The sequence below is a fragment of the Microbulbifer halophilus genome, assembly GCF_026183675.1.
GTDB lineage: Bacteria > Pseudomonadota > Gammaproteobacteria > Pseudomonadales > Cellvibrionaceae > Microbulbifer > Microbulbifer halophilus.
Map to the genome: position 1 here is coordinate 56,128 of NZ_JAPIVK010000014.1, position 57,167 is coordinate 113,294.

The window sequence follows — 57,167 nt, forward strand, 5'->3', positions numbered from 1 at the left end:
CATTGCCCACCAGGCCCTCGCCCGGCACCATATGCACCTTGCCCACCGAGTCCTGGTTCAGGCCGCGGGTGGCCATCAGCACATAGGAATCGGACTGCTTGTCGCGCAGGTAAACGGAGCAGACCCGGGTGTGCATCACCTCGCGCACGCGGCGCACGATGATATCCAGTACCGCGGGCAGGTCCCTGGCCGCGTTGACTTCCTGAACGATACTGCGCAGAGATCCGAGCAAAGGTCTGTCCTTCCCTTTAGATTCAACTTGAATCCACCTAAAAGTTACGGATTCAAGCTCTGTTTCGGGGGAGATGTCTACCGATGGCACAAGCCGGGGCGGGGTACACCTTTCTGGGACTGTCTGCGAGAGGGACCTCGCAGACAAGCCTACAGGGATGTATTTACGGCGTGTCCCAGAAAAGTGTACCCCGCCCCGGCTCCCCAACGGCATTCCCGAAGCGTGAGTCTATATGAAACCCCGCCGGCGGCTATTCCTGTCCGCGCAGCCAGCGCTTCTCCAATTGTATCTGCTGTGGCGCCAGTTCGGTGAGGGCGCGGCGGTATACCTCGCGTTTGAAGGTCACCACCTTGCTCAGCGGATGCCAGTAGCTGACCCAGCGCCACTGATCGAACTCGGGCTTGTAGCCGTTGTTGAAACTGATGCTGTCCTCGGGCGCCTCCAGCTTGAGCAGATACCATTTCTGCTTCTGGCCGATACACAGGGGCGCCGAGCGCTTGCGGATCAGCCGCCGGGGCAGCCGGTAGCGCAGCCAGCCGCGGGTGCTGGCGATCAGGCTGACCTGGTCGCGGGTCAGCCCCACCTCCTCGTAGAGCTCGCGATACAGCGCCTGCTCCGGCGCCTCGCCCGGATTGATTCCGCCCTGGGGAAATTGCCAGGCGTCCTTGCCGCCTATCCGCCGCGCCCACAGCGCCTCGCCGCGGGCGTTCAGAACAATGATGCCGACGTTGGGGCGAAAGCCCTCGTCGTCGATGTTACTGCTGTTGCTGTCGCCGCTGCGCTCCGGCCTCTTGCCCGGGGTGTCGCTGCGGCTGGACTGCCTGGCGGACCTGCGGCGGTGTTTGCGCCCGGACTGAGCCGGCTTGCCGTCGCCCAAAATACCGTCCTCGATTCGTCTGTGTGCGGCCGCCTGACGGGCTGAGTTCGACAGGCTGTCAACCGCGCATACTTGTCCGGCATTGTTCCACAGCGGGGTTATTACGGCAATTCGGTGACACGCGCACTGTGCCGGCGGTCTCTACGGGTTAAAATCTCCGCCCCCGGGTTGTGTCGCTGGCGGCGAAATCCCCCCGTGGGACTATAGTTGACTATTGAGGGAGATGGCGGTGCAGTTGGCGATATTTGATCTGGACAATACCCTGATCGGTGGCGACAGCGATCACGCCTGGGGCGAGTTCCTGGTGGAACGCGAGCATGTAGACGGTGAGCGCTATCGCTCCGCCAACGACCGCTTCTACCGGGATTACCAGCGCGGCGAGCTGGATATCTTTGCCTACCTGGAATTTGCCCTGGAGCCGCTGGCGCAGCTCTCGCAGGGGCAGCTCGGCAACCTGCAGCGGGCCTTCATGGAGGAAGTGATCAGCGAGATCTGGCTGCCGCAGGCGGAAGAGCTGATCGCCGGGCACCGGCGCGATGGCCACCATATCATGATCATTACCGCCACCAACCGCTTCGTGGTGGAGCCGATCGCCGCCCGCCTGGGAGTGGACACGCTGCTGGCCACGGAGCCGGAGGAAGTGGAGGGCCGTTTTACCGGTCGCGTGGCGGGAGAGCCCTGTTACCAGGGCGGCAAGGTACTGCGGCTGCATCAGTGGCTGGCGCACAACCCGGCCTACGCCGCCTCGGAGAAGTGGTTCTACAGCGACTCCATCAACGACCTGCCGCTGCTGCGGGAAGTGGAGCACCCGGTGGCGGTGGACCCGGATCCGCGCCTGCGGACCGAGGCCGAGAACCGCGGCTGGCCGGTAATCAGCCTGCGTGGGGAGGAATGAGGTAGCGGCCAGCGGGTGTGTTTTAACCCTCAGGTTTCGGGGTTCAGTTGGGGGAGCCGGAACGGGGTGCGTCGCGGCGCATCGAACGCTGAAGCTCGAGTTGAATCGACAGTTTTGAAATGGGGAATTCTGTGAACGGAAACTCTAAGTGGCGCGGGGGACCGCGGCTGTGGCGAATGGCGCTGGTGGCGATGCTGCTGACTTTCGGTGCCTGCGAGGCGAAAAAGACTGAACAGCCGGCCGCCGAGAAGCCGCAGCCGGCGCCGGAGGTGATCGACGAAGAGGCGGCCGAGGCGCTGTCGCGCAGTGTCTGGCAGACGGGCGAGGCGCAGTTGGCGGACGTCCGCGCGGCAGTGGAGGGGCTCAACCGCGCGGTGGCAACGTTGCTGGAGCGGCCCAGTGACGATCATCTGGAGGCGGCCAAGCTGGCCTGGCTGGATGCACACCGCGAATTCGCCGCGGCGCTGCCCTATATCCAGTTGGGCTTCGCGCCGGCGGAAATCCGCGAGCAGGGCCGCAAGCTGGTGCTGGCACTGGACAGCTGGCCGGCACAGCCGGGTTACCTGGATACGGTGCCGGGCTATTCCGACAGCGGTATCGTCAACGACACCGCCATTGAGCTGACCCTGACCAACCTGCGCCACCAGCACCGCCTGACTGCCAACGAGGAGGCGAGTACCGGTTTCCACGCGATGGAAGTCATGCTCTGGGGCCCCACCGGCGAGCGCACGGCGGAGGAGTTTGTCGCCGTGGATGAGGGCGAGAAGCCTGAGGCGCTGGCAGTCAACCGCCGGCGCCAGCTGACCGGCCTGATCGGCGAGGCGATGAACGAGGATGCGAATGACCTGGCGCAGCGCTGGCCCTATTCCGCCAACGACCTGTCGCGGCATTTCCTGGCCCTGGCCCCCGTCGAGCGCCTGCAACAGGTGCGAGCCACCCATACGCGGGTGGTGGACGAGGAATTGCTGCGGCGTCTGCCGGAGAGTTCCGAGAGCGACGTGGAGAGCGGCCGCGCCGCGGATTCCAAGCAGGCGCTACTGGCCATACTGCGCACCCTGCAGGCCAGCTGGCTGCCGGCGGAGGGCACCGGCCTCGCCGAGCTGCTGCTGGACCGACACCAGGTCGGCGCGCTGGCGCAGAGCTTCGCCGAGCTGGAGGAACTGTTGATGAAGATGGAAGACCCGATGGAGCTGGCGGCACTGGACCAGCTGTCCCGGGCGCGGGAGCTGCTGGAGCAGATCGCCGGACTGATGGCGGGCACGACCCGGGTGCCGGCGACCGAGGAGGAAGTGACACCGGTGTCGCTGCCCGGAGGGAATTGATCGGTCGGTGCGCACGGCGCACCCTACCCCAGTCCCCAAACGAAAGAACCCCGGCCCTGGGCCGGGGTTCTTTCGTTGCTACGCATCGCCGCGGGGCGATGTCCGGCTTACCAGCGGCGCACCGGACCCGTGTCGACGTGCACGAAGTTACTCTTCGGATAGTAACCCACACCGCCCACTTTCAGGTCCAGGGCCGCGCGGCGCACTTTGCTCAGCGGCACACCGGGCATGCGCAGGTCGATGGCCATACCGCGGGTATGGTAGCTGCGCTTGGCGACGCCGCCGGAGCGCGAGCGCAGCATGGCGTTGGTCTTGGCCGAACGGTAGCCGGAGATGATCTCGATCTCGCCGTTGAAGTTCAGTTTCTCCTTCAGCTTGTGGATCAGGTCGAACAGTTCCGGGTCCATGCGCGTCGTCTCGTTGGCGCGGTGGTCGCGCAGCAGACGGTTGAATCGTTTCAGGCCGCTGCTGCTGTAGTCACCGTTGGACCAGAAGGCGGCATTCAGCCGTTCCCCGGTGTGCAGGTTGCGCATCTTCAGGGTACGTGAGGTACCCGCTCTCGCCAATGTCGGACCGGCACTGACCGCTGCCGCTGTTGCACAGGTTACTGCCAGGAACCGGCGTCTGGATGGATTTTTCATAACCCTTTTCCGCCTCTCGTGTATTTCTCGTCATGCCCCTTGTGGCTTTTGGTGCCATTCGGGGTTGAAAGAAATGTACAAAAAATAACCGGTTGTTACAAACAGCAAAGGGGTAATGAACAATCGATCGAAGCGAAGAGCTGGTATTTTATTGCGCCCGAGACTACGCGAACTGTCGATTCCGGTTGAAATGACGGCAGGTGGCGGGAAGGTCATGAGACAGCGTTGTCAACTATCGACCAAAACAGAAAAATAATTTTTTTGCGACCGGCCGTCCCATTTGGGTCCCGCGGAGGCAGGGTGGCTCAAAAATCGCGGCCGGTTTCGGGCCGGTCCGGGAATTTTGTCGATTGATGGGGCGGAGCGGGTCTACTCGGGCGGCTGGTCCGCCCGGTCGCGGTGGTAGATATCGGGGCGGAACTGGGCCCTGCCGCGCGGGTCCACCCAGGCAGTGAGATAGGCAATAAACAGCCGCGGCGGTTCCTCTACCCGTATGTTGACGCTCTCGTCGCCGACGGTAGCCCGGGCCACGCGGGTCCTGTCCCAGCCCTGCTGGCCCAACAGTGCGTAAGCCAGCTCCTCCGGCTGCTCCAGGCGGATACAGCCGTGGCTGAAGGCGCGCTGGCGGAAGCCGAACAGGCTCTGTGCCTGGGTGTCGTGCAGGAATATGGATTGCTTGTTCGGTATGACGAACTTGAGCCGCCCGAGGGTATTGCCGGGGCCGCTGACCTGGCGCAGGGTGGCGTTGCCGTGGGCGGCGCGGGAGATACCTTCGGGGGAAATGCGGGTGGTGTCGCCGCTGCCGTAGTTCACCACCCGGTAGCCGCGGTTGTGCATGGCCTGCGGGTTGTTGCGCGCTTTCGGCAGCAGCTCGGTCAGCAGGATGCTGCGCGGCACCGTCCAGGTCGGGTTGAAAACGATGTTGGTGATGCGGCTGCGCATCGAGGGTGTGTGGCTGCTGGTTTTGCCCACCACCGTTTTCATGTCCAGGGCCACCAGCCCACTGTCGACCAGTTGCAGCCGGTAGTCGGGTACATTGACCAGGATATAGCGACCGCTCTCGGGCATTTTCAGCTTGTCCCAGCGATCGGCGTTGAGTTCCAGCCGGCGCGCCCGCTCCGCCGGCGCCACCGCGAGCTCCGCCAGGGTGCGGGGCCCGGCGATGCCGCTCGGTTCCAGGCCGTGGCGGCGCTGGTAATTTTCCACTGCCCGCTGCAGGCCGCTGTCGAAGAGTTGCGGGTTCTGGACCTTGCCTCCGACCGGGCCCGGCAGGCCGCGGTAGTCCCCCAGCAGGTGCAGGAGCCGGCGCAGTTGGACCACCCGCTGGCCGCGGTCGCCGGCTTTGAGTGCCCCTCCGGCGGTCGGCGGCTGCCAGTCGTCCGCCAGTTGACGGTAGCGCTCGGCGGCGGCGCGCAGGTCGGCGCCGGCAGTGGCCGGATCCACCGCCGGCACCGGTTCCGCCGCCGGCGCCCGCCCCGCGCAGACGGCGGGGATCAGGGCCAGACAGATCAGCGCCGCCAGCAGGGGCCGGCGAGTCGCGTGTCGGCTTGCCATGGATCACCCCGGTTGGTTGCTGTGGTCGTCGTCCGTGCCGGCGCGGGAGTTCTGCGGCGTGTCGCGGTCGTAGATGTCCGGACGGAACTGCAGCAGTCCCTCCTCGTCGACCCAGGCGGTCCAGTAGGCGATGTAGACAGGGATCGGGTTCTCCAGCTCGATTCCCTGGGTGCGGGGGCTGTTGAGAGTGCGCTCTATCTGCTCCTCACCCCAGCTGTTCTGTTCCCGCAACATCATGCGGGCGAACTCCAGTGGCTTTTCCAGGCGGATACAGCCGTGGCTGAAAGCGCGCTGGCTGCGCTTGAACAGATGCTTGCTGTTGGTGTCGTGCAGGAAAATGGCCTGCTTGTTGGGGATTACGAACTTGACCCGGCCCAGGGCGTTGCCCGGCCCGCCCTTCTGCTGCAGCATCACCTTGCCGCGGCGGATGCCGGCGATGTTGCCGCGGGTAAAGGGCACCGAGTGGCCGCGGTGATTGACCAACTGGTAGCCTTTGGCGGAGAGCCTGGCGCTGCCTTTGGGCAGCAGCTCGCGCAGCGCTATATTGCGCGGCACGCGCCAGGTGGGGTTGAGGATCACGCGGGTCATGCGCGTGGTCAGTTGTGGCGTCATGTGTTTGGTCTTGCCCACCACCACGCGCATACGGAACTGGTCCCGCCCGCGGTCCACCAGCCGCAGGCTGAAATCGGGGATGTTGACCACGATGTAGCGCGGCCCCAGATCCTTGGGCATCGCCTCCCAGCGCCGCAGGTTGGCGCCCAGGGTGCGCGCCCGTTCCGCCGGGTCGATATTCAGGCGCGCCCGGGTGCGATCGTCCACCAGCGCGTCCTCTTTCAGGCCGTGGCGGCGCTGGAAGCGGCGTACCGCCTGTTGCAGCGCCTTGTCGTATTCGTCCGCGGCGCCGCTGTCGGCGGCTCTGTCGTTCAGTTGATAGTCTCCGTACATCATCAGCAGGCTGCGCAGTTGCACCACGCGCGGGTCGCGCATGCCCGGTGCCAGGGTCTGGCCGTCGCCGAGCGGTTGCCAGCGGTCGCCCTCGGCGAGGGCGCGGTAGCGCGCCAGTTCCTCGCGCATCAGTGCGTACTGCCGGCCGTAGGGTGTATAGGGATCGGCCGCCTGCGCGTCTGCGGCGGGCAGTGCCGTCCGCTCTGTGATGTCGCTGTCGGCGAGCGGCGTTTCGCTCGCCAGGGATAGGGTCAGGATAAGCGCCAGGGCGCTGCAGTAGCGGGAAGTGTCGAGCGGGTGGCTCATGGTATACCCCTGTGAGCTGGACGGTTCTCCTTGCTCACATTGGTAACCTGCGGGGTGGTCGGGTCGAAATACCTTTAGGGAATATCGGGGAATGGGGACAAATTTGTCTGGAACAAATTTGGACGGCCGAAGGCCGCCCGCGTAGCGGGTGAGTCGCAGGGATGCGACTCATCAATGCGGACAAATCTGCTTCCGGCAGATTTGTCCGCATTTTTTATCTCACCACTGATTGGCTTCCAGGCCATCCTTGCCGTAGATATCGTCGCGGAAGTTGAGTTGGCCCCGGCCGTCGACCCAGGCGGTCCAGTAGGTGATATAGACCTTTACATTTTTCTTCATCCTCACTTCTGTGGTCTCGTCGCCGACGGTGAGCTGGTCGATGCGCCACTGGTCCCAGTTGCCCTGTGGGCGCAGCAGTGCCTCGGCCAGGTGGCGCGGCTTTTCCAGGCGGATACAGCCGTGGCTGTGGTCCCGGTCGCTGAGCGAGAAGAGGTTGCGCGCCCGGGTGTCGTGCAAATAGATGGCGTCCGTGTTGGGAATCTCGACTTTCACCCGGCCGAGGATATTGTCCTCTCCGCCCATCTGTCGCATCAGGTAGGAGCCGGCGCCGGCGGCCGACAGGTTCTTCGGCGTCAGCGGCAGGTGTTCGCCACTGCCGCTGACCACCCGGTAGCCCATCTTCTCCATGCCACTGGGGTTGGCGCGGGCCTTGGGCAGCAGTTCGTTGACCAGGATGCTGCGCGGCACCGTCCAGGTGGGATTGAAGACCACGCGGCTGACGCGGGTGGTAATCTCCGGAGTGGCGAACTTCTTCTTGCCCACCACCACCTTCATCGACAGTTTGACTCGCTGGTTCTCCACATACTGCAGCCGGTAGGCGGGCACGTTTACCTGCAGGAAGCGGTCGCCGAGGTCCGCCGGCAGGGATTCGCGGCGGCGGATATTGGTTTCGATGATCTGTGCCCGCGCCGTGGGCGACAGGTTCAGCCGTTTGCGGGTCTCCCGGCCGACGATGCCGTCCTCTTTCAGGCCGTGGCGTTTCTGGAAGCGCAGTACCGCCTCGTGCAGGCGCCGGTCGAACTTGTCGTTTTCGCCCCGCCCGCGCCCGTAGCCGTAGTGGTCGCGGTAGTCGCCGTAGAGGGTCAGCATCTGGCGCAGCAGGGCGACGTGCGGGTGTTTGGCACCGATGGTCATCGCCGGTCCCGGAGGCATCGGGCGCCAGCGGCCCTTGGCGGCGATATCGCGCATGCGCGCCAGTTCGTTCCGCAGGGTGTTGGCATCACCGCCGTAGGGGGTGTTTTCCACATAGTAGGGGCCCTCGCTGTGCTCCGAGGCGCGGCCGACCCGGGGCAGGCCGTTCCGGTTGTCGTCGCTTCGCCGACCGTTGCGCGGCGGCAGGCCACCGTCGGAGAAGCGCGAGTCGCCGTCGCTGCGGTTGCTGTCGCGGCGCTGGTATCGATTGGAGTAGTGGCGCGTGCGGTCGATTTTGTCGGCGCTGCGCTGGCGGACATAGTAGCGGCTGGTGGCGGCCGTGGTCCCGCGGTTGTAGCCGCGAAAGTATTTGCGACCGCTGCGGCCGGTATCGCTCTGGCGGCGGGAGGTGAAGGCCGCCAACTGGAAGCCCCCTTCGCCGTTGTAGACTGGGGTGACATCCCGCCGTGGCCGATTTTTGGGATTCAGTTCGTCCAGCTGGGTGTCCTGGGCGTAGGAGACAAAGGCGTCGGTCAGCAGCACGTCCAGCACCGCCGCCATCTGCAGTTGCTGTGGCGTGTCGCGCAGGGTGCGATCGAAATAACCCAGGTGGTAGCGGTAGTCCACCATGCTGCTGGGGTTGCCGGAGCTGGAGGCGGTGAGCTGTTTGAGCAGGTCGTTGGCGGTATCGCTGAGGCTGTAGTTGTCGAACCACAGCAGGCGGTAGTCGGTACGCTGGTAGATACGCCGCACCGCGGCCGGGTTGAAGATCGGATCCTGGGCCGGCCAGGCGTCGGGATTCTCCTCCAGCCAGTAGACCAGGTGTGGGCGCACGGCGTTTTCCGGCAGCACCGGCACCGTTTCCTGGTTGGCGGTAAAGGCGTAGTAGAGGGCAAAAATGCACAGACTGCCGAGTATCAGCAGCGGCAGCAGCGATTTGCGTTTGCGACGCTCTGGGTTGAAATACGACATGGTACCTCAGCGATGCTGCGGGGCCCGGTTGTGCCTGTGAATGGCCATAAGCCGGACGCCAGATCGTTCATACCTTCCCAACCTGCGGCGAATCGGTCCTATTTTCGTCGATATACACCGACTGTTCGCCTGTGTCATGCGTCCTGCGCGACCTTCCTTTAGAGACCGGAATAGGGGCTGCGCAGGCAATGTTGCGCGAAACTCAACCAAACCCGGTCTGTGAACTTAAGTATGGCAACAAATTCGGGGTTTGCTTGGCGTTGGGTTCATTTGACGCTAGGAGCTTAGATGAGGGCTCGATGGGCTGTCCGGCCCCTGGCGTTTCCTGCATAGCTCCCCTCTCCCGTCGGGAGAGGGGCTGGGGGAGAGGGGGCGGCGGTGCCCCGGAAGTTGAACTGCTGCTGTGGGGCGATTCCGGTCGCCCCTCTCCCTAACCCTCTCCCCGGGGAGAGGGAACTGGTATGGGGCCTAAAGGAGGCTCGACGGGTCGTCTGGCCCCTGGCGTTTCCAGCGTAGCTCCCCTCTCCCGTCGGGAGAGGGGCCGGGGGAGAGGGAACAGCGGAGCCCCGAGGTCGGTTTTTCTCAAAGTAGATCGCCGGCAGGTCAATCCAGCTCGAAATGCCGCAGTGCTCCCTGTGGCTCACCGTCCTCGTAGCCCTGTTCCCAGAGCTGCGTGCGCCCGCTGTGGTGCACGGCGATCAGGGTGCTGGCGCGAGTGCCGTAGGCGTCGGGGAAGTCGTCGCCCCGCTCTATCTGCACGAATATCGGTGACAGCGCCCGCTCCAGCTCTGGGGGCACGCCGGTGTGGGGCAGGTCCTCCGGCGCCGCGGGGGCGCGATCCTGCAGCAGGGCCAGGGCCGGCTCGACGAAATTGCCTTCGTCGGGGTCGCCGTCGAGCCCGCGCAGCAGCTGCGACAGCCCGGTTTTGCCCTTCTCCACCTTCGGCCAGGGGGCATCCGGCGCGCCGTTGGAGATGCCGTGTACGCCGGCGCTAAAGGTGAAGGGCCCGTGGCGGTTGCCGGCGCAGACCAGTTCGCCGTCGGCGCCCAGTTGGAACAGCAGGGCGTTGAAGCCGCGATAGCGCCGATCCATCAGGCCGGCAGCGAAAGAGGCGGGGGGCGCACTGCCCTGCAGGAAGTCGCGCGGGATATCGCCGCGGGACAGCGGGTCTTTTGGCGTCGGTACCTGTGGCTCGCGACAAATCGGGCGGGACCCCGATTTGCGCAGCCGAAGGCTGTCCCGCAGGGATGAAGCACAGGGATGTGCTTCACGAATATTGGTCACCGCCGCCACGCGGCCGCGGGCAATCCCGGCCCAGGTGCCACCGGCCCTCAGGTCCCGCCCGGCAACCATGCCGCCGCCCTCCCAGGGTCCCGCCGGCGCGGTCGGCCGCCGGTAGAATTCGTCCCGGTTGGCGGCCAGTAGCAGCGGGTAGTCGGGGTGACAGCGGTAGGCGAATAACAGTAGGCACATGGGCAAGTGGCCGGTGGTGGTCTGTGGCGGTGAGCGTAGCAGGGCCCGGTGCCGCCGGACCACTTCACCATTGGTCACCAGCTCTCTTTGAACTGGCAGAGGATTTCCCCCCATAATACGGTCTTTCCAACAACCGTGATTTCCCCATGATTTCCTATCCCCAGATCGATCCGGTAGCCGTGGCCATCGGTCCGCTGAAAGTGCACTGGTACGGGCTGATGTACCTGGCCGGGTTTATCGCCGCCTGGTGGTTGGCGCTGCGCCGCTCGCGCAAGGCCTGGTCGCCGGTGATCAAGTCCGAAGTGGAGGACCTGATTCTCTACTGCGCCATCGGCGTGGTCGTGGGGGGGCGCCTGGGGTATGTGTTCTTTTACAACTTCCCCGAATTACTGGCGGATCCGCTGTCCCTGTTCCGGGTCTGGGAAGGTGGCATGAGTTTCCACGGTGGCTTTATCGGTGTGATGGTGGCGGCCGCCATCTACGCGCGCAAGATCGGCACCACTTTCCCGGCACTGATCGACTTCGTCGCGCCGCTGGTGCCCATCGGCCTGGGGCTGGGCCGGCTCGGCAACTTTATCGGCCAGGAACTCTGGGGCCGCGAGACGGATCTGCCCTGGGGCATGGTATTCCCGCGGGATCCCGAGCATCTGGTGCGCCACCCGTCGCAGCTCTACCAGGCGTTTTTCGAGGGGCTGGTGCTGTTCGCAGTGCTCTGGTGGTTCTCCCGCAAACCGCGCCCGCGACTGGCGGTGGGCGGCCTGTTCGTGCTGCTGTACGGTATCTTCCGCTTTGCGATGGAGTTCGTGCGCGAGCCCGACAGCCATATCGGCTTCGACCTGTTCGGCTGGATGACCCGCGGCCAGTTGCTGAGCCTGCCGATGATCGCCGCCGGTATCGTCATTCTGGTGTGGAGCTACCGCACACAGCCGCTGCCCCCGCAGCGGAGTGAAAAGCAGCGGGGTGGACAGACCAGGAGTGGAGCCCAATAGATGAAGCAGTACCTCGATCTGATGCGCCACGTGCGCGACAACGGCACCCGCAAAAGCGACCGCACCGGTACCGGCACCCTGAGTGTGTTCGGCTACCAGATGCGCTTCGACCTGAACGAGGGGTTCCCGCTGATCACCACCAAGAAGTGCCACCTGCGCTCGATCATCCACGAACTGCTGTGGTTCCTGAAAGGCGATACCAATATCGCCTACCTGAAGGAAAACGGTGTGCGCATCTGGGACCAGTGGGTCGACGAAAACGGCGACCTGGGCCCGGTGTACGGCTACCAGTGGCGCTCCTGGCCGACGCCGGACGGCCGCCATATCGACCAGATCTCGCAACTGTTGCAGCAGTTGGAGAGCCGCCCGGATTCCCGCCGCCTGCTCGTCAGTGCCTGGAATCCGGCCGACCTGCCGGACGAGGGCGTTTCGCCGTCGGACAACGCGGCCGCCGGGCGCATGGCACTGGCGCCCTGCCACGCACTGTTCCAGTTCTATGTGGCGGACGGCAGGTTGTCCTGCCAGCTGTACCAGCGCAGCGCCGACATCTTTCTCGGCGTGCCCTTCAATATCGCTTCCTACAGCCTGCTGACGCTGATGATGGCGCAGGTATGCGGCCTGCAGCCGGGGGAGTTTGTCCACACCTTCGGCGATGCCCATCTGTATTCCAACCATATGGAGCAAGTAGAGGAGCAGCTACAGCGCGAGCCGCGCCCCTTGCCGCGGATGGAAATCAATCCTTACGTTAAGGATTTGTTCGATTTTGAATATGGGCACTTTAAGCTGGCTGACTACGATCCGCACCCGCATATCCCGGCGCCGGTGGCGGTATAGTGGCACGTCCCGGGCTGGATGGGGTGGTGCTTCCCGGGACACGGCTAGGCGCCCCCGCCGTAAATACATCCCTGTAGGCTTGTCTGCGAGGTGTCCCAGCCGCTCCAGGTATTCACGGCGCCTTCGGCCCCTCTCGCAGACAGTCCCGGGAAGCGCCACCCCATCCAGCCCTACCCGAGGTGTCAATACAGAATGAAAGAAATACCCATCGCCCTGATCACCGCCATGTCACGCAACCGCGCCATCGGGAAGGAAAACGGCCTGCCCTGGCGCATTTCCGGCGACCTGAAGTTCTTTAAACGCACCACGCTGGGGAAACCTGTTGTCATGGGGCGCAAGACCTTCGAATCCATCGGTCGCCCGTTGCCCGGTCGCGACAATATCGTGATCAGCCGCAATCCGGACTGGTGCGCCGATGGCGCAATCTGTGCGTCCTCTCTCGAACAGGCGCTGCAGTTGGCCCGCCAGTCCGCAGCTGAATCCGGTGCGGAGGAAGTAATGGTGATCGGCGGGGCGCAGATATACCGCCAGGCCCTGCCGTTGGCGGAGCGTCTGTATGTCACCGAGGTGGACGCCGAGGTAGAGGGGGATGCCTTTTTTCCGGAAATCGGTGACCGGTGGGGGGAATTCAGTCGGGAATGCTTTGCGGCATCCGACAGGGATGAACACAACTACTGCTTAGTTCGGTACGACAGGTTGAAATAAAAACACCTTGATTAATAAATAACCAGTTTGGTAGAGTCCAATCTGTCACACAGCGAATTGCCGCCGCAATTGTGTGCATGGCCCGGGGATTTGTTACCCGGTTGTTACCCTGCTACACAGGCGGGCCGATACTGTCAATCGGCATTTGAATAATCAAATCGGCTGTTTACAATGTGCGGCTCTTAGCTGTCTTCACACCAAAAATACACCGCGTTGTGGCAGCTAACTCATCGCGACCATGTTGTGAAATATTGAACCCACTGGGGGGTCTAATGAAAACCAAGCGATTCATGGCTGTGGCGCTGACCACTGCGCTGTCTGCCGGCGCACTCTACGGCAGCGTAGCCACTGCGGATACAATCGACAATGTCCTCGCCGTCGGTCAGCAGAAGACCACTGCGGCCCAGGCATCCCAAAAGCGCATCGACAAGATCGCCGATGAAACTGGCAGCCTGCTGCAGGATTTCAAGGTGGTCAACAAAGAGATCGACGGCCTGCGCGTCTACAACAAGCAGCTGGAAAAGCAGCTGGCCAACCAGCTGGCTGTGATTGAAGACCTGGATCAGTCCATCGAGAACGTCACCGTCATCGAGCGCCAGATTCAGCCGCTGATTCTGGAAATGCTGGACGGCCTGGAGCAGTTCATCAAGCTGGACGCCCCATTCAAACTGGATACGCGCCTGGCGAACCTCGAAGGCGTGAAGAGTGCTATGGACCGTTCCGATATCACCGTCGCGGAGAAATTCCGCCAGGTGCTGGAACTGTATAACTTCGAAGCAGAGTACGCGCGCAAGATCGACAGCTACGGTGACACCCTGAACGTGAACGGTCAGGAGCGAGAAGTCAACGTGCTGCAGATCGGCCGTATCGCCCTGGTCGCCCAGACCAAGGACTCCGAGATCTCCCTGGCCTACGACAAAGATCAGAAAGCCTGGGTTGAGATCGATGACGGCGACTACCGTCGCGCCATCATGCAGGGCCTGAAAATTGCCAAGCAGCAGGCCACTACCGACATCATGACCATGCCGATCCCGGCTCCGGAGGCAGCGCAATGAAAACCTCTCTCGCCAAACGCGTCATCGCAGTAGCAGCGGCCGGCCTGATCAGCGCCTCCGCCGCGGCACAGGAACAAGCATCCTCCCTGGACGAACTGCTGAACATGGTTCGCCAGTCCAAGATTGCCGAATCCAAAGAGCACAAGCAGCGCGAAGCTGAGTTCCGCCGTCAGAAGGCCAACCAACAGGCCCTGCTGACCAAGGCCGAGAATACTCGCGCCTCTGAAGAAGCCCGCTCCGAGCGCCTGGAAACCAAGTACCAGGAGCAGGAAGTGATGGTTCAGCAGAAGCGCAAGCAGCTGGACGAGCGTATGGGCTCCCTGAGCGAGCTGTTCGGTCACATGACCTCCACCGCCGGCGACCTGCGCGCCAACATGGACGGCTCCCTGGTCTCTGCCCAGTACCCGGGCCGCACCGAGTTCCTCGACCAGCTGATCGACAAGATGAACTCCCAGACCAAACTGCCGACCATCGACGAGATCGAGCGCCTGTGGTTCGAGCTGCAGCGTGAAGTTGTCGAGTCCGGCAAGATCGTGAAGTTCAACGCCACTGTCAGCAAGCCCAACGGTGAACAGGCCGAGCAGGAAGTCGTCCGCGTGGGCAACTTCAACCTGGTTTCCGACGGCAAGTACCTGGAAATGACCGACGGCAACAAACTGGCCGAGCTGGTTCGTCAGCCGAGCGGCGAGTACCTGTCCATGGCCGCGGATCTGCAGAGCGCCACATCCGGCTTCACCGCTTTCGGTGTTGACCCGACCGGCCCCACCGGCGGTTCCTACCTGAAGGCCATGATCAACAGCCCGAGCATTGTCGAGCGCTGGCACCAGGGTGATATCGTGGGTTACATCATCTCTGCAGTGGGTGTTTTCGCCATGCTGCTGGCCATCTTCCGCCTGATCGTGCTGTCCGGTGTGTCCGCCAAGGTAAGCAGCCAGTTGCGCTCTTCCACGCCGAACACCAACAACCCGCTGGGCCGCGTGCTGTCTGTGGCCGAAGAGAACAAGGGTGTCGACGGCGAGACGCTGGAGCTGAAAATGGAAGAGGCGGTGCTGAAAGAGCGCCCGGCCATTGAGTCCGGCCTCAACCTGCTGAAGATCATCTCCATGGTGGCTCCGCTGCTGGGTCTGCTGGGTACCGTGACCGGTATGATCATCACCTTCCAGGCGATCACCATCTTCGGCGCCGGCGACCCGAAAGCCATGGCCGGTGGTATCTCCTCCGCACTGGTAACCACCGTGCTGGGTCTGATCGTGGCCATCCCGACCGTGCTGATGCACACCGTCGTCAACGGTCGCGCCAAGCGTATCCTGCACATTCTGGAAGAGCAGAGTGCCGGTATTGTGGCGGAAAACGCCGAGCGTAAATAAGAGGAGGCGGCAACATGCACGCATTGTATGACGCATGGGCCGCCGTCAACGCCTTTATGGCGTCGGGCGGGCCAGTACTGTTTCTGATCGCCGGCCTGACCTTCTTTATGTGGACGCTGATCTTCGAACGTGTCTTCTACTTCCACAAGGGGTTGAAGGGCGACGTTCAGGGCGCGGTGGAGCAGTGGGAGGAGCGCAGTGAGCGCAAATCCTGGAATGCCCACCGCATCCGCGAAGCGCTGATCTCGCGGGTATCCGGAAACATCGATGACAACATGGACATGATCCAGGCCTGTGTCTCCCTCGCACCCCTGTTCGGGCTGCTGGGCACTGTCTGGGGCATGATCAACGTGTTCGAGGTTCTCGCGATAACCGGCGGTGGTGATGCCAAGCAAATGGCCAGTGGTGTATCCATGGCGACCATCCCGACAATGGCGGGTATGGTTGCGGCACTGTCCGGTGTGTTTGCCAGCACCTACATCACCCGCAAAGCGGAGCGCGAAACCCAGCTGCTGGAAGATCATCTGACGATGGATCACTAAGGCACCACATAAGGCAGAGAGCCGAGCCGCAGAGCGGGCTTCTTTGTCGAAGGTTTAGCCAAGCCAGAGACTTTCGCCGGGGATCCTCCTCGAGGGTCCCTGCCGAGAAAGTTGCTAAGAGAGTTGCTATGAGCAAAAGACAAAACACGGCAGAAGAAGAACAGGGTGCCATCGACCTCACGCCCATGCTGGACGTGGTGTTCATCATGCTGATCTTCTTTATCGTCACGGCTACTTTTATCAAGATACCGGGCGAAGATGTAATCAAGCCGGAAGCGACACAAAGTGAACTCAAAGCCACCTCTATTCTGGTAGCGATCAACGCTAACGACGAGATCTGGATCGCCAAGGACAAAGTTGACGAGCGCCAGGTGAAACTCACCCTGGAACGCCTCTATGCCGAGAACCCGAAAGGGTGGTTGGTGATTCAGCCCGATAAGAAGGCGAGTATCGAGAAGATTGCCCTGATCACGGAAGCGGCCAGGAAGATCGGTATCGAGAAAGTTTCGGTCGCGACAGAAAAGAGTTAACAGCTATGAATCCGGTAAGACTATTAGGGGCGGGGACGCTGGCGGTAGCCACGACCTTCGGCCTGATCTTCACCATGCATGCGCTGATCCAGGCGAACCTGGGGACTCCCGAAGAGGAGGAAAACCTCAAGGTAGCCGATGTTGTGATGCCTGAGCAGAAGATCGAAACAAAGTACGACACCAGCAAACCGGAGAAGCCGGAAGAACCGGAAACTCCGCCGCCGGAGATGCCTGAACCCGAGTTCGACGACCCGAACATGGATAACGCCCTGAACATGTCTGCCCCTTCCGGTGGTGCCGATGTGAGTGTGGGCGGGATCGGCGGCTTTGCCAGCGAGGGCGACTACCTGCCCATCGTGAAAGTGGCGCCGCAGTATCCGCGTCGGGCGCTGAGTCGCGGTATCGAAGGCTATGCGATTGTCCAGTACACCGTAACCAAAAATGGCTCCGTGCGTGATGCGCAAGTGGTGGAGGCCTACACCAAAGACGGTAGGGAGACTTCCATCTTCAACCGCGCAGCGGTGAAGTCGGCACTCAAGTACAAGTACAAGCCGCGGGTGGTCGACGGTGAGCCGATCGAAGTGCCTGGTGTGAAAACCAAGATCAGCTTTAACATGCAGGACTAATAGGGGACGCATTATGAAAATGACGACCATGACGAAGGGGATCTCCAGATTCGTCTTGCGCACGTCTGTGGCGCTGCCCCTGGTAATGGCACCGGCGGTGAGTGTTACCGTGCTGGAAGCGGTGGGCGTGGCTGCACCGTTTGCCCAGACCGAGGCCCAGAGCGATGAGAAGACGCGCAAGGTTCCGGCCATGCGCGAGAACGTCTTCAAGAAGCTGGGTAAAGTCCAGGAAGCGGCGGATGCCGAAGACTGGAATGCGGCCCTGGCCGCCCTGCGCGATATGGAGGCCGGCAAAGAGGACTACAACGCCTATGAAATGGCGCAGATGTACTACTTCTACGGCTTTGTCAATTACAGCATGGAGCGCTACCAGCAGGCGATCTCTGCCTACAAGAAGGTACTCGCCCAGGGGGTGGAGAACATCCCGGTCGGTACCGAGCTGAACTCGCTGAAGACCATCGCCCAGCTGAACATGGTAACCGAGAACTTCGATGAAGCTCTGAAGTACCTGAACCGCTGGTTTGCCGCCTCGGATTCGATCGGCGCTACCGACTATGCCCTGCGCGGCCAGGCCTACTACCAGAATGGTGACGAGGCCGGCGCACTCAAGGACATGAACAAGGCTGTGTCCATGTATGAAGCGAAGGGCAAGGTTCCAAAGGAAAACTGGTTGAGCCTGCAGCGTTTTCTCTACTACGAGAAAAACGACTACAAGACGGTTACCAGCATTCTGGAAAAACTCGTGAAGCACTACCCGAAAGGGGAGTACTACAAGCAGCTGTCCGGTATGTACGGCGAGCTGAAGCGCGAGAAAGACCAGCTGCACATGATGGAAGCAGCCTATATTGCCGGTGCTCTGCAGAAAGAGAAAGAGCTGTTGAATATGGCCTATCTCTTTATGGGCAACGACGTGCCCTACAAAGGCGCGAAGGTGATCAAGAAGGGCATCGACGAGAAGAAGATCGAACGCACCTCCGAAAACCTGGAAACCCTGGCGCAGGCCTACCAGATGGCGCGGGAACTTCGGAAATCGATCCCCGAACTGGAGGCCGCAGCCAAGCTGTCCGACGAAGGCAAGCTCTATTCCCGTCTGGCCGGTATCTACCTGGACCTGGACAAGAATGAGAAAGCCCTGGAAATGGGTGGCAAGGCGCTGAAAAAAGGCGACCTGAAGCGCCCGGACCAGCTCTATATCGTGCTGGGTATGGCCAATGCCAACCTGAAAAACTACGACAATGCCCTGAAGAACCTGGAGAAGGCCAAGGAAGACGAACGCTCCGAGAAGTTCGCCAATCAGTGGATCGGCTTCGTGGAAGAGGAGATGAAGCGGGAGGAACAGCTGGCAATCTGATCGCCACTGTTTTTCGCTGAGAAAAGGCCGCGCAGTAATGTGCGGCCTTTTTTTAGGGCGAAGGCTCACCACTGCGCTCCCGTGACCTGCCCTCCCTGCCTTTTTGTTGCTCGTGTTGATCAAATACTACACATGCAACTGCGAATTATTTGCATATTCGCGTATTTCTACTATTAAGTGAAAGTAGCTGATCAGCTTTTCCATCGCCGACTGTTGTCGGCGCAACTCGACACCCAATATAAAAAGGAGAGGTGTTATGGATAGAGCTTACTCGCTGAATCCCCCACCACTGATGTTTCATGCCGGACAACTGAGTCTGTACGGGCGCAGTGTGGCCCTGGCCGGGTTGATCACGCTGTTGTTGATTGTGGTCATGACGCGCCTGATTGCGACGGACTACGAGGCCCCGACGGCGGATCCCTACCCGAAAGTCCAGCCGGTTCACATGCCCGAGGTGAAACCCACGGTGCGGCACAGAGAGGCGCCGGTCCAGCCGCAGACCCCGCCCCCGCAACCGGCGACAACGCAGATTGAGCGGACTGTCGAAGCGGTGAAAGTGCCGACTACCGTCACACCGCCCGGTCCCGACGGCAACGGCTTCAATGCGGGCGCGATCTCCCGTGCACCGGTACCGATCTTCAAGACGGCGCCCCAGTACCCCCGTGCCGCTCTGCGCCGCGAACTCGAGGGCTATGTGGTGGTGGAGTTCACCATCACCAGGAATGGCAGTGTGCGGGATGCGCGCGCGGTGGCGGGCTACGACAGTGCCGGCAACCCGACGGAGGTCTTCAATCGTTCGGCAGTGGCGGCCGTGGAGAGGTTCAAGTACCAGCCGCAGCTCGAGGACGGCGCGCCGATTGAGCGCCGGGGTGTGCGCAACCGGATTCGCTACAAAATGGAGGAATAGAAGAATGGGGGCCCGGGTCGGTGGGCCCCTCTCCCTGACCCTCTCCCGGCGGAGAGGGAACTGCTCCCCTCTCCCATTGGGAGAGGGGCCGGGGGAGAGGGGAACGGTCGGGCCTCGCGATCGTCGTAGGCCCGGCAAGTCCAACAGCCCTAGTCGATCTCCCGCACGGCCCCCCGATCGGCACTGGTGGCCAGCAGCGCATAAGCCTTGAGCGCCTTGCTCACCTTGCGCGGACGCTGCTCCGACGGCTTCCAGCCCTGTTTGCCCTTCGCGTCCATGGCCTCGCGGCGCCGCTGTAATTCCCTGTCGTCGATCGCGATTTCGATGGTGCGCGCGGGGATATCGATACGCACGGTATCCCCGTTCTCTACCAGGGCGATGGCGCCACCGGAGGCGGCTTCCGGGGAGACGTGGCCGATGGACAGGCCGGAGGTGCCGCCGGAGAAGCGGCCGTCGGTAATCAGCGCGCAGGATTCGCCCAGCCCCTTGGACTTCAGGTAACTGGTGGGGTACAGCATTTCCTGCATGCCGGGACCGCCCCTGGGGCCCTCGTAGCGCACGATGACGGCCTCGCCGCCTTTGACCTCGCCGTCGAGAATATGGGCCACGGCCGCCTCCTGGCTCTCGACGATATGTGCCGGACCCTCGAAGCGCCACAGCTCCTCCTCCACGCCGGAGGTCTTCACCACGCAACCGTTGGGCGCCAGGTTGCCGAACAGCACCGCCAGGCCGCCCTCGGAAGAGAAGGCGTGTTCCACCGAACGAATACAGCCGTTCTCGCGGTCGCCGTCCAGGTTGTTCCAGCGGCAGCTCTGGCTGAAGGCGGTCTGCGTGGGAATACCGGCCGGGCCGGCGCGGAAAAACCTGTGTACCTCCGGGTCGTCGGTGCGACGGATATCCCAGCGCGCCAGGGCCTCCTTCATGGAGGCGCTGTGCACCGTCGGCAGCGAGGCATCCAGCAGGCCCGCCGATTCCAGCTCGCCGATGATCGCCATTACCCCGCCGGCGCGGTGCACGTCCTCGATATGGTATTTCGGCGTACTGGGGGCAACCTTGCACAGTTGCGGGATCTTTCGGGAAAGCCGGTCGATATCCTGCAGGTCGAAATTCACCTCGCCCTCCTGGGCCGCGGCCAGCAGGTGCAGGATGGTATTGGTGGAGCCACCCATGGCGATATCCAGCGCCATGGCGTTCTCGAAGGCCGCGCGGTTGGCGATATTGCGCGGCAGGGCGCGGTCGTCGTCGCCCTCGTAATAGCGCTTCGCCAGTGCCACGATCTCGCGGCCGGCGCGCAGGAACAGCTCTTCGCGATCCGCATGGGTGGCCAGCATGGTTCCGTTGCCGGGCAGCGACAGCCCCAGCGCTTCCGTGAGGCAGTTCATCGAGTTGGCGGTGAACATGCCGGAGCAGGAGCCGCAGGTGGGGCAGGCGGAGCGCTCGTATTCCTCCACCTGTTCGTCCGAAGCGGAATCGGTGGCGGCGATCACCATGGCGTCCACCAGGTCCAGCTTGTTCTCGGAGAGCTTGGTCTTTCCCGCCTCCATGGGACCGCCGGAGACGAAAATCACCGGGATATTCAGCCGCAGGGCGGCGTTCAGCATTCCCGGGGTGATCTTGTCGCAGTTGGAGATACACACCAGCGCATCGGCGCAGTGGGCGTTGGCCATGTATTCCACCGAGTCGGCGATGATCTCGCGGCTGGGCAGGCTGTAGAGCATGCCGTCGTGGCCCATGGCGATACCGTCGTCGACGGCAATGGTGTTGAATTCCTTGGCGACACCGCCGGCCCGCTCGATTTCCCGCGCCACCAGCTGGCCCATATCCTTCAGGTGCACGTGCCCGGGCACGAACTGGGTAAAGGAGTTGGCCACGGCAATGATGGGCTTGTGGAAATCGTCGTCCTTCATACCGGTGGCGCGCCACAGGGCGCGGGCACCGGCCATGTTGCGGCCGGCGGTGGAGGTACGGGAGCGATAATCGGGCATAGGATTGATTCCTCGGCGTTGGCACTTCGCTCCCCTCTCCCTGCGGGAGAGGGGTCGGGGGAGAGGGCCGCCGGAAGCGCCCTCCCTTCCAGATCAGGGCCCGCAGATTAACAAAACTGTGAAGATTTTGCGCAGAAAGCTTGCGCTGACAGTTTTGTCGCAATAGTTGTCCTTTATTTTGGTTGAACAGTGGGAGCTTATTGCGGAGTGAGCCGCTTGCGCAGAATGCGGGAATTGCGCTGGATGTTGTACAGCGACTGCCGCGATGCCGGCAGGTCCTCCACCGCCACCTGGCGAAAGCCGCGCTCGATAAACCAGTGTTCTGTCTGGGTGGTCAGCACGTAGAGTTCATCCAGGCCCAGGGCGCCCGCCTGGCGCTCCAGGTGCTGCATCAGCTTGGCGCCGCGGCCGCCGCTGCGGAACTGCGGATGTATCGCCACACAGGCGACTTCCGCCGCCACTGTGTCTCCGTCATCATCCAGAATCGGATACAGCGCTGCGCAGGCCACCGGCGTACCGTCCACTTCCACCAGGGTAAAGTGGTCGATTTCCGCCTCCAGTTTTTCCCGCGAGCGGCGCACGAGAATGCCCTGCTTCTCCAGTGGGCGGATCAGCCCGAGAACGCCACCCACATCGGTAATCCGCGCCCGGCGCACCACTTCGTAGCTGTCGCGGTAGATCATGGTGCCGGTACCCTCGCGGCGGAACAGTTCCTGCACCAGGGCACCGTCGCGGGCGTAGCTGAGTAGGTGGGTGCGGGTTGTGCCGGCATTGCAGGCGCGAATGGCGCAGGCGAGCGCTTCACTGTGCACCCGGGCGGCGATCTGCTCCGCCTGCACGATACTCAGTTCGTAGACCGACTCGCCATCCAGCCGCAGTTGCGCCCCCTCGCGGAACAGCACCAGCTTTTCCGCGCGCAGTGCCTGTGCCGCTTCCGCCGCCAGGTCCAGGTAATTCAGGTTGAACAGCTCGCCGGTCAGCGAGGTGCCCAGCGGCGACAGCAGTACCAGCGCGCCCTCGCCCAGCGTCCGCTCGATGGTTTCCACCTCCATGCGCCGCACGCGGCCGGTCCAGCGCAGGTCGACGCCGTCCAGTACGCCGATCGGGCGCGCGGTGACGAAATTGCCGGAAACCACTTTCAACGCCGAGCGCGCCATGGGCGAATCCGGCAGCCCCTGGGAAAAGGCCGCCTCAATCTCGAAGCGCAGCTTGCCCACCGCCGCCTTGATGATTTCCAGCGTATCGCGATCGGTTACCCGGGTATTTCCGTGAAAGCGGCTCTCTACACCGCGCTCGGCCAGCGCGCGATTCACTTGCGCGCGAGCGCCGTGCACCACCACCAGGCGCACGCCCAGGCTGGCCAGCAGCGCCATGTCGTGTACCAGATTGCGAAAGTTCGCGTGCTCCAGTGCATCGCCGGGGATACCGATCACCAGCGTGCGGCCGCGCAGGTCGTTGATATAGGGCGCGGCGTGGCGAAACCAGTTCAGGGAGGCGTTGTTGTCGCTCACTCGTTATTTTCCGTGTCTCTATGGGTGTTCAGTGAATATATCGTAAATTGGGACTCGGGACTCATAGGCTTAAAAGAATACCTTGGTTGAATGCGAAGACCCCGGTGCCGGTGGCTATTTGCGGGACCTTATGAGACAGGGATGTCGATTAGAGCCTACAGGGACGTATTCACGGCGTGTCTCGCAAATAGCCACCGGCACCGGGGGCGCCCCGAAATCCGCTTAGTGGCACCTGTAAATATTGCCCGATGTGCGGATGAGTCTTTTGCCCCTTCCGCGAGCAGTTCTGCAAACACTCCCGGCATCGAAACCTTCTCATCTGGTTTCTATCCTCTTCCCGGCAGAGACTACAGACAGAATTTCGCAATCAGCCCGCGCAGTACTTCCACCATCGGCTCGATCCGCTCCAGCCCCAGGTATTCGTCCGGCTGGTGCGCCTGGTCGATATCGCCGGGGCCCAGCACGATAGTGTCGATCCCCAGGCTCTTGAAATAGGGCGCCTCGGTGCCGAAGGCGACGCTGCCCGCGCCGTGGCCGGTGAGTTTTTCCGCGGCTTTTACCAGTTCGGACCCGGCGTCCTGCTCGAAGGCCTCGGTGCCGAGAAACAGCGGCGCGTACTCCACGCGGATCTTCCCGTCGCCCACGGCCGCGTGCAATCGCTGCTCCAGCTCCGCGCGCAGGTCCTGCAGCGCCATGCCCGGCAGCGGGCGCACGTCGAACTGCAGTTCGGTAGAGCCGCAGATACGGTTGGGGTTGTCGCCGCCGTGAATACAGCCGAGGTTCACTGTCGGTACCGGCACCGCGAAGCCGGGGTTGTTGTAGCGCTCCTGCCACTCACCGCGCAGCTTCAGCAGTTCCCCGATTGCGCCGTGCATCGACTCCAGCGCATTGGCGCCCAGCGCCGGGTCGGAGGAGTGGCCGGACTGGCCGGTGATGCGCACCGATTCCATCATCATTCCCTTGTGCATGCGGATGGGTTTCAGGCCCGTGGGTTCGCCCACCACCGCGCAGCGGGCCCTGGGGCGCCCGGCTTTGACCAGAGCGCGGGCACCGGCCATGGAGGTTTCCTCGTCGGCGGTGGCGAGGATGATCAGCGGTTCCCGCAGCGATTTGTCGGCAAAGGATTTCACCGCTTCGATGGCGAGGGGGAAAAAGCCCTTCATGTCGGTGCTGCCGAGGCCGTAGAGGCGGTTGTCCCGCTCTTCCAGTTTGAACGGGTCCGACTGCCAGAGGCCGTCGTCGTAGGGCACCGTATCGGTGTGCCCGGCCAGGATCAGGCCGCCGTCGCCACTGCTCCCACTGTTTTGACTGGAGAGTGTCGCGATCATATTGGCCTTGTGCGGCTGGCCCTCGAGCGGCATCAGCTCCACGGCAAAACCGAGAGTTTCCAGCCAGGCGCCGAGCAGCTCCACCACACCGCGGTTGCCCGTATCCAGCCTCGGGTCAGTGGCGCTGACGCTGGGGCAGGCCACAAGCTGCTCGAGTTGCTGCCTGAGATTCGGTATCGCTTTAGCCATAGCTTTTTCCCTGTTCCCGTTTGCGCCGGATGCGCCACTCGTTGATGATCACCGCCGCGGCGATGACGGCGCCGCCCAGCGCCAGTCGAACCAGATCGGCGTCCCGGTTCCAGATTAACAGATTGACCAGCAGCCCCGCCGGGATCAGGGCGTTGTTCATGGCCGCCAGGGTGCCCGCGGATACCTGCGTGGCGCCCTTGTTCCAGAGGAAAAAGCCGAGGCCGGAGGCCACCAGGCCCAGCCACAGCAGAATGCCCCACTGCAGTGCCGTCTGCGGGTACTGCGGCTCCCCGAGCCACAGCCAGGCGAGCGCGGCCACCAGGGCGGCGCCCAGGTAGAACCAGCCGAACAACTGGCGCGCCGGCAGCGGCTGTTGTCGTTGCATAAACTGTTTGTAGGCCACCTGTCCCAGCGCAAAGCAGACATTGGCACCCTGGACCACAAGAAAGCCCAGCCAGTAGTCGCCCTCGGGCCGGCCCCAGCGGATGATCGCGGCGCCGAGTACGGCCAGGGCGGCGATACACAGGTTCCAGGATGAGAAGCGCTTTTCCAGCAGGTCGTAGAGCAGTGAGATATATACCGGCGTGAAAATTGTGAATAGCAGCACTTCCGGTACGTTGAGCAGCAGGAAGGACTGGTAGTAAAACAGGTACATCAACCCCAGTTGCAGGGCGCCGATCGCCATCAATGTCAGCGCCGTGCGCGGCGGGCAGGGGCGAAAACGCAGCAGCGGCAGGAAGACCAGCGCCGCCAGCAGCAGGCGGGTCAGTACGGCGAAGTAGCTGTCCACGGCGCCGGCCAGATAGACTCCGATCAGGCTGAAAGAGAAGGCCCAGAGAATGGTGACGAAAATCAGTAATGGCATGGATGAGTGGTTGGTGATCCGTGGATAGCGATTGGCAAAAGGTATTGGCGCAGTTGTGGCGGCGGCTGGCCGGGGTGAGAGAATTCAGTTTTACCGCCAGCAACGGCCCCGGTTCCGCCACCGACTGGCGCGGCCACGCCCGCGGCAGTGTCGAGCTGGAAGCCGGCGAGCGCCGCCTATTGTTTCGCGAGCGCGCCGCGTTTACCAGCAGCGGCGGCCACAAAGTCGAGATGCAGAATCTCTATCGCTGGACGCTGTTGCCGGAGTCGCTGCGCCTCGAACACCTGCGCCGTGGCGAGCCGGTGCTGCTGTTCGAGTTGCAGCCGGTCACCGAGCACGGCTTTCGCTCCGTGCAGCCGCACCTTTGCGGTGAGGATGTCTACAGTGCCGAGTTGCTGGTGGGCAAAAGCCAACTGGAACTGATCTGGCAGATTCACGGGCCGCGCAAGAATGAGCGGCTGCACTACCACTACTGGTAATGCGGATCAGGGGTAGGGTGCGCCGTGCGCACCGCCCCGGAGATAGCGGTGCCCCCGCGGTTTACAGACAGACCTGCCCGCGCAGATAGGTCACCGCAACGCCGCGCAGCAGTACCCGGTCGCCGTGCAGTTCGCACTCCAGCTCGCCGCCGCGGGGCGAAATCTGCCGCGCGCTCAAACACTGCTTGTCCAGCTTTTCCGCCCACAGCGGCGCGAGCAGCGTGTGGGCCGAACCGGTCACCGAATCCTCGTCGATACCGATGGCGGGGGCAAAAAAGCGGCTGACGAAATCGCACTGGTAGCCTCCGCCCGGCGCCGTGCAGATCGCGCCGCGATGCGAAAGCGCCGCGACGGCGCGCATATCCGGTTGCAGCTCTGCCACCCGCCCGGCGCTGTCGAATTCCAGCACCATCATGTCGAGGTTGTCGGGCACCGCAAAGGCGCGCAATGGCTCGGTGCCGAGTGCTGTGGCGCAAGCCGCTTCCAGCGGGATTTCCCGCGGCGGCCGGGACGGGAAATCCATTTCGATCGTTTCGCCACTGCGCCGCACGCGCAGTTCGCCGCTTTTGGTAAAAAACGCGATTTCCTCGCCGGTATAACCCAGCTCTGTCCAAAGAAGGTGCGCGGTCACCAGGGTGGCGTGGCCGCACAGGGGGACTTCCGCAGCCGGGGTAAACCAGCGCAGTTCGTAACCCTGCCCGGCGGAGACGATAAACGCGGTTTCCGCCAGGTTGTTTTCCGCGGCGATGGCCTGCAGCGCCTCGTCCGCCAGCCACTGCTGCAACGGCACCAGGGCGGCGGGGTTGCCGCCGAAGAGTTTCGAGGTGAAAGCGTCGGCCTGGTAGAGGGGCAGTTGCATGGATTGGTCCTTATCGCGATGCAGATATACAAAAGGGGAAGCGGGGGTGCCGCTTCCCCTTTTGTATCAGAGCGCGCCTGTGGCTACCAGCCGAACACGCCCTTGAAGAAAAAGAAGAACAGAATGGCGATGCCCGCACCGGCCGGCAGGGTGACCACCCAGGACGCGGCGATGGTGGTGATCATACGCAGGTTCAGTGCACCGATACCGCGCGCCAGGCCCACACCCAGCACTGCGCCCACCAGCGTGTGGGTGGTGGAAATGGGCAGGCCGGTGCCCGAGGCCAGTACCACCGTGGCGGCGGCGCCGAGCTCGGCGGCGAAGCCACGGCTGGGGGTCAGCTCGGTGATCTTGCGGCCGATGGTGGCCATCACCTTGAAGCCGTAGGTGGCCAGCCCGATCACGATACCGGCACCCCCGAGCAGCAGGATCCAGGGCGGCATCATGGCCTGGGCAGTGACTGTGCCCGCCTGCACCGTGTTGACCACGGCGGCCAGCGGACCGACGGCGTTGGCCACGTCGTTGGAGCCGTGGGCAAAGGCCATGGCGCAGGCGGTGAACACCATCAGGATGGCGAAGACCCGCTCGACATTGGCGTAGCGGTTGTCCTGTTCCCGCGCCGGGTCGCGCTTGATGCGTTTCAGCATGGCGATGCCGATGGCCATCACCACCAGTCCCGCGAGTGCCGCGATACCGGCGTCCTGCAGAAAGCTCAGCTCGATATCGGCATCCTTCAGCACATGCTTGAGACCCTTGGTCAGGGTCACCATGGCGATCATCCAGCCCACGGCGAACATGTAGAAAGGGATATAGCGCTTGGCCTTGCCGAATGGGTCGTCGCTGTTGAGGATCAGTTTCTGCACACTGCGGAACAGCAGGAAGGAGATGGTGCCGGCGAGCACAGGCGACACCACCCAGCTGGCGACGATGGAGCCCACCTTTCCCCAGGCCACGGCGTCGACGGAGATACCCACCGCGGAGAAGCCGACGATGGCGCCCACGATCGAGTGGGTGGTGGATACCGGCCAGCCCAGCAGGCTGGCGATCATCAGCCAGGTGCCCGCGGCCAGGAGCGCCGACAGCATGCCGTAGACCAGCAGTTCCGGCTGTGCGGTGAATATGTCCGGGTCGATGATGCCCTTGCGGATGGTGGAGGTGACCTCGCCGCCGGCCAGGTAGGCGCCGGCGAACTCGAACACCATGGCGATCAGGATCGCCTGTTTGACAGTCAGGGCGCGGGAGCCCACCGAGGTGCCCATGGCGTTGGCCACATCGTTGGCACCCACGCCCCAGGCCATGAAGAAACCGAAGACACAGGCCAGTATCAGGAAGATATGCCCGTATTGGCTGATAATTTCCATTGCCGCCCCCTTTAACGCGCCAATAACAACTGCAGACGGTTACCCACGCTGTGGGCGTGGTCGGCGAGAACGCCGATTCCCTCGATCACCCGGTAGAGGAACATCACGTCCACCGGCGGCAGGTCTTTTTCGATCTTGAACAGCGCCGCGCGCACTTCCACTTCCAGCTTGTCGGTCTTGCGTTCCAGGTCGTCGAGCTCCTCGGTCATGCGCTTGGCGATATCCACCTCGCGCCCGGCGAAGCCGCTTTCCAGCAGCTCGTCCAGCTCGTTGATGGCGCGCAGCGCCTGGGCCGAGGTGGCTACGGCGCTGTCGACGAAAGTCTTCATCAGTTCGTGCAGCGGCTCCGGTATCTCCATCTTGCGGCCCACCGCCAGCCCGGCGATATCCTGGGCGATGTTGGCCACCTCATCCTGGGCGCGCAGCAGCTCCAGCAGGTCGGAACGGGATACGGGCATGAACAGGCTGTCCGGCAGGTGCAGGCGCAGGTCGCGCTTGATATCGTCGGCGCGGTGCTCGCTGGCGGAAATACCTTTCTGCTCCTTCTCGGCGTTGGCCAGATCCCCGGCGGTCAGCGCTGCGAAAAAAGGCACCAGGCCGGCGGAGGCCTCGTGGGCTGCGGCCATATGCTCCTTGATCGGTTTGATCGGCGAGCGGCCAAACAGACTGGCGATATTGGACAGGGGCATGATTTGCTCCTCGGCTCGGATACGAAGTGGCGGGCATGGTACCGTAAGTTTCACAGTGGCGGGAACTGCGGGTGCAGGCAGTCCGTTAACGATGCACTGTTGCCGCGGCCCGATAGAGCTACAATGCGCCATCGGCAATGCAGAGCTCAGGTTTTGGAGTTAGAGGTGGCACAAGCCGGGGCGGGGTACGTCCTTCCGGGACTGTCTGCGAGAGGGACCTCGCGGACAAGCCTACAGGGATGTATTAACGGCGTGTCCCGGAAGGGCGTACCCCGTCCCGGCTCCCGGAACTGAACTCCGAAACTTGAGCCATAAGAATAGATGAAGGTGATCCCCCCATGGTGGCGAGCAAACTGGCGGACCGACTGCTGGATCTACCCGGGCTGCTGGAGGACCTGGTGTCCCAGGGCTATGTCAGCCGCGCGGATGCCAACCGGTTGATAGGTACTCCGCGCACCGCCGAGCAGGCGCAGATGCACCCGCTGACCTATATCGCCAGCTGCGAGCTGCAGAACCAGAAGCAGGCCGGCGGGGTGCTCGATGCGGAGACGCTGACCCAGTGGCTCGCCGACTCCTCCTCCCACAGCATCTACCACATCGATCCGCTCAAGGTGAATGTGGGCTCGGTCACCGAGGTGATGAGTTTCCAGTTCGCCAAGCGCCACCAGATCCTCTGTGTCGAGGCCAGCAGTGAAATGCTGCTGGTGGCCACTGCCCAGCCCTATACCAGCGGCTGGGAGGAGCAGTTGGAGCACACCAGCAACCGCGCGGTAAAGCGGGTGGTGGCGGACCCGGCGGATATCCAGCGCTACTGTGTGGAGTTCTATTCCCTGGCCCACTCCATCTCAGGTGCCAGCGGCCTCAAGGGCAGCTCCGGCGCCGGCAACTTCGAGCAGTTGCTGGAGCTGGGCAAGCTCAAGGACCCGGACGCCGATGACCAGCATATCGTCAATATCGTCGACTGGCTGCTGCAGCACGCCTTCGACCAGCGCGCCAGCGATATCCATATCGAGCCGCGCCGGCATATCGGGCGTATCCGCTTCCGCATCGACGGCGTGCTGCACCCCATCCACGAGCTGCCGGACCAGGTCAACGCCGCCATCACCAGCCGCCTGAAAATTCTCGGCCGCATGAACGTGGCGGAGAAGCGCAAGCCCCAGGACGGCCGCATCAAGACCAAGCGACCGGACGGCCGCGAAGTGGAGCTGCGCCTGTCGACCCTGCCCACCGCCTTCGGCGAGAAGCTGGTGATGCGGATCTTCGACCCGGAAGTGCTGGCGCGCTCCTACGCCGACCTGGGCCTGGGCGGCGAGGACCTGACGCGCTGGCAGACGATGCTGGGCCGCCCCAACGGCATCGTGCTGGTCACCGGCCCCACCGGCTCCGGCAAGACCACCACCCTCTATACCGGTCTCAAGCAGCTGGCCACCAGCGAGGTGAACGTCTCCACCATCGAGGACCCGATCGAGATGGTGGAGGAGAGTTTCAACCAGACCCAGGTGCACCACAGTATCGGCCTCGACTTCGCCGCCGGCATCCGCACCCTGATGCGCCAGGACCCGGACATCATCATGGTGGGCGAGATCCGCGACCTGGAAACCGCGCAGATGGCGGTACAGGCGGCACTCACCGGCCACCTGGTTATCTCCACCCTGCACACCAACGACGCCCCCACCGCGGTTACCCGCCTGCTGGACCTGGGCATGCCGCACTATCTGCTGAAGTCCACGGTATTGGGCGTCATGGCCCAGCGCCTGGTGCGCACCCTGTGCCCGGCCTGCAAGCGCAAAGACAGCGTCAGCGAGGAGGACTGGCGGGCCCTCGTGCGCCCCTGGAAAGCGCCGCTGCCGGCAACCGTCTACCGGCCCGAGGGCTGCCTGGAGTGCCGCAACACCGGCTACCGCGGCCGCCAGGGGATCTACGAGATACTGCCCTTTACCGAATCGATCCAGGCGCTGGTCACCGACGACTGCGACCTGCAGCAACTGCGCCGCCGGGCAATGCGCGACGGCATGAACAGCCTGCGCCTGTCCGGTGCGAAAAAAGTCGCCGCCGGTATTACCACGGTTGCCGAAGTGTTGCGCGTGGCGCCGCCGCCGGATATAGCATTTTGATTTGCCGGGCTCGGGTTCCGCAGTAGCAGCCCGCCCATCCCCAACGAACAGGACGGAACCAGTGGATCGCGAATACCGGGACATGGCTCTGGCAATGGTGAAGTTGCGCGGCGCGGCCAGGCGCTTCAGCCGGCGCCGGGACGAGGCCGAGGATTTGTTGCAGGATGCGCTGGCAGAGGCGCTTGCCGCCGGCCGTACCGATCTGGCGCAGAGGGCCAATATGGCGTGGCTGGTGGGGGTGATGCGCAACCGGGCCGCGGAGACGGCGCGCGGGGCAGCCCGGCGCAGGCTGCGGGAGAGTGCCTACGCGGAGTATCTGTCCGGCAATCCGGTGTCGCCGGCCACGCCAGCTGCCATCGACTGGGGCCGATTGCCGCTCTCCTTGCGGGCGGTTGCTCGACTGGTGCTGTCCGGCCACACCCGTGGCGAAATCTCCTATCTTCTTGGGGTGTCCGATACCGCGCTGCGGCAGCGGATTACCGCCCTGCGCCGCAAACTTGCGCAGATGGACAGCACGCGGCCCTCCGATTTTTCCGGCCTGTCGCAACCGCTGCCCTACGGTCGCTTCCGCCGCGCCCTGCGGCGCGCCCTCGCCCGGCGGGGTGGCAGGCTGGGGACCCATGATCCCGATGGGCACCTTCTGCTGATTTCGGGGGCGGCCTCACAACCGGGCGGCTGGCGGCAACTATAGGGGCTTACTGCAATCACAAGGAGATTCAAGCATGATCAAGAACCCCCGCGTCGGCAACATCCTTTACTACGTTTCCGATATCGACCGCACCGAAACCTTCTACCGGGATACCATCGGCCTGGACGTGCAGCGGATGCCAGACGACGGCGACGGCAATCCCTGGCTGCTGGCGTGTATCCCGGGCAATACCGACCTCCTGTTTTTCAAGGGGGAAGTGCGCGTGGGTACCTCGCCGATGATCGTGTTTGATCTCGGTGAAGGCGGCATTGATGATGTGGTGACCGGCCTCGCAGAGGCGGGAACGACCATCGTCACGCCTGTGAGCCATGCCCCCGGCGGTTGGTCGTCCGAGTTTCTCGACCCGGATGGCTACACCCTCTCCCTTTACCAGGACGAGGCGGCGCCCCGTTCCGTGGTGACAACGGCATAAAATATTGACCGGCGAACTGCGGCGAGTCGCAGGCCCGGCTGCAGGAGCCGGGCCGCCGGTAAACGGGAAATATATATATGGAGCTATTTGAAACCTGCCCCGCGGATTTTTCACCGCAGTTGAAAGAGCAGTGGGATCACTGGTGTGAATCCGCGGGCGATGAACTGGCCGCGAAGACCGCCTCCCTGCTGGTGGACGGCGCCCCGCAACTGGCCCTGTCCCGCAGCTTTATCGGCTCGGATTTCTTTTACCAGCAGTGTTGCCGCCACCCAGAGCTGCTGCCCGATTTGTTGCAGCGCGAAGACCTGGGACTCGAAGCGATCGATCTCGAACAGGTCGACAGTGACGAGGAATTGAATCGCCAGATGCGCCAACTGCGCAACCGTGCCACCGCCGAGGCCATCTACCGCGATTTCGCCGGCCAGTGGGATATCCCGCGCACCTGCGCGCGCCTGACCGAACTGGCCGAAACCTGCATTCAGGCCGCACTGGCCTTCCACCACCGCGAACTGGTCGAACGCTACGGTGAACCCCGCGACGCCGACGGCAATCCACAGTCACTGGTGGTCCTGGGCATGGGCAAGCTGGGCGCCGGCGAGCTGAACCTGTCGTCGGATATCGACCTGATCTTCGCCTACCCGGAACCGGGCCAGACCGACGGCGATAAATGCCTCGAAAACCAGAAATTCTTCCAGCGCCTGGGCCAGCGTCTGATCAAATCCCTCGACGCCATCACCGCCGACGGTTTCGTCTTCCGAGTGGATATGCGCCTGCGTCCCTACGGCGACAGCGGCCCGCTGGTGAGCCACTTCGCCGCGCTGGAGGACTACTACCAGACCCAGGGGCGGGAGTGGGAGCGCTACGCCATGGTCAAGGCGCGCCCGGTTGCCGGCGACGAGCGTTTTGCCGCCGAGCTGATGGAGATGCTGCGCCCCTTCACCTACCGCCGCTATATCGACTTCAGCGCCATCGATGCGCTGCGCGACATGAAGGCGCTGATCCAGCGCCAGGTGCGGGCCCGCGGCCTCAGCGACAATATCAAGCTGGGCCGCGGCGGTATCCGCGAGGTGGAGTTTATCGCGCAGGCGTTCCAGCTTATCCGCGGTGGTCGCGAGCCGGCGCTGCGTGAGCGCAACCTGCTCAAACTGCTGCCGCTGTTGGAGCAGGACGGCCACCTGGAGCCAGGTATCGCCGCCGGGCTGGCCGATGCTTACCTGTTCCTGCGGCGCGTGGAGCACGCACTGCAGGCGGAGGGGGACCGGCAGACACAGACGCTGCCGGCTGAGGACGAGCGCCGGGAAAGGCTGGCCTTCGCCCTGGGCCGCGACAACTGGCAGGCGCTGTCGGAGGAGCTGGTAGCCCGGCGCGGCGACGTCGAGCGGGAGTTCGATATCGTCATAGCGCCGCCGGAGGAAATCGCCGAACCCAGCGCCGCCGAGGAGTGGGAGGGGCTCTGGGGCGGCTGCGACAGCGACGCCACCCGCGAGATCAACCTGCAGACGCTGGCCGGCGGCGGCTTCGAGCCCGCCGCCGATGCCCTGGCCCTGCTGGCGGACCTGCACGGCGCGCCCATGGTCGCCGCGCTGCCCAATAGCGGCCGCGCGCGCCTGGACCGCTTTATGCCACTGCTGCTGGCCGCCGCCGCACAGGAAAAGGCGCCGCTGCTGGTGCTCGAGCGGGTGCTGCCGCTGGTGCGCGCGGTGCTGCGGCGCAGCGCCTACCTGGTGCTGATCAACGAGAACCCGCCGGTGTTGCAGCAACTGGTGCGCCTGTGCAGTTCCAGCCCCTGGATCGCCGACCAGCTCGCGCGCCACCCGATCCTGCTGGACGAGTTCCTCGATTCTCGCCGCCTGCTGGCGCCGTCGTCGGCGGCGGATATCGCCGACGAGCTGCGCCGCGAACTGCTGCGGGTTGAGCCCTCGGACCTGGAGGCGCAGATGGAGACGCTGCGCCACTACAAGCAGAGCCAGAGCCTGCGGATCGCCGCCCAGGAGGTGACCGGTGCGCTGCCACTGATGAAAGTCAGCGATTCGCTCACCTGGCTGGCGGAGGCGATTCTGCAGCAGTCGCTGCGGCTAGCCTGGACACAGGTGGTGGAAAAGTACGGCCGCCCGGCGGGTGCCGACGACGGAGATATGCGGTTTGCCATCGTCGCCTACGGCAAACTCGGCGGCCTGGAGCTGGGGCACGGCTCGGACCTGGATATCGTCTTCGTGCACGACGCGGACCCGCAGGAGAGCACCGATGGCGAACGCAGTATCGACAACCTGAGTTTCTATACCCGCCTGGCCCAGCGCCTGATCCATATCCTGCAGACGCGGACCCTGAGCGGCCCCCTCTACGAGGTGGACACGCGCCTGCGCCCGTCCGGCAACTCCGGGTTGCTGGTGACCTCGCTGGCGGCCTTCGAGAAATACCAACGGGAGAGCGCCTGGACCTGGGAACACCAGGCGCTGGTGCGGACACGCTCGGTGGCCGGCAGCGAACGCCTCAGCGCGGACTTCGAACGGCTGCGCTCGAAATTGCTCTGCGAACCGCGCGACGAGCAGGAACTGCGCGAGGAAGTGGTCGCCATGCGCGACAAAATGCGCACACACCTGGATAAGAGCAAGGATAAAAACTTCGATCTCAAGCAGGGGGCCGGCGGTATCGTCGATATTGAATTTATGGTTCAATATATGGCACTGGCCTGGGCGCACAAAGCGCCTTCGATCGTGCGGTATACCGACAATATCCGCATTCTCGAAAGCCTCATCGAGGCGGGCCTGATGCCGGCCCACCAAGCCGGACATCTGATCGACGCCTACAAAGCCTACCGATCTGAAGGTCATCGCCTGGCATTACAACAGCTGCCGGGAGTGGTTGACGGTGACCAATTCAAAGCGGAAAGAAAGACCGTTTCTACAAACTGGCAGCAGTTACTCGGCCAATAAGCTTTGAGCTATTCGCCGTGCGCTGCGCTTTGTGCATAAACTGTTTTTCAGGAATCCGGTTTACGGATCTGTAGGAGTTTTCCCATGTCTTTTGCCGATCGCGACGGCGTTATCTGGTTTGACGGCGAATTGATTCCCTGGCGCGACGCCCGCGTCCACGTACTGACCCACACCCTGCACTACGGCATGGGCGTTTTCGAGGGCGTGCGCGCCTATCAAACGGGGGTCGCGGGCGCTCAAACAGAAAGCGGCCCCAGCATCTTCCGCCTGCAGGAGCATACCCGGCGGCTATTCCGCTCCGCCAAGATCATGAACATGCCCATGCCGTTCGACGAGGAGCAGTTGAACGAGGCCCACTGCCAGGTAGTGCGCGAGAACAACCTCAGCGAGGCCTACCTGCGGCCGATGGCCTTCTACGGCTCCGAGGGGATGGGCCTGCGCGCCGATGCGCTGCAGACCCATGTGATCGTTGCCGCCTGGGAGTGGCCCAGCTATATGTCGCCGGAGGCCCGCGAGCTGGGCATCAAGGTGAATACCTCCTCGTACACTCGCCACCATGTGAATATCAGCATGTGCAAGGCCAAGGCCAACGGCAACTACATCAACTCGATGCTGGCCCTGCAGGAGGCGGTGCGAAACGGTTGTGAGGAGGCGCTGCTGCTGGACCCGGAGGGCTATGTGGCCGAGGGCAGCGGCGAGAATATCTTTATCGTCAGCGACGGTGTCCTCTACACCCCGGAGCTCACCTCCTGCCTGGACGGCATCACCCGCCGCTCGGTGATCCAGCTGGCGGAGGAGTGCGGCTACCGGGTGGTGGAAAAGCGCATTACCCGCGACGAGGTCTATATCGCCGACGAGGCTTTCTTCACCGGCACCGCCGCCGAGGTGCTGCCGATCCGCATGCTCGACGGCCGCACAATAGGCGCGGGCCGCCGCGGCCCCGTCACCCGGCGCCTGCAGCAGTTGTACTTCGATGCGGTGCAGGGGCGCAGCCAGGCACACCTGGGCTGGTTGACCGATGTGTCCGGATCCGGATTCGGCGAGGGCGGTCAACTGGCGGCGGTATAGTCGGCGTTTCTCCTCTCCGCAGGGGCGGCTATAGAGACGCCCCTCCTCTTCCCGTAGAATGCCCGTTCGCGATGGACAGGTATTTGCTACATGCTCCACTATTTTCTGAAAAAGCGTCTGCAAAAGCACGATGCCAATAACAACCTGAAGCTCGAAGCGATGGTGCGCTCGCAGTTGCTACAGCAACAGGCGCTTGTCGGCAACGAGCTCGGTGTCGGCAACGACAGGGAACACAATATCGTCGTCTCCCTGACCTCCTTCGACAAGCGTATCGACGATGTCTATCTGTGCATCGAAAGCCTCTTCCAACAGTCACTGAAAGCGGACGCGATAGTGCTGTGGCTGTCTGCAAAAAATTTTCCCGACAGGTCCCTGCCGGAAATCCTGCGCAGACAACAGGAGCGCGGTCTGCAGGTTGTCTTCGTGGAGGAGGATCTGGGGCCCTACAAAAAGTACTTCTACGCCTTCGACCGCTTCCCGGACAGTCTCATCATCACCGTGGATGACGATATCCTCTACCCGCCGGATATGGTCGACAAGCTCTACCGCGCCTGGTTGCGCGACCCGGCGCACATCCACTGCCACCGTGGCCACCGAATGCTGCCGGACAGGCGCGGTGGGCTGCGACCCTACGGCGAGTGGCAATCCGGAGACTTCGGCGATGAGCCATCCCCCCGGGTATTTCCCATCGGTATGGGCGGAGTGCTGTATTTCCCCGGTTCCCTGCACGAAGACGCTTTCAATAAAGAGAAGTTCATGGCGCTCTGCCCGGGGGCGGACGATGTGTGGCTGAAGGCGATGAGCCTTAAAAAAGGCACCCTGAGTGCGAGGGTGGCGGATTCGCGCCACTGGAAACAGCGCTTTCTCACCCTTCCGGGGTCCCAGTCCCACTCCCTGAAGAGAGCGAACTGGGACAGGTGCACTGGCAACGATGCCAAGGTTCGCGCCGTGTTTTCTGAGTACGGCCTCTACGATCGACTCAAGTGAATTGAGGGGTGACCCCCGTAGGGTGGGCAAAGGAGCGAAGCGACGTGCCCATATTCCCGGCCTTGATGGGCACGAGCCCGCCATGGATGGTGGGGATGCAGAGAACGCATGGAGCAATTCTCTGCCTGCGCTTTGCCCATCCACCGGGCTGGCTGAATAAGCCGCTGTAGGGGCAATCAGCGCTGCGGGCGGCCGACACAATAGTATTCGATGCCGGCACCGACCAGCTGTTGCGGGTCGTAGAGGTTGCGGCCGTCGAACACCACCGGCTGTTTCAGCGCCGATTTAACGGATGGGATGTCGATGGCCTTGAACTGTTGCCACTCCGTGGCCACGATCAGGGCATCGGCGCCGTCCAGCGCCTCCTCCTTGCTGCCGCACAGTTGCAGATCGTCGCGGGCGCCGTAGATGCGGCGGCATTCGTCCATGGCCTCGGGGTCGAAGGCCTGCACTCGTGCGCCCTGTTCCCACAGCCGCTCCATCAGTACCCGCGCCGGCGCCTCGCGCATATCGTCGGTGTTGGGCTTGAACGACAGCCCCCAGAGGGCGAAAGTCCTGCCGGCCAGTTCTCCAGCGAAGTGTGCCTCTACCTTGTTTACCAGATAGTGTTTCTGTCGCTCGTTACAGGATTCTACCGAAGTCAGGATTTCCGCCGGCAGGTCCATTTCGCGCGCGGATGAGATCAGAGCCTTGACGTCCTTGGGAAAGCAGGAGCCGCCGTAACCGATACCCGGGTAGATGAAGTGGTAACCCACCCTCGGGTCCGAGCCGATGCCCTGGCGCACCGCCTCGATATCCGCGCCCATACGGTCGGCGATATTGGCCATCTCGTTCATGAAGCTGATCTTGGTGGCCAGCATGCAATTGGCGGCGTACTTGGTCAGCTCCGCGCTCTTCACATCCATCACCAGGATCCGGTCGTGGTTGCGGTTGAAGGGGGCGTAGAGCTGGCGCAACTTCTGTTCGGATTCGTCATCCGAGGTGCCGATGATGATGCGGTCCGGCTTCATGCAGTCGGCGACCGCGGAACCCTCCTTGAGGAATTCCGGGTTGGAGATCACATCGAAGTCCAGATCCGACCGCCCGCGTTCGGCCAGTTTGCCCTCCACCGCAGTGCGTACCTTGTCGGCGGTGCCGACGGGCACGGTGGATTTGGTGATGATGAATTTCTTCTCGTCCATATGGCCGGCGATGGTGGCGGCCACTGTCAGCACATGGCGCAGGTCCGCGGAGCCATCCTCATCCGGGGGCGTGCCCACGGCGATAAAGATCAGTTCGCCGTGCGCGACGCCGTGGGCGGCGTCGGTGGAGAAGCTCAGGTTGCCTGCGGCGATGCTGTTTTCCACCAGCGGCTCCAGGCCGGGCTCGTAGATGGGGATATGGCCCTGGGTCAGGCGCGCCACCTTGTCCTCGTCGATATCGATGCAGACCACCTTGTTGCCGGCTTCCGCCAGCACTGCGGCCTGTACTAGGCCGACATAGCCTGTGCCAAAAACAGTAACGTTCATCAGATTTTGCGCGAGAAACCCCGTACTTGAGTGCGGGGAGGGATAGCGCGGCGCCGTCTGGCGCCCCATTACTCGCTGCCTCCTTCTTTAACTGGCTATCTATACAGTAGTTGGTTACTATAGAGCGCATGACGAAACGCGCCTACAAGTACCGTTTCTACCCGACTTCTGAGCAGAAACAGCTGCTGGCTCAGACGTTTGGTTGTGTGCGCTTCGTCTACAACGCGGTACTTCGCTATCGTACCGATGCCTTCAGTGAGCGCAAAGACAAGATTGGCTTCACCGCAGCGAATACCTGCCTGTCCAGGATGAAAAAGGCTGAGGGCATGGCCTTTCTTCGTGATGTCAGCTCGGTACCGCTGCAGCAGTGTCTTCGCCATCAGCAGACCGCGTTCAAGAACTTCTATGAAGGCCGCGCCGGATATCCACGCTTCAAGCGCAAGCGGCACCGCCAGTCGGCTGAGTTCACTCGGTCGGCCTTCAAGTACCGCGATGGGCAATTGTTCCTGGCCAAATCCAAGGTGCCACTCGACATACGCTGGAGCCGAGAGCTGCCGAGTGCGCCCAGTACCGTCACTGTTTCCAGGGACTCCGCGGGCCGGTACTTTGTCTCTTGCCTGTGTGAATTCGAGCCTGAGTCGCTGTCCGTCACCCCACGGATGACCGGCATCGATCTCGGACTGAAAGACTTGTTCGTCACCGACCGGGGAGAACGAATCGGCAATCCCCGCCACACAGCGAAATACGCAGCTAGACTGGCCAAGGCGCAGCGTCGCCTGAGCAAGAAAAAGCTCGGCTCGAAAAACCGTGCCAAGGCCCGGCAGAAAGTGGCCCGTCTTCACGCCAAGATCTCCGATTGCCGGATGGACCGCCTGCATTGGCTGTCCCGTAAGATCGTCAACGAGAACCAAGTGATCTGCGTCGAATCCCTGAAAGTGAAGAACATGGTGCGCAACCCCAGTCTAGCCAAGTCGATCAACGATGCGGGCTGGGGAGAGTTCGTTCGCCAGCTTGCGTACAAGGCCGCCTGGGCGGGGCGCCGACTGGTGGCCATCGACCCGTGGTATCCGTCCAGTAAACGCTGCTCGGGCTGCGGGTATATCACCGAATCGCTACCGTTGCACATCCGCTCCTGGACCTGCCCTGAATGCTCAGTGGACCATGATCGCGATGTGAACGCCGCGATCAATATCAAAGCCGCCGGGCTGGCGGTGTTAGCCCTTGGAGAGAATGTAAGTGGCATGGAGCCGGTCTCTATGTCCTGTTCTTGATGAATTGGGAATCCCCCTTCTTAAAGAGGGGAGTAGTCAACCGAATGACTCTGGTTGTCGATGGGTTTTCAGTCGGACCGCATCCGACCGGTTGTGTTCAGTTCTCTAGTTTCGGCGGCCGGGGCGGGGAGCGCCTTTCCGGGACACGCCGTGAATACGTCCCTGGCAGTTTTTTGCTCCTGCAAAAACTGCACTTCCGCCATCCATGGCGGTCGTAGGTTGTCTGCGAGGTCCCTCTCGCAGACAGTCCCGGAAAGGCGCTCCCCGCCCCGGCTCGTGGCACCGAAAAGCATTTCGAACTTAGAAGCTTGAGTTCAGTTGTTCCGGGCGCGGAGCCGCGAATCGCTATTGTACCGGATGCCGGGCCCAGACATAGTCGTGACTGTACGGCAGCTCCATGGCGCTTTCCACGATGTAGCGAGCGTAGAGGGTATTGTTGATTTCCCGGTGGAAGAATTCCCGGCAGCGGCCGGCCCAGTGGCGGCGCTTGTCGTCGTCGTGGTGGAATTCCCGCAGTTGCTCGAGTAGCGCTGCCTCGCTGTCGAAGTACACCAGGGTCTCCTCCGGCATAAAGTCCTCGAGGTGCGCCGCCGCGTGGGTGAATACCAGCAGCCCGTTGCCGGCCATCTGCGCCATGCGTGCGGATGAGTACCAGCGGTAGCCCTCCTGCCGGTTCAAGTTCAGCCCCATTTTGCTGTCGGCGAGGATATGGTCGTAGTCGCGGCCCCACAGGGCCGGCTGTCCGAACATGCCCGGCGTGCGGAACTCGAAGTCCGCCGGCAGTTGCGCTTTCAGGTCGCGCACCAGTTGCCCGCGTTCGGTATGGGCCTGTGACTTGCTGCAGAACAACAGGTCCACCGGCAGGTCTGTGTGCACACTGGAATCGGCCGTTTCCACAGATGGATCCACCGGGTTGGGCATATGGTGGAGCTTCGCCCGCCGGCCCGCGTAGGGTGCCAGTTCCGAGCTGCCGGTGGACACGAACATGGCATCGGCAATTTCGCAGCGCCTGGCGATACTGTCGGCATTGCGCGGCACGAACAGCGGGTCGTTGTTGCAGCCGGCGATGACCGTCTGGGGGCGCAGCCGGCGGATTTCGCTGAAGGTGTCGTTGTCGATCAGGTCGCAGTGGCCAAAAATCACCAGATCCGGCTCGAAAGCCTCGACGGCCTGCAGGAGGCGGCGGTTGATTTTCCGGCGGCTGGCCAGTTCGCGGATACGCAGCGGCGCCTCGTAGGCGGCCACATCGCGGTCGCTGAAGGCCAGCACATTGTTTCCGGCGCGCACCAGTCCGGTGTAGAGCTTGAGCGCCCAGCTGACACTGGTGTGGCCGTATTTTCGCTGCTGGTGATTGTCGACGTGGATAATTCGCATAGGGGCTGGAGCCGCTGGCTGAAAATGGACGCCGCGGTATCGGGCGGGTCGACCGCAACCGCGGGCAGCGGCTGAATACGGGGAGCAAATTATAAAGCAGCCCGGCGGGGCTTCAACCGCGTCTGGGCTTGGGGTAGCATGGCCTCCCTTCGCGCCCGGGCCCGGGCGCTGTCAAATTCAATGCTCCGGGGTCCCCAATTGCGGCTGACGGTCTGGCGTTTTCTCGATGGCAATCGCGCGCACGAAAAGCAGAGCGCGGCGCTGCTCGCCGGCCTGCGCGAGTGCGTCGGCGAGGTCACCTGTTGTGAGATTCGCGAGCCGGGCTCGCTGGCCGCGCTGCGCCCGGCTTTCGCCGATTCGCTGCGCCGGCTGCCGCGGCCCGACCTGCTGTTCGGCGCCGGGCGCCGCAGCCACTGGCCGGTGCTGCTGGCCAAGCGCTGGTTCGGCGGCATCAGTGTGGCGATCAACCGGCCGACGCTGCCGATCCGCTGTTTCGATTACGCCATCGCGCCCGAGCACGACCGCCCGGCGGCGCTGGAGAATGTGATCCTGAGCCGGGGGGCGCTGACCGAGCCGCTGCCCCGTGGCGACATGCAGCCGGGGGCCGGCCTGCTGCTGCTGGGCGGGCCCAGCAAGCACTTCCGCTGGGACGCTCAACTGGTGGAGCGGCAGGTGGCGGAGCTGCTGTCGGCCCCGGTCGACTGGCTGGTTTCCGACAGCCGCCGCACGCCGGCCGGGGCGCTGGAGCGGGTTTCCGCGAGCGGCGCGCGGGTGCAGGGCTGGCGCCATTGCCCGCCGGACTGGCTGCCGCGACAGCTGGCGCGCGCGGAGCAGGTGTGGGTGACCGGCGACAGTATTTCCATGGTCTTCGAGGCGCTGCAGAGCGAGGCCCGTGTGGGGGTGCTGCAGCTGCCCAGTCGCCACCGCGTCAACAAGGTGCGCAGCGCCATGCAACGCCTGGTGGACCAGGAGTTGGTCACCGATCGCGTCGCCGACGCCCGACGCCCCTGGAGTCGGCAGCGGGAAGCACTGAACCAGTACTATCACTGTGCCCGGGCGCTGCTGCGCCGCTGTGGCTGGCTGGATGGAGGAGTCGTTGATCCCCGTATTTGATATCCCGCCGGAGCGTCGCGCCCGGAGGTGTCCGTGATCCTGATTACCACGCAGAATTTTCCCCCCGACCGCGGCGGTATGGAAAACCTGATGGGTGGCCTGGCGGAGGAACTGGCCGGGCGGGGGCAGCGGGTGTCCGTGTTCACCGGTCCCATCCTCGACGGTGGCGCGCCGCTGGAGGCAACGCGTTACCGTATTCGCCGTTTCGGCGGCTGGCGCTTCTGGTGGCGCCGCCGCAAGGCGGCCGTGGTGGCGGCAACAGTGCGTGCAGGCGGCGTGCAGGGGGTATTTGCCGATTCCTGGAAAAGCGCCGAACTGTTACCCGAACTCGGGATTCCCCTGGTGATACTCTCCCATGGCATGGAATTTCCCGTTAATCCCTCACCCCGGAAGTACGAGCGCATTCGCCGCACGCTGGCTGCCGCCGATACCGTGATTGCCAATTCCGTCTACACGGCGTCGCTGGTGAAGCCCTACCTGGCGGATGAAAGTCGAATCACCGTGATCAATCCCCCGATCGGTCCCCAGCCCCAACCGGATCCGGAAAAGGTCGCGGCGTTGAGGGCGAGGATCGGCGACGGCGGGCCGGTGCTGTTTACCCTGGCCCGGCTGGAGCCCCGCAAGGGCGTGGATATGGTGATCCGCGCGCTGCCGGCCATTCGCGACAGATACCCGCAGGCAGTGTATCTCGTAGCGGGCGGGGGCGACGACCGCGCCCGCCTGGAGGGGCTCGCCGCCGCCGAGGGCGTGGCGGATGCGGTGCATTTCCTGGGGGGGATCGATGACGCGGACAAGGCGGCCCTCTATTCGCTGTCGGACCTGTTCGCGATGCCGGCGCGCCGCGAGGGGGATTCCGTCGAGGGATTCGGTATCGTCTACCGGGAGGCCAACTGGTACGGCGTACCGGCGCTGGCCGGGCGCGAAGGTGGCGCCGCGGATGCCGTAACCGATGGGGAAACGGGGCTGCTGTGCGACGGTGCCGACCCGGCTGATGTCAGTGCCCGGATCCTGCAATTGCTCGACGATCCGGCCGCGCGGCGGCGGATGGGGGAGAAGGCAGCGGAAGTGGCCCGCGGGGCGGCGCAGTGGCGCGAGTCGATCGGGGCGTTCTTGGCAGCACTAGGTTAGCTGCTCAAGCTTCGGTGTTTAGATCCGGGAGCCAGTGTGGGGTGCGCCTTTCTGGGACACGGCTAGGCGCCCCCGCCGTATATACGTCCCCGTAGGCTTGTCCGCGAGGTCCCTCTCGCAGACAGTCCCAGAAAGGTGCACCCCACACTGACTTGTGCCGCCTTCAGGCGCAGCGGACCCCAAGACTTGAGTTAGAGCTACCGGCGCTCCGCTTCCTTCCACGGAATCTGCCTGCCGGAAACCTCCCAGTGGACGCGCTTCCACATGCGCTGGATACGGCGCTCGATATAGTGCTGTGCGGCGGCCTCGAACCATTTCGCCAGCGGCAGGAAGGAGGCGCAGCCGAGGCCGTCGACCAGGTAGAGCTCGGGTCTCTCTTCCGATGCCTCGTCGCCGGCCCGTTGCCATTGCACCACCAGGTTGTGGGGAAGCGGGTTCCTGGTCAGCATCCGGGTCCGGTGCAACCAGTCGGCGAATCGCTCCAGCGCAGCGGCGATGGGTTTGTCGAGGCCACGTTGCTGCAGGTAGGTTTCCAGGTTGGCGGCCGGCTCGCCCCGCTGGTCGAGGACCAACTGGGATACGGCGCCGGGACCCTCCGAAGTGGCCTGGATACCGTACCAGCGGGGCAGGTGTTGCCAGGCGATGCTGTCGGGGTCGGCGTTGCGCAGGGCGGGCTGCGCGTGGCCCTCGGCCTCCCGCGCGTTGTCGTCGAACTGGCTGTCGCCCGACAGGCGCTTGTACCAGGCGGCGCGGTTGCGCAGTTCCTCGATGCGGCCGCTGCGCATCACCTTGACGCACAGGTCCGGCCGCTCGGGGTGCCGATAGCAGAGGCGGTTGCCGCCGCTGGCGAAGGGCTTCTGCCGGCTGAGATCGATCAAATCCGGGCCTCAATGTTCCGTTAGTAGTGACTGGTACAGGTTCATGGTGCGGCGCGCCTGGGTATCGAGCGTGAACGCCGGGGCCAGTTCGGGCCGCGCGTCGCTGTCCAGCAGTTCGAGGGTTTTGTGGTAGAGCGCCTCGCGATCGCCGTTGTCGATCAGGCCGCGGGGAAAGCAGGCGCGCAGGGATTCCGCCGGGCCGCCGATATCATAGCCGACAATCGGTGTGCCGATGGCCGCGGCCTCGATGATGGTGCGGCCAAAGGGTTCGGGGCGCGTCGACAGGTTGTAGACGATGGATGCCTGCTTGTACCAGTAGCGGATATCGCTGCGCCGTCCGGCAAAGGTGAGTCTGTCGCCGATACCCAGCTCGTCCGCCAGTTGCTGCAGTTCGGTTTTGTAGTGCTGTTTGTTTTCCTCGGCACCGCCGACAAGCACGCCGTGCACGTCCTGGCGCTCGCGGCAGAGCCGCGCCACCATCCGGATAAAATCCCCGTGGCCCTTCCAGCGCGTCAGGCGCCCCGGCATCAGCAGCAGGTATTTGCCGCGCAACTGCGGAAATTCCGCTTCGATATCCTTTCGCCACTGTGCCGGCAACTGCAGGTCGGCGGGAAACTCGCTGGTGTCCACGCCGCGGTAGATCACCTGTGGTGGTTTTTTCAGGTAGTGCGCGTAGTTGTCGGTCAGGTAGTCGCGCACGCAGCCGGAAATGGCGATCACCTGTTCGGCGCTGGCCATGATGGCGCTGTAGCGGTTGATCGAGTAGAGACCATGGGCGGTACTGACGAGCCGCGGGCGGGTTTTCGGGTCCAGCTTTTTCCACGCCAGGTAGGTGAGCCAGGCGGGCATACGGGAGCGCACGTGGAGGATATCCGGTTGTTCACTCTCGATCAGGCGGCGCAACGGGCGTACCTGCAGCAGGCTCGAGAGGGACTTTCTGTGTATCGGCAGGGTGAGATGGCGACTGCCCGTCCCTTCCAGTTGCTCGACCAGGCGCCCGCCGCTGGATACCACGACGGACTCGTGACCGGTCCGCACCAGCGCGCCGGCCATATCCAGGGTGCCGCGCTCGACACCGCCGGAATTGAGGGCGGGTAACAGTTGCATGACTTTCATGGCTGCGGTTCCGGTTGTGGGTGGTTTGGCGCGCGCATTATAGGGCAAGGATCCGATGCATCAGCCCGCATCCTGCGGATTTGCGGCCGCGCGTCTCGACATCCAGATCCGGGTCAGGATACCGCCGCCCACAAGCGCCATCACCAGGTGGCCGCTGTCGTAGAACAGGTAGGATTCAAAGACGTTGATTACAGCAAAAAACACGGTAAAAGACAGGCAGAAAGTGAAACTGCCGGTCGAGATATACCCCGCGCGGTAACTGCGGAGGCAGCGGCTCACCAGCCAGTACACCAACGCCACCAGCACTATCAGCCCCAGCAGGCCGTAGTTGGCCAACAGGTCCAGATAGCTGTTGTGCAGGTGGCCAAAGTTCTGCTTGATACTTTCCGACAGGTTGGTGGAGTGGTCAAAGATCAGGCTGCGGCCATTGCCACCCCAGCCCACCAGGGGGTGTTCCGCAATCCAGTTGAGGGCCTCCCGCCAGGTGTGCAGGCGCACACCGGCACTGGTGGTATCCGGTATTTTTTCCATTTGCCCCTGTTGCAGCAGTTGCAGGGCTTCGTGTTCCGCGGCCAGCCGCTGGCTGACGATATCCCCGAGCGCCAGGTAGCCGATGGCGAGTATGCCGGCGGCAATTGTGATGGCGCCTGCAAAAATGCTGCGGCGGCGCCTCCGGTAGAGCTTGCGCAGTTCCATCACCCAGATTGCGGCGACGGTCAGCGCGCCGGCAATAAAGCCGGCCCAGACGCCGCGGGTCTGGGTCGCAACTACGGCGGCAATGCAGACTGCGAGCAGTACCAGCGAGGCGAGCCCTAGCAGGCGGCGCCCGCGACCAAGAAAGTGGGGGATAAATGCGGAGATCCCCAGCGCGGCGGTAGCGAACAGCATGGCCGCGTGCTGGGCATTGTGCAGGCCGAAATCGATGCGCTCACCGGCAAACCCGCGCTGCCACTCCGCCACACCGCTACCGGATATCCAGGGAGTGAGCAACAGGCCCAGCAATGCGCAGCCCCAGAACAGGTAGACGTTGCGCTGGCGGCCGCCGAGGATGACCGCGACCGGAATCATGGCGAACCAGATAGTGACCCGGTGTACCTTGAAGGAGGGTTCCGCCCATTCGGGAATCATCAGCCAGGAAGCCGACCAGGAGATAAGAGCCATAACGATGGCCGCCACCGCCAGCCAGACGATGGCGGAGCGCCGCAGGGAAAAACCGTTTACCGGCCCGCCATAGACCGCCAGCATGACCAGGCCCAGCAGGTTGGCCAGCATGGCCGCTTTTTCCGGTACCGTTTCCAGGCTGATACCGAAGAAGGCGTAAATCAGCAGTGCCACAGCGGCGCATAGTTGCAGCCAGGAGCGCGACTGTACCAGCGCGTTGGATTGCCAGAGGGGCAGGCCGCGTCGGAGGAATTGTGGCAGTGATCCGGCCGAGTCGGCGGTGTGAAGGGAATCGGGAGTGGAACTCATTGGCTGTTTTTCTCGTCATAGGTCGGCACCTGCCCGGCGGCGGTATCGACAATCGGCGACTGCTGTTGTGTCCTGCCTTTTCTCGACTGGATAGGGGATGTCGATCACATGCGAATCGCCAGTGCAATCGGCGGTTCGCGACTTCCCGGTCGGTGGACGGGATGGGTCGGGCGCCTCCCCACTTGGGGTAGAATACTACCAAACGCCGCCGGGGCAATGTGATGCAATTTGCCTCCAACCGAACAGTCAATCAGTGTGTTTTCGAATTGATGCTCCATCTCTATACCTGGCTCTGCCGGCTCACCATGCCGCTGATCCTCTTCCACCTCTGGTGGCGCGGCCGGTCGGACCCCGCCTACCGCAAACGCTGGAATGAACGCTTCGGTCGGGTGCCGACACGGGGACCGGGCCGGCGACGCTGGCGCGAGCGCTTCGGCCTGGTGCCGGAGCGGGAGAGCCACGCGCCGCTGATCTGGGTGCACTCGGTTTCCGTCGGGGAGACCCTGGCGGCGGTACCGCTGATTGAGCAGTTGGTGGCGCGCCACGGCAATTGGCAGTGGCTGGTAACCACCACCACGCCCACCGGCTCCCAGCGGGTGCACGATGCACTGGAACCGCTGCTGAACGGCCGTCTGCTGCATTACTACCTGCCGTTTGACCTGCCCGAGTGCCTGTCTCCATTCCTCGACGCGGTGCGCCCGAGCATCCTGGTCTGCATGGAGACGGAACTGTGGCCGAACCTGCTGTCAAGCTGCGCCGAACGGGACATCCCGACGGTGCTGGCGAACGCGCGTTTGAGCGAGAAATCCGCGCGCGGCTATGCCCGATTTCCCTCCTTCAGCCAGTCCATGCTCGGCAACCTGACGCGGGTAGTGGCCCAGTATTCCGCCGATGCCGAGCGGTTCAAGGCGCTCGGCATGCCCGACGAGCGGGTCATGGTGTCCGGCAATATCAAGTTCGACCTGCAAATCGACACCGGCCTGGTCAGCGAGGCGCAGGCGCTGTCATTCCAGTGGCGGGGTGGGTCCGGCCGGCCCGTGTGGCTGGCAGCCAGCACCCACTCTGGCGAGGAGGAGATTGTCCTGGATACATTCGAAGCGCTGTTGCGGGACTTTCCGGATCTGCTGCTGGTGCTGGTGCCCCGGCACCCGCAGCGCTTCGACGCCGTCGCGCGCCTGTGCCGGGAGCGCAACCTGAAAGTGTGTCGGCGCAGTGATGGCCGTGCCCCGACAGCGGGGCAGCAGGTATTGCTGGGGGATACCATGGGCGAGTTGCTGCGGTTTTACGGTGCCTGTGATATTGCTTTTGTCGGCGGCAGCCTGGTATCGGTGGGAGGGCACAATGTGATCGAGGCCGCGGCCTGGGGGGTGCCGGTGATCTGTGGCCCGCACCTGCACAATTTTGCCGTGGTTTCACAATTGCTGCTGGATGTCGGTGCCATTCAGATTGCGGAGAACGGAGGGCAACTGGCGGAGCAGATGGCGGTGTGGCTGCGCGACGACCACGCCCGCCGCGCCGCCGGCGAGCGGGGCCGCCAGGTGGCGGAGCAGAACAGCGGCGCCCTGGAGCGCCTGGTGGGAGATGTTGAAAAGCTGATGTGGGAGCGGAGCTCGTAATTCGGTAACAGGCCGCTTCTCCTGATCGCCCGGCCCTGATTTGAGAAAGCTTGAAATAGCGCTGCTATCCCAGCTTCCGGCGCTTTCCCGCCTTTTGCTTGTGCTCCTTTGTTACACAGCTTCACGCACGGCCCACTAGCGAAACAGGGACTTCAGCTTGGTGCTCAGTCTGTGGAACAGGCGGTGTTTTGCCCGCACGCCGTCGCCGGTGAGGTAGTTGATCTGGATGGATTGCCGCCGCCCCTCGAAGCTGCGGTAGCCGTGCCAGCAGTTATCGGTCACCTTGAAGGCCACCATGGAACCGGGGCCGGGGGAGAGTTCCTCGGCGAAATCGTCCATATCGGTTCCGCTGCGCAGGATGCGCAGGCGCCCCGTTTCCGCCTCCCAGCGCTCGTTGAGATAGATCAGTACCGTGACCAGTTTGGTTTTGGAGTCGGTATGGATGCGGCCGTCCTTCGCGCGGGAATAGCCGCGCAGGGTGGCCATCATGGGTTTGTTCATCACGTCGATAGCCAGCTTTCCGCTGATGATCGAGCGGACTTCCGCACTGTCGAACAGCTCGATAAGCTGGCGGAATTCGGTCGGTTTCTCGATATCGTCGCTATTGAAACTCCCGCCCCGTTTCAGTGGCGGGAACTTGTCGATCAGCCTGTGGACGTATTCCGGAATGATCGAGTGTTCCAGGTGGAAATAGGGGAAGGGATCGGTCTTTACCGGTGCGGACCTGAAATCGGCGATATTGAGCATATTCATAGAGACGGGGTTCTGTGAGCTGGAGGGGCATTGTACACCGCTCAATACGCAACCCTAAGCCGGATCTGTGAAGGTGTCCGACTCAATCGGGCACGTCGGAGTATACAATGGCGGCGTGTCGCGGGAGTGGGGCGGCGCCGATTGCGGGCGTAGGGAGGCGCGAAAGCAGCGCGAGAGGTACAGGTGTCCGACAGCACCGCTCCAGTATGACCAGGCGATTTGTAATCACCGGCTGCGGCCGTTCCGGTACCAGCTATACCGCCGAGTTGTTGAACCGGCTGGGGTGTACCTGCACCCACGAGAAATTCTTTACCGGCAAGGGGCAACCCTCGCGTATCGCCGAATGCCTCGCCCGCGCCGGCCTGCGGCCCCTGCAGTGGCGTATGCCGCCCTGGGGGGAGGCCGCCTGGGAGGCGGCGCCGCTGTTGTCGTTGTTGCCCGGCGGCACCCCGGTATTTCACCAGCTACGCCACCCGCTGGAATTTATCCGCTCGCGCCAGAAAAAGGGCTGGGTGCACGGCCGTTTCCGCCATCGCCACCTGCCGCAGTTTCCCCGCTGTGACAAGGAAGGTTTTGCCTCGCTGCCGCTGGCGCAGCAGGCGGATCTGTTGGCGCGTTTCTGGATCGACTGGAATGCGCTGGTGGAGTCGCGCGTAGGCGGGCGGCCGTATATGCGTTACCGGATCGAGGATTTCGATCTCGGGGTGCTGCTGGAGATACTCACGCGCGTCGACTTTCCGCACGATCCGGGCGCAGTTGGGGATGTGTTCGAGGCGCTGCCCACCAATGTAAACACCCGTGGCCGCAAGCGGGATGATATCACCCCGGACCTGTTGACGAAGGAAACCCGTCGCGACCTGGAGGCGGCCGCGGCACGCTACGGCTACCGTCTGTAGGAGCCTGCCGCGCAGGCGATTGCCGGCGCCCCCCGCTACAGCTCCGAGGTGGCTTTGCGCACGCCGCTGCGAATCCGCGTGCTGAGCTCACTGCCGGTATAGCGCCCCTTGCTGGCATGGCGGATGCGGTAGACACCGGGCACCTCCACGGGAATGCCCGGGGTGCCGAGCAGCCAGCGGAAGGCGCGATCCTCGTGGGCCTTGCACCATTTCTCTGCCGGTTTCTGGTAGTAGCCGAGGCTGTCGCAGTAGCCGGCTGCGCGGGCGATATCGCCGTGGGCGATCTGCAGCGGCCCGGTGGCCCGGGTGCGCTGCTGCTCGACGAAGCGGGAGTCGTCGATGTCCACCAGCCGCAACTGCGCCAGATCGAAATCGAACATCGGGTCGTCGTCGGCCAGCAGGGTGGTGATCCGCTCGCTCGCCGGGAATACCAGCGCATCCTTCCGCCCCTGCAGGGCGTCCGCCAGCCCGTCCAGGCAGCCCTCCCGGAACAGCAGGTCGCAGTCGGTAAACCAGATCCAGTCGGCGCAGCTGTTCAGGGCCGCCTGGTTGCGGCCGATGGCGCGGCGGAACAGCGACTGCTTCGGCAGTTCGCGCCAGTTCCAGGTCACGCCGGGGACCTGCTGGCGGGAAAAGAAATCCAGCAGCGCGCGGGTTTTCTCATCCTCGCCGTTGTAATAGACGGTCATGGTCACCGTCGCTTTGGTGGGCGGGTACAGTGCCAGCGAGCTCAGTTGATAGGCCAGGAAATGGGCGTACTGCCAGCAGTGACTGACGATCTCGATATCCAGCGCGCCGGTGCGGGCCGCCCGCTCGCTCTCCGGTGGCAGCGGTTTCCGGAACCAGGAGGCCGGCACCCAGCCGCTGGCGGCCAGGCGCAGGAAGCGGCTGACCAGCGGGTCGTACCATTTGGATTGAATCGGGTTCTTGTCCATGGGATGGGCAGCGTGTATCTCGGGTGGTTGTTGTTCGGGCGCTTTTTCAGCCGCTCTTTTCGTCGGATCGGGGGCGGTAGCCGGCATCCAGCAGTTGCCGGATACCGCAGGGAGTCTCGATGATCCCCTCTTTGGCGCTGCGTACCCGCAGCGCCTTGTTGCGCGCGACTATCTCCGGGTCGGCGTAGCCCCGCGGGTGGTCCAGGTGTACGCAGATGGCGTCGTAGCGCACATGCCGCGGCTTGATGCCGGCGTTGGCCAGGCGCACACCGAACTCCCGATCCAGGCCGCCCCAGGCCATGCGCTCGTCGAAACCGTTCACCTTGAGGATGTCCTCCCGCCACACCGAGGCGTTGGAGCCCTTGAGGTTGCAGGCAGTGGGGGTAAGGCGGTTCAGCCAGGGAGCCTGGCGGGGGCCGGCGCTCAGCTTCATGGTCTTGCGCCGGCTGCCGAGCCCGTGCGCCCGCAGCCAGGGCAGCTCGAAGCAGCGGCCGCTGAGGATGTCGTCCCTGGAGATCGCCTCGCTGGTGCTCATGGGCAGCTTGAAGTAGCTGCCGGAGAGGTAGTGGCCCGGCTCGGCGCGACGCCGGTGCACGGCGAGGAAATCCCGCCGCGGGATACAGTCGCCGTCGGTAAAGACTATATAGTCGCCCCGGGCGTGGAGTATCGCCTTGTTGAGGATGCGGCACTTGCGGAAACCGTCGTCCCGCTGCCAGACATGGCGGATATCCAGCCCGGTCTCGCCGCGCAGGCGCTCCACCAGCTCGGCGGTTTCCGGGGTGGAGCCATCGTCGGCGACGACGACTTCCAGCGGCAGTTCCGTCTGGCAGCTATAGCCCCAGAGCACCTTTTCCAGCCAGCGGGGGGAATTGTAGGTGGTCAGTATCAGGGACAGATTCATTGAACTGGATCAAACTCGGCGCTGCTGATTGCTATACAATGGCGCGCCCTTCGGATGGGCCGGGCCGCGCGTTTCGGCGGCGAGCATATACCATCGGCCGGGGGAAAGCGACCGACCCACCCGCACGGCCCGGAGGGGCTGAAGCCGGTGCAACGGCTCGGCAATAGAGATCTGTTATCCTGCGCCAAACGCCGGAGTTACGCCAATAATGCATATCTTTGTCTTTTCCTACAATCGGGGTCCCTTTCTCGACAACTGCATTCGCTCCATCGAGGAGTGCGCCCCCGATTGTCGCCTGACAGTGATCGACGACGGCAGCGACGACGGGGAGACGCGCGCGGTACTCGAGCGGATTGGCGAGCGACACCGGGTTATTTCCAAAACCGCCGACAGCGGGCACAAGCTGGGCGGCCTCTACGCCAATATGCAGGCGGCCTACGAGCTGGCGGGCGAGGACGAGCTGATCTGTTTCCTGCAGGACGATACGCAGATGGTGCGTCGCCTGACAGCGGAGGATATCCGCGCTTTCGAGCAGTATTTCGAGCGCGAGCCGAAGTTGGGCTTTATCTCCCCGGCCTTTGTGCGCGGCATCTCCCTGAAGCATGCCGCGGATCGGGATTTCCGCTTCGACAAGGCCTCGGACCTGTGGTTCTGGTACCCGAAAAAGCGTTCCACCGGCACCTGGTTTTCCGCCCTGCTGATCGCCAGCACCCGGCGTCTGCGCCAGGTAAACTGGCAGTTTGAAGTGGGCGAGTCGGTCAACAATCGGCAGGCCGGGAAAGTCTTCTGCCGCATGGGCCGGCTGCGCGCGCCCTTTGCCATGTGGCTGCCCAACGGCCGCGCCTACCGGGGCAAGCAGAAATCCCTGGCGCTGCGCTTCGGGGAGTGGCGGCGGCGCTGTGGCATCTACCCGCTGGAACTGATGGGTGCGGCGGATGTTGCAAAACTGCAGGCCGCGGAGCCGCCGCGGCTGCCGGTGGCCGAGGAAATTCTGCAGCTGCGCGGCGGCGTCCGCCTGAAGGTGCCCTGGACCTACGATCCCATGCAGGGGGCATCACTGCTCAAGTTGCTGGATCGGCTGGAACGAAAACTGAAGCATTAACATTCAAGTTCTGGAATCCAGTTTTGGGAGCCGGAGTGCCATTTGCAGACAATGAACTCCCGATAAAAATTCAGAAAAACGAGGCTGTTACCAGTGCATTGCCGGCAATTTGAGGGCGTGGGGTCAAAGGGTGAAAAATCACAAATTCTCTATGATAGCGAGCTCGTAGGGACCGACTGCGAGCAATTTTTCGACCGGGAATGGCTGGCGCGCCACTGCGACCGCTGTGCCCCGAAGCGCGGTCAGGCGGTTCTGTTCCGTTACGGCGAGCTGGAGCTGGTGTACAAACGCTATCACCGCGGCGGTCTGCCCGGCCGTGTGGTCAAGCGTTCCTACTGGTATCACAGCCTGGAGGAGACGCGCATGTGGCAGGAGTTCCACCTGCTCGAACAGATGCGTTCCGTGGGTCTGCCGGTACCGCGGCCGGTGGCGGCCCGCTGTGAAAAACTGTCGTCGCTGACCTACGGCGGCGAGCTTGTTACCGAGAAAATCCCGGACTCCCAGTCGCTCACCGAAATGCTCAGCCGCGCGCCCCTGCCGGCGGAAGCCTGGAGCAAAGTGGGGCGGGCCATCGCCGATTTTCATCGCGCGCAGGTATTTCACGCCGATCTCAACGCCAGCAATATCCTGTTGACCCGGGACGGCCGGGTTTACCTGGTGGATTTCGACAAGAGTGAAATACGGGAAAAACTCACCGCGCGGGCGGCCGCCGCCAACCTGCAACGGCTGAACCGCTCGCTGTGCAAGCTGCGCCGGCGGCTGCCGGTTTTTCATTTCCATGAGGATGGCTGGAGTGCGCTGCGCAGTGGTTACGATGCCGCTGTTGCCGAGGAGTGATCCCGAAATATGAGTGGGTCGGCGGGAATACTGGATCCCGGATCAAGTCCGGGATGACGAGCGGAAAGCTATCGTTATCCCGGACTTATTAATACGTGCATAAGTAGCCCGACATGAAGTTTCAGACACGCTGTGAATACATCCGTGTACGCTCGTAATCGGCATCCATGCCTCATACGGTCCGAAATTCCATGTCGGGCTACTTATGCACTCCTTAGTAAGAACGGTCGTCATGCCGGGATTGATCCGGCATCCAGAGAATGCGCCGCCCCGGCCAATTCAGGCCCGGTAGTAATCCCGGTACCACGCGACGAACTTTTCGATCCCCGTACGGATGCTGGTATCGGGCCTGTAGTGAATGGCGTTTTCCAGCCGCTCGGTATCCGCGTGGGTGTCGAGAATGTCTCCCTGCTGCATCGGCAGGTATTCCTTTATCGCCTCCACGCCCAGGGCCTTTTCCAGTTCGTCGATATATTCGCTCAGCAGTGCCGGTTTGCCGTTGCCGATATTGAAAATGCGGAAGGGCGCATTGCCGGTGGCGGGGGTGGGTTGCTCGCCGGACCAGTCCGGGTCGGCCCGGGCGATATCGTCGCTGGCCTTGATCACACCCTCAACAATGTCGTCGATATAGGTGAAGTCGCGGCTGTGGTGGCCCCGATTGAACACCGGGATGGGCTCGCCGGCCAGCATCAGCCGGGTGAATTTGAACAGCGCCATATCCGGGCGGCCCCAGGGGCCGTAGACGGTAAAGAAGCGCAGCCCGGTGGTGGGCAGTTTGAAAAGGTGGCTGTAGCTGTGGGCCATCAGCTCGTTGGCGCGCTTGGTGGCGGCGTAGAACTGCAGCGGGTGGTCGGCACCGTCGTTTTCGCTGAAGGGCATTTTGCTATTGGCGCCGTAGACGCTGCTGGTGCTGGCGTAGGTCAGGTGGGGTGTTTCGGCATAGCGGCAGGCCTCGAGGATATTGGCGAAGCCCACCAGGTTGCTCTCTACATAGGCCTGCGGCTGTTCGATCGAGTGGCGGACGCCGGCCTGCGCGGCCAGGTGGATGATCCGGTCGAAACCGTGTTTTCCGAAACATCGCTCGATCAGTGCCCTGTCGGCAATATTGCCGCGGAAGAACTCGTACTCCGCGACCCGCTCGCGTGCAGTCTGCTCGAGGATTGCCAGCCTGGCCTCTTTCAGGTCCGTGTCGTAGTAGTCGTTGACGTTATCGATACCGACGACACTGTCTCCCCGCTCCATCAGCCGCTTGGCGACATGGAATCCGATAAAGCCGGCATTGCCCGTGACCAGACACTTCATTGACTACCTCGATCCTGTTTCTGATTCTAGTGCACCGGACCGGAGGGCGTTGCCGCGCTCCAGCGCAAAAAAGGGGGGATTATAGTCCGCGTGACGCCAGTATGGGATGGACACCGGTCACGCGGGAGGGCAGGAGAGGTGGCGGTTGCCCGATGACGGGCCCGCGCCCGCCTCCGGTCAACTGCCACGTATGGCCTATTTGCTCGGCGAGGGCGCTGCGGCTTCCGCCACGCGGGTGACCGGCTGCGAGGGGTTCAGCTTGAGTTCGAGCTGCTGCAGGTCGTCCGGTGCCAGCAGGCCCGCCACCTGCTTCAGGCTCAGTGTGTTGATGATGTAGTCGTAGAGGGAGTTGGCGTAGTCGGTCTGGGCCTGGGCCAGGGTACGCTGCGCCAGCAGCACGTCGACGATATTGCGCGTGCCCACCTCGTAGCCCGCCTGGGTTGCATCCAGGGCGCTCCTGGCGGAAGTCACCGCCTGTTCGCGGGCTTCCACGCGGGAGGCGTCCGTGGTCACCGCCCGGTGCAGGGCGCGGGTGTCCTGTATCGTATTGCGCTCGGTGAGGTTGCGCAGGTCCTCGGACTGGAAGGCCAGGTTGCGCGCCTCGCGCCGGCTGGCGCTGATACCACCGCCGCTGTAGAGGGGCATTTCGAAGGTGATGGCGGCGATCTTGGTTTCGGCTTCACTGTCGGTCGGGATTGTGGCCCTGTCCGAGCGCTGGGCAAACCGTGTGACGCTGGTGGTATCTCCGTCTTCCCAGGACTTGTCGTAGGACAGTGAGCCGGTCAGCGTGGGCAGGTGCTCGGCAGCCGCTGAACGGGCGCTGTAGCGGGAGGCGTCGGCGGCCAGGCGCGCGGCCTTGAGGTCGAAGTTGTTGGTCAGGGCGAAATCCACCCAGGCGCTGCGCTCCGCCGGTTCCGGCGGCACCACCTCGAAGTGTTCCGCCAGCGGCGCGACGGTATCGTGCGGGGCGCCGGTCAGCACTGTCAGGGCGTCGAAACTGGTCAGCAGGTCGTCCTGGGCGGTCAGCCGGCGCGCCACGGCGCTGTCGTAGGCGGAGCGGGCGTCGTAGACGTCGGTGATGGCGGTCAGGCCCACCTCGAAGCGTTGCTGGGTCTGCTCCAGCTGTTTGGCCAGGGCCTCTTCCTCGGCCTTGGCGGCCTCGAGTACATCGTAGGCGCGCAGCACGTCGAAGTAGGCGCTGGCCACGCGTACCATCATCGCCTGCTGGTTGGCGCTGAATTCCGCCGCGGCCTGCTCACTGACCTTCTTGCCCTGCTTGTAGCCGAACCAGGCGGGCAGGTCGAAGATGGCCTGGTCGAGCCTGGCGCCGTAACCGTGGCTGTCGATATCACTTTCGCTGGTTACGGGAAAGGTGATCAGTTCGCCGCTGTCGGTGTACTGCTGGCCGATCCTTTCCGCATCGGTGCGGGTCTTGGTGTAATCGGCGCTGGCATTGATCTGCGGCAGCAGCGCCGAGCGCCCCAGGTTCTTCGCCTCCAGGCCGGCCTCGTAGGCGGCGCGGTCGGCGGCCAGCTGCGGGTCGTTGTCCAGGGCCTGCAGGTAGACTTCCCACAGGGTGTCGGCCTGCGCCTGCATGGCGCCGAGCCCCAGCACGGCGGCGGCGAGTGGCGCCTTCAGCGCGATGGCAAGCCGGGTCTTCAACGGGCCTTTGCGGCCGCGGGTTTCTGTGTGTTCACTTCTATTCATTAGTCTCAACTTCCTGTGGCGGGTGCGGTCTCTAGCTGTCTCCCCCTGGCCGGTCCGGAGAGGGGTCCGGAACACGGGGAGCCCCCAACCTCGATCCGGCGGAGGCTCTCGAATCGTGAGCCAGTTTACCCGGGGCTCCCGGAGGCGTCGAGGCGACGGTTGTGGCAATTTGGTATATCTTCGTTAAACCGACGCGAATGTGCGGTTATTCGCAGGCGAACAGTCGCGTTCGCTGAACCCATGTTTGGTCGGGTTGCAATTATTCAATAGACGCGGTGTCTGTGTTTCTGGATGCAGCAAAGATTCTGTAGAAGTGGGCAAGGAATTCGAGCAATGGGGTTCGGGCAGCGAGAAAAATCGGGGGAGCAGTGGCAGCGGGCCTGCCACGAGTGCGACCTTTTGCTGGAGGACGGGCTGGCACCGCCGGGGCAGAAACTGGTGTGCCCGCGCTGCGATG

Annotated in this window: 51 protein-coding genes (2 of these 51 only partly in view); 27 read left to right on the forward strand and 24 right to left on the reverse strand. The window is 63.4% G+C overall.

Going from position 1 to position 57,167, the window contains the following annotated elements:
• A protein-coding gene (ptsP, locus tag OQE62_RS09240; protein ID WP_265721737.1) for a phosphoenolpyruvate--protein phosphotransferase crosses the window boundary here: on the reverse strand, positions 1-232 show its 5' end (the start). Its footprint begins 2,087 nt before the window's first position; the window shows 232 of its 2,319 coding nt (coding positions 1-232); it begins with the start codon at positions 230-232; its stop codon lies off the left edge, out of view.
• Positions 233-482: 250 nt separating this feature from the next.
• Positions 483-986, reverse strand: coding sequence for an RNA pyrophosphohydrolase (locus OQE62_RS09245; RefSeq protein WP_265721797.1), 504 nt, complete (start codon positions 984-986; stop codon positions 483-485).
• 352 nt (positions 987-1,338) lie between these two features.
• Between OQE62_RS09245 and OQE62_RS09250 the strand changes: the two genes are divergently transcribed.
• Both OQE62_RS09250 and OQE62_RS09255 read left to right on the forward strand, forming a co-directional pair.
• On the forward strand, positions 1,339-2,004 hold the full coding sequence (locus tag OQE62_RS09250; RefSeq protein ID WP_265721738.1) for a histidinol-phosphatase: 666 nt from the start codon (positions 1,339-1,341) through the stop codon (positions 2,002-2,004).
• A gap of 131 nt (positions 2,005-2,135) precedes the next feature.
• Positions 2,136-3,326, forward strand: coding sequence for an imelysin family protein (locus OQE62_RS09255; protein WP_265721739.1), 1,191 nt, complete (start codon positions 2,136-2,138; stop codon positions 3,324-3,326).
• Positions 3,327-3,433: 107 nt separating this feature from the next.
• On the opposite strand, the gene OQE62_RS09260 is transcribed toward OQE62_RS09255, so the two are convergent.
• From OQE62_RS09260 to OQE62_RS09280, 5 genes are all read right to left on the reverse strand, one after another.
• Complete coding sequence (locus OQE62_RS09260; protein WP_265721740.1) at positions 3,434-3,967, reverse strand: DUF882 domain-containing protein; 534 nt, start codon at positions 3,965-3,967, stop codon at positions 3,434-3,436.
• A 369-nt stretch (positions 3,968-4,336) separates the two neighbouring features.
• Positions 4,337-5,521 (reverse strand): L,D-transpeptidase family protein, encoded by a 1,185-nt coding sequence (locus OQE62_RS09265; protein WP_265721741.1) that lies wholly within the window; start codon positions 5,519-5,521, stop codon positions 4,337-4,339.
• 3 nt (positions 5,522-5,524) lie between these two features.
• Entirely contained in the window at positions 5,525-6,772 is a 1,248-nt protein-coding gene (locus tag OQE62_RS09270; RefSeq protein ID WP_265721742.1) for a L,D-transpeptidase family protein, read from the reverse strand.
• A gap of 219 nt (positions 6,773-6,991) precedes the next feature.
• Entirely contained in the window at positions 6,992-8,935 is a 1,944-nt protein-coding gene (locus OQE62_RS09275) for a L,D-transpeptidase family protein (RefSeq protein ID WP_265721743.1), read from the reverse strand.
• A gap of 603 nt (positions 8,936-9,538) precedes the next feature.
• Entirely contained in the window at positions 9,539-10,486 is a 948-nt protein-coding gene (locus tag OQE62_RS09280; protein WP_265721744.1) for an NRDE family protein, read from the reverse strand.
• Between the two features lie 68 nt (positions 10,487-10,554).
• Here OQE62_RS09280 and lgt point away from each other — a divergent pair, with 68 nt between their 5' ends.
• The 10 genes from lgt (at position 10,555) to OQE62_RS09330 (ending at position 19,314) form a co-directional block, all read left to right on the forward strand.
• Positions 10,555-11,397, forward strand: a complete 843-nt coding sequence (lgt, locus tag OQE62_RS09285) for a prolipoprotein diacylglyceryl transferase (protein WP_265721745.1) — start codon at positions 10,555-10,557, stop codon at positions 11,395-11,397.
• Entirely contained in the window at positions 11,398-12,231 is an 834-nt protein-coding gene (locus tag OQE62_RS09290; RefSeq protein WP_265721746.1) for a thymidylate synthase, read from the forward strand. It abuts the gene before it with no gap.
• A 192-nt stretch (positions 12,232-12,423) separates the two neighbouring features.
• The gene (locus tag OQE62_RS09295; RefSeq protein WP_265721747.1) at positions 12,424-12,936 is read left to right on the forward strand and encodes a dihydrofolate reductase; all 513 of its coding nucleotides are present in this window, start codon (positions 12,424-12,426) and stop codon (positions 12,934-12,936) included.
• Positions 12,937-13,208: 272 nt separating this feature from the next.
• Entirely contained in the window at positions 13,209-13,991 is a 783-nt protein-coding gene (locus tag OQE62_RS09300) for a DUF3450 domain-containing protein (protein ID WP_265721748.1), read from the forward strand.
• Positions 13,988-15,358, forward strand: coding sequence for a MotA/TolQ/ExbB proton channel family protein (locus tag OQE62_RS09305; RefSeq protein WP_265721749.1), 1,371 nt, complete (start codon positions 13,988-13,990; stop codon positions 15,356-15,358). The genes OQE62_RS09300 and OQE62_RS09305 overlap by 4 nt, the downstream gene beginning before the upstream one ends.
• A 14-nt stretch (positions 15,359-15,372) precedes the next feature.
• Positions 15,373-15,900: a MotA/TolQ/ExbB proton channel family protein gene (locus OQE62_RS09310; RefSeq protein ID WP_265721750.1), complete on the forward strand. Its 528-nt coding sequence runs from the start codon at positions 15,373-15,375 to the stop codon at positions 15,898-15,900.
• A gap of 128 nt (positions 15,901-16,028) precedes the next feature.
• A complete protein-coding gene (locus OQE62_RS09315; protein WP_265721751.1) occupies positions 16,029-16,430 on the forward strand; it encodes an ExbD/TolR family protein in 402 nt (133 codons plus the stop codon).
• 5 nt (positions 16,431-16,435) lie between these two features.
• Positions 16,436-17,056: an energy transducer TonB gene (locus OQE62_RS09320; RefSeq protein WP_265721752.1), complete on the forward strand. Its 621-nt coding sequence runs from the start codon at positions 16,436-16,438 to the stop codon at positions 17,054-17,056.
• A gap of 13 nt (positions 17,057-17,069) precedes the next feature.
• Positions 17,070-18,407, forward strand: coding sequence for a tetratricopeptide repeat protein (locus OQE62_RS09325; protein WP_265721753.1), 1,338 nt, complete (start codon positions 17,070-17,072; stop codon positions 18,405-18,407).
• A gap of 256 nt (positions 18,408-18,663) precedes the next feature.
• The gene (locus OQE62_RS09330) at positions 18,664-19,314 is read left to right on the forward strand and encodes an energy transducer TonB (protein WP_265721754.1); all 651 of its coding nucleotides are present in this window, start codon (positions 18,664-18,666) and stop codon (positions 19,312-19,314) included.
• A gap of 149 nt (positions 19,315-19,463) precedes the next feature.
• Here OQE62_RS09330 and ilvD read toward each other — a convergent pair whose 3' ends face one another.
• The 4 genes from ilvD to OQE62_RS09350 all read right to left on the reverse strand — a co-directional run bounded on the left by ilvD (position 19,464) and on the right by OQE62_RS09350 (position 25,192).
• Positions 19,464-21,299, reverse strand: coding sequence for a dihydroxy-acid dehydratase (ilvD, locus tag OQE62_RS09335; protein ID WP_265721755.1), 1,836 nt, complete (start codon positions 21,297-21,299; stop codon positions 19,464-19,466).
• Between the two features lie 197 nt (positions 21,300-21,496).
• Positions 21,497-22,810 (reverse strand): amino-acid N-acetyltransferase, encoded by a 1,314-nt coding sequence (gene argA, locus OQE62_RS09340; RefSeq protein WP_265721756.1) that lies wholly within the window; start codon positions 22,808-22,810, stop codon positions 21,497-21,499.
• Between the two features lie 347 nt (positions 22,811-23,157).
• On the reverse strand, positions 23,158-24,327 hold the full coding sequence (argE, locus tag OQE62_RS09345; RefSeq protein ID WP_265721757.1) for an acetylornithine deacetylase: 1,170 nt from the start codon (positions 24,325-24,327) through the stop codon (positions 23,158-23,160).
• Positions 24,320-25,192, reverse strand: coding sequence for a carboxylate/amino acid/amine transporter (locus tag OQE62_RS09350; protein WP_265721758.1), 873 nt, complete (start codon positions 25,190-25,192; stop codon positions 24,320-24,322). Before OQE62_RS09350 ends, argE begins: the two co-directional genes overlap by 8 nt.
• A 20-nt stretch (positions 25,193-25,212) precedes the next feature.
• Between OQE62_RS09350 and OQE62_RS09355 the strand changes: the two genes are divergently transcribed.
• Complete coding sequence (locus OQE62_RS09355; RefSeq protein ID WP_265721759.1) at positions 25,213-25,671, forward strand: DUF6314 family protein; 459 nt, start codon at positions 25,213-25,215, stop codon at positions 25,669-25,671.
• Between the two features lie 61 nt (positions 25,672-25,732).
• Here the strand turns inward: OQE62_RS09355 and OQE62_RS09360 are convergent, their stop codons facing one another.
• From OQE62_RS09360 to OQE62_RS09370, 3 genes are all read right to left on the reverse strand, one after another.
• On the reverse strand, positions 25,733-26,530 hold the full coding sequence (locus tag OQE62_RS09360) for a PhzF family phenazine biosynthesis protein (RefSeq protein WP_265721760.1): 798 nt from the start codon (positions 26,528-26,530) through the stop codon (positions 25,733-25,735).
• A gap of 83 nt (positions 26,531-26,613) precedes the next feature.
• Positions 26,614-27,891, reverse strand: a complete 1,278-nt coding sequence (locus OQE62_RS09365; RefSeq protein ID WP_265721761.1) for an inorganic phosphate transporter — start codon at positions 27,889-27,891, stop codon at positions 26,614-26,616.
• 11 nt (positions 27,892-27,902) lie between these two features.
• Positions 27,903-28,580, reverse strand: a complete 678-nt coding sequence (locus OQE62_RS09370) for a TIGR00153 family protein (RefSeq protein ID WP_265721762.1) — start codon at positions 28,578-28,580, stop codon at positions 27,903-27,905.
• Between the two features lie 338 nt (positions 28,581-28,918).
• Here OQE62_RS09370 and OQE62_RS09375 point away from each other — a divergent pair, with 338 nt between their 5' ends.
• From OQE62_RS09375 to OQE62_RS09400, 6 genes are all read left to right on the forward strand, one after another.
• Positions 28,919-30,694, forward strand: a complete 1,776-nt coding sequence (locus tag OQE62_RS09375) for a GspE/PulE family protein (RefSeq protein WP_265721763.1) — start codon at positions 28,919-28,921, stop codon at positions 30,692-30,694.
• A 61-nt stretch (positions 30,695-30,755) separates the two neighbouring features.
• The gene (locus tag OQE62_RS09380) at positions 30,756-31,385 is read left to right on the forward strand and encodes an RNA polymerase sigma factor (RefSeq protein ID WP_265721764.1); all 630 of its coding nucleotides are present in this window, start codon (positions 30,756-30,758) and stop codon (positions 31,383-31,385) included.
• Between the two features lie 31 nt (positions 31,386-31,416).
• Entirely contained in the window at positions 31,417-31,815 is a 399-nt protein-coding gene (locus OQE62_RS09385; protein WP_265721765.1) for a VOC family protein, read from the forward strand.
• Positions 31,816-31,892: 77 nt separating this feature from the next.
• Positions 31,893-34,748 carry a bifunctional [glutamate--ammonia ligase]-adenylyl-L-tyrosine phosphorylase/[glutamate--ammonia-ligase] adenylyltransferase gene (gene glnE, locus OQE62_RS09390; protein WP_265721766.1) on the forward strand — a complete coding sequence of 952 codons (2,856 nt, stop codon included), beginning with the start codon at positions 31,893-31,895 and terminating at the stop codon, positions 34,746-34,748.
• A gap of 84 nt (positions 34,749-34,832) precedes the next feature.
• Positions 34,833-35,816 carry a branched-chain amino acid transaminase gene (locus OQE62_RS09395; protein ID WP_265721767.1) on the forward strand — a complete coding sequence of 328 codons (984 nt, stop codon included), beginning with the start codon at positions 34,833-34,835 and terminating at the stop codon, positions 35,814-35,816.
• 90 nt (positions 35,817-35,906) lie between these two features.
• The gene (locus OQE62_RS09400) at positions 35,907-36,803 is read left to right on the forward strand and encodes a glycosyltransferase (RefSeq protein WP_265721768.1); all 897 of its coding nucleotides are present in this window, start codon (positions 35,907-35,909) and stop codon (positions 36,801-36,803) included.
• Between the two features lie 176 nt (positions 36,804-36,979).
• On the opposite strand, the gene OQE62_RS09405 is transcribed toward OQE62_RS09400, so the two are convergent.
• Positions 36,980-38,311 carry a UDP-glucose dehydrogenase family protein gene (locus tag OQE62_RS09405; RefSeq protein ID WP_265721769.1) on the reverse strand — a complete coding sequence of 444 codons (1,332 nt, stop codon included), beginning with the start codon at positions 38,309-38,311 and terminating at the stop codon, positions 36,980-36,982.
• A gap of 128 nt (positions 38,312-38,439) precedes the next feature.
• On the opposite strand from OQE62_RS09405, the gene OQE62_RS09410 reads away from it, so the two are divergent.
• On the forward strand, positions 38,440-39,582 hold the full coding sequence (locus tag OQE62_RS09410) for an RNA-guided endonuclease InsQ/TnpB family protein (RefSeq protein ID WP_265721770.1): 1,143 nt from the start codon (positions 38,440-38,442) through the stop codon (positions 39,580-39,582).
• Positions 39,583-39,927: 345 nt separating this feature from the next.
• On the opposite strand, the gene OQE62_RS09415 is transcribed toward OQE62_RS09410, so the two are convergent.
• On the reverse strand, positions 39,928-40,956 hold the full coding sequence (locus tag OQE62_RS09415) for a glycosyltransferase family protein (RefSeq protein ID WP_265721771.1): 1,029 nt from the start codon (positions 40,954-40,956) through the stop codon (positions 39,928-39,930).
• A gap of 198 nt (positions 40,957-41,154) precedes the next feature.
• On the opposite strand from OQE62_RS09415, the gene OQE62_RS09420 reads away from it, so the two are divergent.
• Both OQE62_RS09420 and OQE62_RS09425 read left to right on the forward strand, forming a co-directional pair.
• Positions 41,155-42,069, forward strand: coding sequence for an ELM1/GtrOC1 family putative glycosyltransferase (locus tag OQE62_RS09420; protein WP_265721772.1), 915 nt, complete (start codon positions 41,155-41,157; stop codon positions 42,067-42,069).
• 33 nt (positions 42,070-42,102) lie between these two features.
• Positions 42,103-43,197, forward strand: coding sequence for a glycosyltransferase family 4 protein (locus tag OQE62_RS09425; RefSeq protein ID WP_265721773.1), 1,095 nt, complete (start codon positions 42,103-42,105; stop codon positions 43,195-43,197).
• 197 nt (positions 43,198-43,394) lie between these two features.
• Here OQE62_RS09425 and OQE62_RS09430 read toward each other — a convergent pair whose 3' ends face one another.
• Genes OQE62_RS09430 through OQE62_RS09440 form a run of 3 tightly spaced genes read right to left on the reverse strand, consistent with a single transcriptional unit; the run spans position 43,395 to position 46,661 of the window.
• On the reverse strand, positions 43,395-44,075 hold the full coding sequence (locus OQE62_RS09430) for a YrbL family protein (RefSeq protein ID WP_265721774.1): 681 nt from the start codon (positions 44,073-44,075) through the stop codon (positions 43,395-43,397).
• A 9-nt stretch (positions 44,076-44,084) separates the two neighbouring features.
• Positions 44,085-45,191: a glycosyltransferase family 4 protein gene (locus tag OQE62_RS09435; RefSeq protein WP_265721775.1), complete on the reverse strand. Its 1,107-nt coding sequence runs from the start codon at positions 45,189-45,191 to the stop codon at positions 44,085-44,087.
• 60 nt (positions 45,192-45,251) lie between these two features.
• Positions 45,252-46,661, reverse strand: a complete 1,410-nt coding sequence (locus OQE62_RS09440) for an O-antigen ligase family protein (protein ID WP_265721776.1) — start codon at positions 46,659-46,661, stop codon at positions 45,252-45,254.
• Between the two features lie 269 nt (positions 46,662-46,930).
• Between OQE62_RS09440 and waaA the strand changes: the two genes are divergently transcribed.
• Positions 46,931-48,277: a lipid IV(A) 3-deoxy-D-manno-octulosonic acid transferase gene (waaA, locus tag OQE62_RS09445; RefSeq protein WP_265721777.1), complete on the forward strand. Its 1,347-nt coding sequence runs from the start codon at positions 46,931-46,933 to the stop codon at positions 48,275-48,277.
• 135 nt (positions 48,278-48,412) lie between these two features.
• Here waaA and OQE62_RS09450 read toward each other — a convergent pair whose 3' ends face one another.
• Entirely contained in the window at positions 48,413-49,030 is a 618-nt protein-coding gene (locus OQE62_RS09450) for a 2OG-Fe(II) oxygenase (protein ID WP_265721778.1), read from the reverse strand.
• Positions 49,031-49,236: 206 nt separating this feature from the next.
• Here OQE62_RS09450 and OQE62_RS09455 point away from each other — a divergent pair, with 206 nt between their 5' ends.
• Entirely contained in the window at positions 49,237-49,926 is a 690-nt protein-coding gene (locus OQE62_RS09455; protein ID WP_265721779.1) for a hypothetical protein, read from the forward strand.
• 35 nt (positions 49,927-49,961) lie between these two features.
• Here the strand turns inward: OQE62_RS09455 and OQE62_RS09460 are convergent, their stop codons facing one another.
• Together OQE62_RS09460 and OQE62_RS09465 are read right to left on the reverse strand one after the other, a co-directional pair.
• Entirely contained in the window at positions 49,962-50,861 is a 900-nt protein-coding gene (locus OQE62_RS09460; protein ID WP_265721780.1) for a glycosyltransferase family A protein, read from the reverse strand.
• Positions 50,862-50,907: 46 nt separating this feature from the next.
• Positions 50,908-51,762, reverse strand: coding sequence for a glycosyltransferase family 2 protein (locus OQE62_RS09465; RefSeq protein ID WP_265721781.1), 855 nt, complete (start codon positions 51,760-51,762; stop codon positions 50,908-50,910).
• Between the two features lie 208 nt (positions 51,763-51,970).
• On the opposite strand from OQE62_RS09465, the gene OQE62_RS09470 reads away from it, so the two are divergent.
• A complete protein-coding gene (locus tag OQE62_RS09470; RefSeq protein WP_265721782.1) occupies positions 51,971-52,864 on the forward strand; it encodes a glycosyltransferase family 2 protein in 894 nt (297 codons plus the stop codon).
• A 117-nt stretch (positions 52,865-52,981) separates the two neighbouring features.
• Entirely contained in the window at positions 52,982-53,701 is a 720-nt protein-coding gene (locus OQE62_RS09475; protein WP_265721783.1) for a 3-deoxy-D-manno-octulosonic acid kinase, read from the forward strand.
• A gap of 279 nt (positions 53,702-53,980) precedes the next feature.
• Here OQE62_RS09475 and OQE62_RS09480 read toward each other — a convergent pair whose 3' ends face one another.
• On the reverse strand, positions 53,981-55,003 hold the full coding sequence (locus tag OQE62_RS09480; RefSeq protein WP_265721784.1) for an NAD-dependent epimerase: 1,023 nt from the start codon (positions 55,001-55,003) through the stop codon (positions 53,981-53,983).
• Between the two features lie 195 nt (positions 55,004-55,198).
• Positions 55,199-56,710 carry a TolC family outer membrane protein gene (locus OQE62_RS09485; RefSeq protein ID WP_265721785.1) on the reverse strand — a complete coding sequence of 504 codons (1,512 nt, stop codon included), beginning with the start codon at positions 56,708-56,710 and terminating at the stop codon, positions 55,199-55,201.
• A 333-nt stretch (positions 56,711-57,043) separates the two neighbouring features.
• Between OQE62_RS09485 and OQE62_RS09490 the strand changes: the two genes are divergently transcribed.
• Positions 57,044-57,167: the 5' end (the start) of a paraquat-inducible protein A gene (locus OQE62_RS09490; RefSeq protein WP_265721786.1), read on the forward strand. The gene runs 530 nt beyond the window's last position; only the first 124 of its 654 coding nucleotides appear in the window; its start codon is at positions 57,044-57,046; its stop codon lies beyond the right edge, outside the window.

Coding starts and splice junctions, on each gene's coding strand:
- OQE62_RS09260 (WP_265721740.1), bottom strand. CDS start 3,967: ATGAAAAATCCATCCAGACGCCGGTTCCTGGCAGTAACCTGTGCAACA.
- OQE62_RS09265 (WP_265721741.1), bottom strand. CDS start 5,521: ATGGCAAGCCGACACGCGACTCGCCGGCCCCTGCTGGCGGCGCTGATC.
- OQE62_RS09270 (WP_265721742.1), bottom strand. CDS start 6,772: ATGAGCCACCCGCTCGACACTTCCCGCTACTGCAGCGCCCTGGCGCTT.
- OQE62_RS09275 (WP_265721743.1), bottom strand. CDS start 8,935: ATGTCGTATTTCAACCCAGAGCGTCGCAAACGCAAATCGCTGCTGCCG.
- lgt (WP_265721745.1), top strand. CDS start 10,555: ATGATTTCCTATCCCCAGATCGATCCGGTAGCCGTGGCCATCGGTCCG.
- OQE62_RS09290 (WP_265721746.1), top strand. CDS start 11,398: ATGAAGCAGTACCTCGATCTGATGCGCCACGTGCGCGACAACGGCACC.
- OQE62_RS09295 (WP_265721747.1), top strand. CDS start 12,424: ATGAAAGAAATACCCATCGCCCTGATCACCGCCATGTCACGCAACCGC.
- OQE62_RS09300 (WP_265721748.1), top strand. CDS start 13,209: ATGAAAACCAAGCGATTCATGGCTGTGGCGCTGACCACTGCGCTGTCT.
- OQE62_RS09305 (WP_265721749.1), top strand. CDS start 13,988: ATGAAAACCTCTCTCGCCAAACGCGTCATCGCAGTAGCAGCGGCCGGC.
- OQE62_RS09310 (WP_265721750.1), top strand. CDS start 15,373: ATGCACGCATTGTATGACGCATGGGCCGCCGTCAACGCCTTTATGGCG.
- OQE62_RS09315 (WP_265721751.1), top strand. CDS start 16,029: ATGAGCAAAAGACAAAACACGGCAGAAGAAGAACAGGGTGCCATCGAC.
- OQE62_RS09320 (WP_265721752.1), top strand. CDS start 16,436: ATGAATCCGGTAAGACTATTAGGGGCGGGGACGCTGGCGGTAGCCACG.
- OQE62_RS09325 (WP_265721753.1), top strand. CDS start 17,070: ATGAAAATGACGACCATGACGAAGGGGATCTCCAGATTCGTCTTGCGC.
- OQE62_RS09330 (WP_265721754.1), top strand. CDS start 18,664: ATGGATAGAGCTTACTCGCTGAATCCCCCACCACTGATGTTTCATGCC.
- ilvD (WP_265721755.1), bottom strand. CDS start 21,299: ATGCCCGATTATCGCTCCCGTACCTCCACCGCCGGCCGCAACATGGCC.
- argE (WP_265721757.1), bottom strand. CDS start 24,327: ATGGCTAAAGCGATACCGAATCTCAGGCAGCAACTCGAGCAGCTTGTG.
- OQE62_RS09350 (WP_265721758.1), bottom strand. CDS start 25,192: ATGCCATTACTGATTTTCGTCACCATTCTCTGGGCCTTCTCTTTCAGC.
- OQE62_RS09360 (WP_265721760.1), bottom strand. CDS start 26,530: ATGCAACTGCCCCTCTACCAGGCCGACGCTTTCACCTCGAAACTCTTC.
- OQE62_RS09365 (WP_265721761.1), bottom strand. CDS start 27,891: ATGGAAATTATCAGCCAATACGGGCATATCTTCCTGATACTGGCCTGT.
- OQE62_RS09370 (WP_265721762.1), bottom strand. CDS start 28,580: ATGCCCCTGTCCAATATCGCCAGTCTGTTTGGCCGCTCGCCGATCAAA.
- OQE62_RS09375 (WP_265721763.1), top strand. CDS start 28,919: ATGGTGGCGAGCAAACTGGCGGACCGACTGCTGGATCTACCCGGGCTG.
- OQE62_RS09385 (WP_265721765.1), top strand. CDS start 31,417: ATGATCAAGAACCCCCGCGTCGGCAACATCCTTTACTACGTTTCCGAT.
- glnE (WP_265721766.1), top strand. CDS start 31,893: ATGGAGCTATTTGAAACCTGCCCCGCGGATTTTTCACCGCAGTTGAAA.
- OQE62_RS09395 (WP_265721767.1), top strand. CDS start 34,833: ATGTCTTTTGCCGATCGCGACGGCGTTATCTGGTTTGACGGCGAATTG.
- OQE62_RS09400 (WP_265721768.1), top strand. CDS start 35,907: ATGCTCCACTATTTTCTGAAAAAGCGTCTGCAAAAGCACGATGCCAAT.
- OQE62_RS09405 (WP_265721769.1), bottom strand. CDS start 38,311: ATGAACGTTACTGTTTTTGGCACAGGCTATGTCGGCCTAGTACAGGCC.
- OQE62_RS09410 (WP_265721770.1), top strand. CDS start 38,440: ATGACGAAACGCGCCTACAAGTACCGTTTCTACCCGACTTCTGAGCAG.
- OQE62_RS09415 (WP_265721771.1), bottom strand. CDS start 40,956: ATGCGAATTATCCACGTCGACAATCACCAGCAGCGAAAATACGGCCAC.
- OQE62_RS09435 (WP_265721775.1), bottom strand. CDS start 45,191: ATGAAAGTCATGCAACTGTTACCCGCCCTCAATTCCGGCGGTGTCGAG.
- OQE62_RS09440 (WP_265721776.1), bottom strand. CDS start 46,661: ATGAGTTCCACTCCCGATTCCCTTCACACCGCCGACTCGGCCGGATCA.
- waaA (WP_265721777.1), top strand. CDS start 46,931: ATGCTCCATCTCTATACCTGGCTCTGCCGGCTCACCATGCCGCTGATC.
- OQE62_RS09450 (WP_265721778.1), bottom strand. CDS start 49,030: ATGAATATGCTCAATATCGCCGATTTCAGGTCCGCACCGGTAAAGACC.
- OQE62_RS09455 (WP_265721779.1), top strand. CDS start 49,237: ATGACCAGGCGATTTGTAATCACCGGCTGCGGCCGTTCCGGTACCAGC.
- OQE62_RS09460 (WP_265721780.1), bottom strand. CDS start 50,861: ATGGACAAGAACCCGATTCAATCCAAATGGTACGACCCGCTGGTCAGC.
- OQE62_RS09465 (WP_265721781.1), bottom strand. CDS start 51,762: ATGAATCTGTCCCTGATACTGACCACCTACAATTCCCCCCGCTGGCTG.
- OQE62_RS09470 (WP_265721782.1), top strand. CDS start 51,971: ATGCATATCTTTGTCTTTTCCTACAATCGGGGTCCCTTTCTCGACAAC.
- OQE62_RS09480 (WP_265721784.1), bottom strand. CDS start 55,003: ATGAAGTGTCTGGTCACGGGCAATGCCGGCTTTATCGGATTCCATGTC.
- OQE62_RS09485 (WP_265721785.1), bottom strand. CDS start 56,710: ATGAATAGAAGTGAACACACAGAAACCCGCGGCCGCAAAGGCCCGTTG.